Here is a 57,671-nt window from a genome sequence, read left to right on the forward strand (position 1 = left end):
TCAAGATTAGTTAGAAAAGCATTGAGCTTCTCTAAATCCTTGGAAAATCATATCGGAGCAATAAAGTACTTTATTTGCAATTATAACCTTGAAAGGAAAGCATTACATTTTTAGGACTACCTAATTTTTAAAGCCACGCCTAAAGAACGTGGCTTTTTTATGGCCTTTATTTTTTTGAAATCTATTGTTAATCAAATGATTAAGTAAATTTTCATTTTATGAAATCCAAATTTTTCAAATATGTGTAAGTATGCATCGAAATGAGATTCAAAAAAGATTTTATTTTTTTCTGTTTTTGAAATCCAGATTTTCAATCCAAGTGTATGTATGCCGAAACTAATCAATCAAACCTTATTCTTGAAATTTTATGAAAACTTATTTACAATCTTTGCCTTAATTCTCCCACGCTTTAATTAACAGATTATTGAGTATCTGATAGGCATATTTGCCAATAATCATCAATCAGAACCAACAGCAGGCGGCTAAATTAACTTTTGGCCGGGAGGCATCTTTTTGCTTAAAACTATGAAAACTAATCTTTTGCTAATGCTTTAATATGAATAAGCTCAAAAAACAATGAGGTGTTAAAAGCCCAAGTCAACTAAACCGAATTCTCCATCTGGGCAGGAGTGATTAAAACAATGAAAACTAACAAAGAAACCGTTGAGGCCATGTATCAGGCCTTCGGACAAGGAAACATTCCATTTATTTTAGGAACAGTAAGCGAGGAATTTACCTGGACTGATCCTTCAAACCCAGCCATTGTTCCACAAGGGGGTACGTTTGTAGGAAAATCAGGATTTTTAGATTTTTTTGAAAAATTAAGTGAAAAAGTGGAAACTACACTTTTTGCAGTAGACAACTATTTAGCTGAAGGCAATACAGTAGTGGCCTCAGGCAGGCATGGGGTTCGTATAAAGACTTCCGGTCAGGATTATACTACAAACTGGATTATGATCTGGGACTTTGAAAATGGAAAACCTATCAAAGGTCGTTCAGTGTTCGATACCAATCAATACGAAGCTCTTTTTGTATAGTATATTTTATTAATCATCATTTTTATCAATTTTTTAAATTCAATCAAACAATGAAAACTATCAAATTACTTTCAATTTTTACTCTTTTTGCGATAATGACATCTGCTGCACAATCGCCTGAATTAATAAAAAAAAATGTAATGGCTGCTTATGAAAGCTTGAACAAAAGAGATTTTGCGATGTTCAAAACCGTTTGTACACCAGATTTTATTGAATATTCTGCCGGCCCAACCCCCATCAAAGGCATTGATGATGCTATAGAGGCTTATAAAGTTTTTATGTCTATTGCTCCTGATATTATGTTTAAAATAACTAACATAACTGTTGACGGAAAACGAGCCATAGTTGAGGTTGAAGTAGCAGGCACAAACACTGCTCCGGTAATGGGTATGTTACCACCTACAGGAAAACAATTCTGGTATAAAGATGTAGATTTTGTGACATTCAACGAAAAAGGATTGGCTACTGGTCATTCTGCTACTAATCCTAATGAAGTATTTCGCCAGATTGGCTATGGATTTTTAGAAAATCCTCACACGCAATCAGTAATGAATCTTTATCAAGCCTTTTCAAAAGCTGATGTTAATGGAATTGTTGCCAATATCAACGAAAAAGTTAGCTGGGATATAACAGATAATCCGATTGTGAAGAATGCAAAAGTATATACTTCTAAAAGTGAGATTCCGATGTTTTTTAAAGAATTGGCAGACGCTTGTGAGCCGACAAAATTTGAGCCTTATCGTTTTGCAGCAGATGGAGATGATGTTTTTGCAGTCATTCATGTGGAGTGGAAATCAAAAGCGAACGGTAAAACATGGGCATCAAACTTTAGCCATCATTTCAAATTTGCAAATGGCAAAATCAGTGAATTTCGTGAACTGACATCAAAACCCTGGGAAGTAAAAGGGAATATGACTGGGATGAAATAACATACTTTTCTGCTTTCGATTGGCAACTTCTCACTTATTGGAGGTTGCCAATCTGGTTTTAGCAATAATCACAATTATCAACTTCAATCTACCACTCCTCTCATTTTTTACTTATCTTTTATTTTCTTAGCCAGAAATAGCCTGCAATAATTTACCGCTTGTAATTCTTATTTACCACTCTTCACGAAAATTACATAAAAATACTCCCAGAGCGTCTTCAAAATCAAATAGCTATGTTTAGATAATTGATGACAACCACCGAACAAAATAAAGAGATTCAGCAAACCATTAGCGGCGAAAGACAGCGACTGTTAGGATTTATCCGACAGCGGGTACCCTCTTTGTCAGATGCCGAAGATGTATTGCAGGAAGTCTTTTACGAGCTGGTGGAAATGTATAGATTAACTAAGCCTATCGACCAGACCGTCGGGTGGTTGTTTACTGTAGCCCGAAATAAAATTAATGATTTTTATCGCAGACGAAAAACTGATGCTTTGGAAGAGGTAATCCAGGGGTCTGGTGAAGATGAAGAAAGGCTATCTTTATTTGATATGCTACCTGACTCCTCTACTCAAGACATTATGATGCAGGAAACTATTCTGGAGGCATTATCTGAAGCCCTGGAAGAATTACCGGGCCATCAACGATTTGTTTTTGAAATGCACGAGTTAGAAGATAAATCTTTCAAAGAAATTTCGACTATGACAGGTGTAAAAGTCAGCGAACTGATTTCGGAGAAAAGGCAGGCTGTTTTATTTTTAAGGGAACGATTGAGATATTTATACAACGATTTGTTTCTATAATAATTTAAAATATTAAACAAAAAAGGGTAGCAAATTACCCATTAAATAGATAAAGAAATGAGAAAATTCTGGTTTTTTAAAGGTTTTGTTTTCATCGTGGCTTTTGTCCTCTTGGGCGGTTTTGTAGTAATGAGTCTGTGGAACTGGCTTATACCCAGTATATTTGGTTTAGGGGTGATTACTTTTGCGCAAGCCTTAGGGCTGCTGGTCTTGTCCAAAATCCTCTTCGGTGGTTTTCGGGGTGGACACTGGGGCGGCGGTTGTGGTGGTGGCCTACAATTCTGGAAACATAGAATGGCGGAGCGTTGGGATAAAATGACACCAGAAGAGCGTCATGATTATAAACAAAAAATGAGAAATGTCTGGGGCAGATGGAATGCAAGAAGAGAAGATAAGGACTTTGAAGATTAAGCAAAACAATTAACAATACGCCCGATGAACAAACAGGGGTGGCAGGTCTGCGTACTTGTCACCCTTGTTTGCATTTAAATAGGTGCAAGTTAATTCATATAACAAAAGCAGTATGTTTTTGCATTTACACAATATTTCTATAACTTGCTCCCCCACTCATAGATACTATCAGACCTTAAAAACCTATGAACAAAAGAACATTTCTGAAAACTTCTTCGGCTTTGGTAACAGGAAGCATCATCTCACAATTAATGGCTTGTAAAGAAAGAGACGCCCGCACCAACTGGGCAGGAAACCTGACTTATAGTACTGATAATGTATATACTCCCAAAACGGTAGAGGAAGTACAGGCAATGGTAAAGAAATATGATAAACTCAGGGCGTTAGGCTCTAAGCATTCTTTCAATACCATAGCCGATAGTATGGATAATCAAATATCTTCAGCAGGATTAAATAAAATTGTAGCTTTAGATAAAGCCAATAGCACAGTTACGGTGGAGGGTGGAATAAAGTATGGCGAATTATGTAAATATCTGGATGATAATGGCTTTGCACTACACAATTTAGCTTCTTTACCACATATCTCTGTTGCTGGTGCTTGCGCTACTGCCACACATGGCTCAGGCGTGAAGAATGGTAATTTAGCAACAGCAGTATCTGCCATAGAGTTTGTTGATGCAAATGGAAATATAGTAAATCTTTCAGCAGCAAAAGATGGAGATTCGTTTCATGGGGCAGTAGTTGGTTTAGGCACATTAGGCATAGTAACTAAACTGACGCTTAATCTGATACCTACCTTTAGCATGAAACAGGTGGTGTATAGGAACTTGCCAATGGGAGAACTGGAAAAGAACTTTGAAACCATTATGTCGAGCGGTTATAGTGTGAGTTTATTTACTGATTGGAGTAATAAGAATGTGAATGAGGTATGGATAAAAAGCCGTTTTGAAGAAACTGATGCTACTACTATTGCTCCCGAATTTTATGGAGCAATGGCCTATACCAAGAATGTTCATCCGATTGAAGCACTTTCAGCTGAGAATTGTACCGAACAAATGGGTGTGAAAGGCCCCTGGTATGAGCGTATGCCACACTTCCGAATGGGCTTTACGCCAAGTAGTGGTAAAGAATTACAGGCAGAATACTTTGTACCATTAGAGCATGGATATAAAGCTATGATGGCCATCGAACAATTGCACGAGCAGATAACCCCTCATTTGTTCATCACAGAAGTACGTACCATGGCGGCAGATGAATTGTGGATGAGTCCTGGTTATCATCAGGCTTGTGCCATTATTCATTTTACCTGGAAACAAGAAAAGGACGCAGTGATGAAATTATTGCCCCTAATTGAACAACAATTAGCGCCTTTTAATGCCCGGCCGCATTGGGGTAAATTATTCACTATGTCTCCGCAGGTGTTACAATCGCGTATTGAGAAATTAGATGATTTCAAAAAACTGATAGCCCAGTATGATCCAAAAGACAAATTCAGAAATGCATTTATCGGGAGGAATCTTTTTGGAAGTTAAAATCAGAATTTGCTTACAAATAGCAGCAACTAAGGTCGCTGTTATTCTTAAAAAACAGTTTTTTAAAAAGAAACACTAATCACATCTGTAGATGCTAAATAAACTATCATAAGTTTCAACTTTTCAAAACCCATTTGTTGATAGAGCTTACCGAAATCTCTTATTTCTTTTATATCTCTTTCTTTCTGGTAGAAATCATTGCTACGCCCGGGTTTATAGTTAATAATATACACCATATCATCTTTGATTACTACACGGTCCGGGCGTGCAATCTCACCATTGGGTAATAAGATTTCCCTTTCATTTTCAATAATCAAGTCTTCTTCGAAAAGAGGCCTTAGAGAAGATAAATTGATTACTGTTTCAACTGCTATTCTCATCTCATTTCCCTCTTTGGTACTAATGATTCCTTCAAATTCCAACTCTCTTAAAGCATTAGGTATATCGTCATGCGTACGGATTTTGGCAAATGCCGCCCGCACTTTATTATATTTATCTTTGCTTTTTTCAAGAGTTTCGGTATCAAAGATTTTCTCAGAGAGCCTTCTTAATCGTAACCTGTCACTACGGTCTTCACTGATAATTCGGTTCAAATAAATCTTTTCCTCAATAATGGGTTGACTGATAGTTTTTTTTATAAAACTACCTTTATTAATTTCATATATATTTAATTCAGGACTGAAGAGGCCTTCTATGGTCAGGAAATCTTTGATTAATTCTCCAACTCCGTGCACATTCTTAAAGTGATTTTTCTGTGAAATAACAAACAATTTATCTGCAGCTCTTGTAAATGCCACATATAACATATTCAGGTTTTCTAAGAATGTTGCCTGTATCTCATCATTATATTGCCCTACCAAATCAGTTAATTTTAATCTTTCACTGAACTTAATAGGAGAGGAGAGCAATCTTGAAAACCTATTGTTTGATTTAGAAGATAGCTCCTCATAATCCAGAACCTCCAGATCACTCCACATTTCTGAATAAGCCAATGGCTTAAGCGACCAGTTTGCATGAGGGATAATAACTACAGGATATTCAAGACCTTTGGAACGATGAATCGTAGTAATGGTAATGGCATTCTGGTCGGCAGGAGATTTTACTGATAGATTTGAACTATCTTTTTTGTCTTCCCAATAAGCTAAGAAATCCTGTAAATGATTACTTTCTTTCAGACTATAGTTCAGTACCACATCTAAAAAACGGAACAGATAGTTTTTCTGGTTAGTACGGTTAAATAAATCAAAGGCATCTATAATTTTTTCAGCTAATTCATAAATGCCTGATTTTATCATGGTAATCGGGTCAAGGTGATAACCATATTTAGCAAAAATCTGATAAAATACTATGGGATTGTTCGCCTCTACTGCTTCCGCAATTTCAGTATTAGCCAGGCTATCGGGTATTCGGTGAAGAATGGTTTGGTAGAATAAATACGCCGCCTCTGATTTCACCAGCCGGTTATCAGGCTGGTTGATAATCTGCATGAATGCCACTAATAAGCGTACCGTTGAGGCGTTTTTGAGGAGTAACGAATCACGTGAAATGATTTGATAGCCTGCGTCAGTCAGGGAGTTCGCCATCATGGCAGATTCTTTATTCCGACGACAGAGAATAGCTATATCTCCCTGACTGTAGCCCTCCTGTAACACTTGCTGAATAATTGCCAGTGTACGGTTAATCATAGCTGTATTCTCTTTTTCATATTCTAAAAACTCTAACTGAATATGTCCACCAGCAAGTGCTTTTACCGGTTTTTCCTGTCTGAAATCCTTATATACATCAGGGAGAAAATGAAAAGCATCGGAGTGTATCTGTAAAATGGCATAAAAAAAACGATTATTAAAATCAATTATTTCCTGAGCACTCCGGTAATTAGTCGTAAGTGATTTAGGAGCGAGGTAATGACCAATGGAAATAAATTGATCTACCTGATGCGTTTGAATCATTGGATTTTCTACAAGTGCTCTTATATTACCTTTAAACAGATGTACAATCAGTTCCATCTTACCTCCTCGCCATCGGTAAATAGCTTGTTTGGCATCGCCTACTATCAGGTTAAAATTATTACCTGCCAGAGAGTTCTCAATAAGTGGTAGCAGATTATAAAACTGCATATCAGAAGTATCCTGAAACTCATCAATCAGCATATGCTTATATTTTTCGCCGATTCGCTCATATATAAAGGGCACTGGTTCTGAAAGAATAATATTCAGAATCTTCCGGTTAAATTCAGCAATAAAAACCTGATTTTTTTCTCCCAATACCTTGTCAAATTCAGTCTTTATCTTTTTTAGTAAAGAGAGCTTACGGAGGTTGGGTCTAAGCAGATTAAAAAGGGTATATTTTTTAAGGTTATTATCTTTAAAATCCTGCATTTCATAAAAAATACTACGCAATTCTTCTTTGATACTATCAATGCTTGCCCGAATAGGCGGAGGTGTCCCCCTTTCACTATACCACTTATCATCTCTGATAGCTGCCCAATGGTAGGTGTTAGGCGAGTCTTTTTTATAATAGTACTCATTCTCAAAGTCTTCACGCATATTATAAAAATAGGCACCTATTCCTTTTCCTTTTTGCGTAAAATCATCTATAATCAACTCCTCGCTTTCAATCAGTTCGGTAGCTCTGGTAGCCAAGCTAATAATAGTATTTTCAAACCATTTCAGATAGGCTTGAATATTATGGGCTATCTCATCAAAATCTTTGTCATCAAGCCCATCAAGTTTTATTAACAAAGAATAATACTGGTCATTAATGAGGTGATTGCCGAACCTCGCTAATTCTTCTGTTACGAAATTCCAGCTTTGCCCATCACCTACTTTTTCTTCTATAAAACTCTCTAAAATGCGCGTAATCTCTTCATGTTCTTCATCACCAGCTTTCTCAATCAACCGCTCTGCGGCTTCGGTCATTACTCTGTCGGTATCCAATACAATTTCATAATTGAAAGGTAAATGCAGTTCTTCAGTAAAAGCAGTAACTAACTGATTCACGAAACTATCAATGGTTTTAACGGCAAAATCAGAATACTCAAAAATGATGTTTCTGAAGATAACTCCGGCTTTTTCCTGAATCAATTCTCTGGAGAGATTAGTTTCCTCTGCAACTTTCTGAAACATATCCCATGATTTCGACTTTTCATTGAAATTAGCTATATCTGAGATTTCTTTCAATGCCTGCAGGATACGATCTTTCATTTCGGTTGCAGCATCATTGGTAAATGTGATCGCTAAAATCTGTTTAAAATAAAAGGGTTTATCACTATTGAGGAATAGTAATTTCAGATATTCTGTAGTTAAGGTAAAGGTCTTGCCAGATCCCGCAGAAGAGCTATATATATTAAATTTAGACATTCAACAATTGTTTAGGAAAGTCATTGTTCTGAAGCTGGTTCTACCGCTACAAACATGGTCTGTAACTCCATGCTTCCGAATTGAGTAGCCAAAGCCACATCGGCGGCATCACGTCCGTATGCCAATACTACTCTATTGCCTTTAGGCTCGGTTTGGGTAGCATCAAAAGTGAACCAACGTTCACCCAGATAGGCCTCAAACCAGGCGTGTAAATCCATTGGTTTTAACTCGTGCAGATAACCAACTACAAAACGGGCAGGAATATTCAGGCTACGACACAAAGCAACGCCTAAGTGAGAGAAATCACGGCATACACCAATACGGCTTTGGGCAGTATCCTGTGCAGAGGTAGAGGCATTGCTATTGCCGTATTCATAAATGATATGCTCATTAATCCATTTTCTGATGGCCTCTACCTGTTCATACCCGGTCTCGGCATTCGCCACAATAGAAGCGGCTAAATTCCCTAATTTATCCGACTCACAATAACGACTTGGCAGTAAATAAATCAGTGAATCGTCAGGTAATTCCTGCACAGGTACAAAATTAGCACTAAAATCTACATCTATCTGGTCAGCAACATCTACTATTGCAGAAGTTTTGATAGTAAAGTTTCCGTCTGGTGTAAAAAGCCTTTGGCAGAGATTACCATATAAATCTGTATATTCAGTTACAGGTACAGTCGGTTCTAATAAATATTCTTCTTTCATAACCCATTGTCCTGCTCCACTTCGTGGACGAAGCATTAATATAAGCGGCGTTTGGTATTCGATTTTATAATCAAGCTGGCAACTGATAGCAAGTTTCATTAATTAATGATGAGTTAGGCATTTTCTTTGATTCGTGTTTAAAGATAATAAAAAATACTGTGCCATATATCTGCCAGGTCATATAGTGTTTTTAAAAGTACGAATAAGGAAAATCTATAGATGCTTTTGTATCCACATCATCATATCGTTCAGAACACTTTGCTTCTCAAATTCATTATGGAGTTCATGAAAGAGCCCTTCATAACTTTTAAAAGTTATAGTGCCTGATAATTGAGAAGCTAATAATTTACTGGCTTCGTAGCTTGTTAACTTGTCTTCTGTTCCGTGCATGAGTAGAACCGGAACAGTTGTATATCTGGCATTTTGCAATAGCCATTCTCCCCATTCTATCAGACTGATACCTACCATACCAGACACCTGATTGTGTACCAGAGGGTCGGCCTTATATTTCTCAATCACTTCATGGTCGTGTGATAGATTCTCTAAATCGAGCGAATTGGCTTGTGTAAAAGACGGGGCAATTATACGGGCTATTTTACCAATAATGAGTAATGGCTTAGGTAACTCAAAGCCCGGACGAACCGCAGGTGAAGTAACAATTACACCACTAATCGTAGGTGTATGCCTGAATAAATAATTGAGTACCAAGGCACCTCCCATACTATGACCGTATAGAAAAACAGGTTTGTCGGGTACAGTTTGTTTAGCTAATTCAAGCAATCGGCTGATTTGTTCCATATAAGCCTCCATCGAATCCGCATGGCCTCTTTTGCCTGTGGTTTGCCCATGTCCATAAGTATCAACAGCTATCACGACGATGCCTTGTGAGGTGAAAAATTCGGCTACATGAGAATATCTGCCACTATGCTCGCCTAAGCCATGCACTAAAGCAATAATTCCTGTGGTTTCCTGCTCAGGTAGCCATTGTTGAAAGAAAATTTTGCGTTGTTTTTTATCGGTTTCAAAGAAAGATTCGTGGGTCATAGATAGGGTTGTTTATTATTTCAAATGTATTCAATTTCTGTGAATAATAGAAGATTTCGCTATAAGCAGGATATTAAATTATTGATTTTTGGAACAAATAATCCTATGAAAATCCATAAGAAACAATATATTTGTTTTCTAAAGTTTATTGATAAACTATTACCTATTCAAACCTATAAAACATGAAATATCTTTATTCTTTTGTTTTCATTATTCTATTTCGCTATTCTTCATTCTCTCAGGCCTTGGGCACAGCTACTCCGGAAAGCCAAGGCATGAATACACAACGATTGCAGCGCATTGATAAAATCGTGAACGAGCATATTGACAAATCGTACCTGTCAGGTGTAGTTGTTCTGGTAGCACGTAATGGCAAAATAGTGTATCATAAAGGTTATGGATATGATGATATAACTGCCAGGACAACCATGGACAAAAATGCGATTTTTCGTATTGCTTCTCAGACAAAAGCCATTACAAGTGTGGCTGTGATGATGCTGTATGAAGAAGGTAAGTTTTTGTTGGATGATCCTATCTCCAAGTATATCCCCTCATTTAAGAATCCAACGGTATTAGATAAATTTAATCCTAAAGATAGTTCTTATACCACTATTCCGGCTAAAAGAGAAATTACCATCAGAGATTTACTGACACATACTTCGGGTATTAGCTATGCAGGCATAGGTACAAGAGAAGCCATAGCTATTTATGCCAAAAATAATATTCCGGGTGGTGTTGATACGCCATTTTATACCCTTGAAGATGCTATCAACAGATTGGCAAAACTCCCTTTAATGCATCATCCGGGTGAGAAATGGACTTATGGATTGAGTACGGATGTATTAGGCTATTTTGTTGAGGTTATGTCCGGAATGAGTTTCGATGCGTTTCTGCGTGAGCGTATTTTTAAGCCCATTGGTATGAGTGATACCTATTTTTATCTGCCTGAGTCTAAATTTAATAGATTAGCTTCTTTATATACAGAAGATAAAGATAAAAAAGTAATGAAAGTTACCTTAGATTATGGAAACTACTCCAAGAAAAAGGGTACTTATTTTTCTGGTGGTGGTGGGCTGGTTTCCACAGTTACCGACTATGCCATGTTTCTGCAAATGTTGCTCAACGGAGGTAAATACAACGGTCAACAATTATTGAGCCCTGTTACCGTAAATATGATGATTCATAACCAGATTGGCGACCTTAGTCTGGGTAATAAAAAATTTGGTTTAGGCTTTGCTTTGACTACTGAGACAGAGGCAGCAAGATTGACACCTTCTATTGGTACTTTTGATTGGGGAGGAGCTTACAGCACAGCCTATTGGGCCGACCCTAAGGAGGGAATCATCGGTATGATTATGACCCAGAAAATACCCAACAGCTACGCAAGCATAGGAGATAAATTCAAAGTTTTAGTTTATCAGGCTATTACGAAATCCAATTAAAATTAATTGAGAGTGTTTTCTAAAGTGCATTCATAAAAAAGTATCTATTCAAACCATATAATCATGAAATATCTCTGTTCCATTATTTTCATTCTCTTTACCCATCATTTTTCTTTTTCACAAACCCTGGTGGCCGCCACTCCTGAAAGCCAGGGTATGAGTACCCAAAGATTGCAACGGATCGATAAAGTTGTGAATGAATATGTTGAGAAATCATATACTGCCGGAGCAGTTGTTTTGGTAGTAAGAAATGGCAAAATAGTGTATAACAAAGGTTTGGGGTATGACGATTTATCAACCAGAAAACTGATGCAAAAAGATGCAATCTTTCGTATCGCTTCTCAAAGCAAAGCCATTGCCAGTGTAGCGGTCATGATGCTATATGAAGAAGGAAAATTTCTATTAGATGATCCTATTTCTAAATATATTCCCTCATTCAAAAATCCGACTGTCTTGGATAAATACAATGAGAAGGATACTACTTATACTACTGTTCCGGCCAGAAGAGAAATCACCATCAGAGATTTACTGACGCATACTTCGGGTATCAGTTATGCTGGCATTGGCACTAAAGAAGCCGTTGCCATTTATGCCAAAAACAAGATTCCAAGTGGGATTGGTACACCTGATTACACATTAGAAGATGCCATTAACCGTTTAGCAAAAATGCCTCTGGTGCATCATCCGGGTGAAAAATGGACCTATGGCTTAAATACTGATGTATTGGGCTATTTTGTCGAAATAATGTCAGGCATGAGTTTCGATTCTTTTTTACATGAGCGTGTTTTTAAGCCTATCGGCATGAATGATACTTATTTTTATCTGCCCGAATCTAAATTCAGCCGATTGGCAGCCCTAAATACAGAAGATAAAGATAAGATGGTGATGAAAGTAACTGGCAACCAAGGTAACTATCCAACACAGAAAGGTACCTACTTTTCGGGTGGAGCAGGGTTGGTTTCTACTGCCACTGATTATGCCATGTTTTTGCAGATGTTGCTGAATGGAGGTAAATATAACGGGCAACGATTATTAAGTCCCATTACCGTAAACATGATGATTCATAACCAGATAGGCAACCTTAGCGTAGGCAATAATAAGTTTGGTTTGGGTTTTGGACTGACTACAACTGCCGAGGCAGCCAGGATTCCCCCATCAGAAGGAACGTTTGATTGGGGCGGATACTATGGCACTACTTATTGGGCTGACCCAAAAGAGGGAATTATCGGTTTGATAATGACTCAGAAAGTGCCAAACAGCTATGGAGATCTGGGAGAAAAATTCAAAGTGCTGGTTTATCAGGCCATTACAAAACTAAACTAATTGGATAAATAATATTTGATATTAGAATAGTGATTTTTTGTGTGTCAAAAATCACTATTCTAAAAAAAATACAATTATTTTTGCAAAATCCTTGGCAAATTGTAAGATTTGTATTACTTTTGCAAAAGTTTTAAAAAGGCACATCCGTATGGGACTCTGCAGTAATAAAATTTCGACACAAAGAGTTTCTCTTTCTTTCAAATTCCTTTCAGAGCAGGCAACGGGTGGTTCTCATCGTTCGCTTTATTATTTTTTTCGGCATTCGGGGCAGTCACGGTTATGCGTGAGAACGGCAGTGTAGGTTCCGACTTAACAAATATCTTATCCTTGATGGAAGTAGTAAAATTTTCCGAGCTCCCGCTTTCGGAGTATGTTCTTCGTGCGGTCGAAGAGCTGGGTTTTGAGTATGCAACCCCTATACAGTCAGCCGCAATCCCGGTAGTTATGCGTGGTGGCGATGTAATCGGTCAGGCGCAAACAGGAACAGGCAAAACTGCAGCCTTTGGTATTCCGGCCATAGAAGCAGTTGATGAAACAGATAAAAGTACACAAGTGTTAATTATGTGCCCGACTCGCGAGTTGGCACTTCAGGTAAAAGAACAAATCCAGAAATTAGCCAAGTACAAAAAAGGATTGAATGTAGCAGCCATCTATGGTGGTGAGTCTTACGAGCGTCAATTCCTGGCATTAAAGAAAGGTTCGCAGATTGTTGTAGGTACGCCAGGCCGTATCATGGATCACATGGAGCGTAAAACTTTGGTTTTAAGCGATATTAAATTGGCTATCCTTGATGAAGCTGATGAAATGTTGAACATGGGTTTCCGTGAAGATATTGAAAAAATATTATCTTTTGCACCTACTGAAAGACAAACCTTGTTGTTTTCGGCAACAATGTCTCCAGAGATTCTTTCGATTACCAAACGTTTTCAGAAAAATCCTGAAATCGTTAGAACATTGAAAAAAGAAGTGTCAAACACCAACATCGAGCAGTTTTTCTTTGCTGTACGTAAAGAAGCGAAAATGGAAGTGATGACTCGTTTGATAGATGTACATGATTTGAAATTGATGCTGGTATTTGCCAATACCAAATCAAAAGTAGATGAAATTGTAAGTGATTTACAAGTACGCGGCTATGCAGCAGAAGGTCTTCATGGCGATATGCGTCAGCAGGTACGTACACAAGTAATGAGTAAATTCCGTGCAGGGGTAACCACTATTCTCGTTGCAACTGACGTAGCTGCCCGTGGTATTGACGTATCGGGTGTAGATGCAGTATTTAACTTTGATGTACCACAGGATTTAGAATATTACGTGCACCGTATCGGTCGTACTGGCCGTGCAGGTAAAACCGGAAAAGCATTTATGCTTATCTCTGGTCGTGACAAATACCGTTTGCGTGATATTGAGAACTATACTAAAGTAAAAATCGAACAAGGAAAAATCCCTACGTTCAACGAATTAGTAAAAACCCGTCACCGTAAATTCCTGGAGCAAATAAAAGAAACATTGCTTTCGGGTGTTGATAATTTCTATGAGGATATTGTTGGTGAATTGAGCGAAGAAGGGTATTCTGATGCACAAATCATGGCAGCTTTAATTAAAATGCAGGTAGGTGCAGTGAAGAGCGAATTCTCCGATGCACAACTATCTGACAGCTACCGTGAGCCAAGAACTCAACAGGATTCAAGATTTGAAAGAAGAGATTCAAGAAGCCCTTATGGTAGCAGAGATGGCGGTCGCCGCGAGTATGGAAGTGGCAACAGAGACCCACGTGGTGGCGAACGTCGTTTTGAACCAAGAGAAAGACGTCAGGAAACTGGTGCTCGCGGTTCAGGCAGAACAGACATGGTACGTTTGTTTATCAGCTTAGGCCGTAAAGATAACGTCGCTCCGAACCATATTGTAGGAGCTATTACTTCAGAAGCCCGTATTGCTGGTCGCGCTATCGGACAAATTGATATTTATGACAAATTCAGTTTTGTAGAGGTACCTCAGCAAGATGTAAAACGCGTATTGGATGGTATGCAAGGCAAAACTATCAATGCACGTGAAGTAAATATGGAAATTGCGAAGTAATTTTCGTAGAATGATAAAAGAAAAGCACGAGGCCGTAAGGATTCGTGCTTTTCTTGTTTTATATATCTATAATGCTACTTTTAGGGTATTAATTAACCAGAGATTAATTGGTTTTTGAAAGCGCATAAACTATTATCGATAGGTACTTGAATCTAAACAATAAAAATTTTCGGTAATTTATCTGCTGGCGCATAATCTGGTATTAAGATTGATAGAGTAAATACTTATTGTTCATAAAAACTACTTTTTTTATTAAAGAAAGTAGTTTTTTACGAATAATAAGTTATATTTGGTTAATCTTACCCTTTAAATACTAACCCCTTATGAAAACATGTAGTTTAATTGCTAATATCATTATGCTCGTCATCCTGATCCCTTCTGCTTTAGGTGCAATTATGTCTCCTTTTGTATTTGATTCAGGTGCCAGTAATAGAACATGGTGGATTTTCGGAACTCTTGTTGCTTTACCTATCTTAATTATCCTATCACAAATTGTTTCTTGGATTGCATACGTGCGTCACAATTATGACTTTGCTTTTAAAGTAAGTTTACTGCCAGTGTTAGATATTTTAATGATAATCGTTCTTTTTGCGGTAAGTAGTGATTTGAAGTAGAAATGTAAAAACATTAAAAAGCCTGAAAACAATCGTCGTTTTCAGGCTTTTTTGTTGATCTTGTCTGAAATTTGCTTTAACTGAATATTATGGTTTTTATGAAGTCGATAATAAATTTATTAATATATAGTGATTTAAATAATTTGTCAGACTTAAGAATTGAATTTTAATCATCATAGATCTGTAAAATCAGGTCAATCAAAGTTTAGACAGAATCACTCAATAAATTCTACTCCTCAAAATAATACCCGAATATTATCCCCATTTCATCTTCGGTAGTTAGCCCGAATCTGACGGTTTTATCCGTTGTATTATTGTAGGTGATTCTTGAAGTTAGTCCTTCACCTTTTTTCAGAGAAATATAGGGCGTATAATTTATTTTCTCAGGGTGTTCCCAGTTAGTTGAGGTATAAACTACTTCACCGTCCCGGCTACCGCCTTTAATTACTATTTCAAATTTTTCTCCTAATTTATGGGTGTGAGAAAACAACATGGCTACTTTAATATTTTTATCAAAAGTAAAAGTTTTTGAAATAACTGTTCTTTGTTTGGGTGGAATCGTCAGATTATTATTAGCAAGGTCTAATACTTTGAGCGTATTTTTTACATTAGCCTTATTGGTTGTATAAAGATTAATATATACTTCTCCCGGAATCGCAGTTGTCCCCTTGTTAAAATAATGAGAGTTCATATCAAAAGTGGCATTTGGGGCTATTTCTACTGCCGTTCCTTGCGGAAAAGTATAGTCCATATTAGCTTCACTTCCACCAAAATTAAAGACATGATTACCCATTTGCTGAAAGGTAACAATATTCAGTGAACCATCTGGATTTCGCAAATCACGTACCTGATTTAAAGGAGCCAAATTATTGGGGTCTCTGAAACCATATAAAATAAAATGATGACTACCCGGACGCATTTTTATCTGAATTCTGTTTATATAAGCTGTTTCGGTATTACCTAAAGGTTTTCTTACAAATAGTTCTCTTTCAAAATTAGGAGCTACGTCAAATTTATCCAATCTCATCTGGTAGCCCTCTACAGGAGGTGGCAATGCTTCAAATGGTATTGTATTACTTGGTGTGGTGTCATCTAATAGTTTGGCATCTGCCACATTCCCTTTTTCAGGAGCTCCGGCCTCAATCCATCTTCTGATAAATTCTATTTGTCCTGCATACAATGGTTCGTTACCCAAAGGCATTGTGCTACCATAATTTTTACCGCCATGATGGCTATTATCGGCATTGAGTTTATGGAAAAATAAACTTTGTAATGAATTAAAGGCCTTCACTAATTTTAAACCGTCTTTTCTCGCTTCATCGTTTTTCGGATCAATCTCATAGAGATTATTATAAGCTTTCCCCTTAGCTAATACCAGGTTATGCTGAGCAAAAGCACCATCTTTTTCTGAGAAATGGCATCCCTGTACAGCACATGACTTTGTAAGTATTTTATCCTGTATTAAATCAAAGCTGGATATTTCTGAATCAACAGATTCTTGTTTGCTACAGGAGTTCATGAGTGAAAGACATAAAATCGTGGCAATAGCAAGGGTAGTAAAAATTGTATATCTCATATAATAAGTCGGGTAAATACTTTTAACGTAAATATCTGCTTTAAATATGTGTTTCGGCTGAAAAACTGATAAATAGTTAACTACAAACTACTTGCCACTTTTTTTAGAGATTTTTTCAAGTTGTCCTAAATATAACCCTGCAATTACCAGAGCAGTACCTGAAAAAGTATAGCTGGAAATTGGCTCATCAAGCAATATATAAGCATAAATAAACCCGAAAATAGGACATAGGAATAAGAAAAAAGAAGCTTTAACAGGGTCAATTTCTAAAAGATATAGCCATAATTGTACTGCCAGTATAGAAACAGGGAAGATCAGCCAAAGGACTGATAAGGTAAAATTAAGGTCGTAATTATTGGGTTCTTTATGTAATAGAAAGGTAAGAGGCAACATCAGAAGTCCTCCTAAAAATACCTGCCAGCCATTAATAGCTGTTCTTGATAATTTCCAGTCAATTTTGGAATAATAAATAGTACCTACAGAATACGAAACCATACTCAGAAACATATAAAAAATCCCTAAAGGAGTAGCAAAGCTTTTTTGCAGAAGCGGGTAAGTGGCAAGAGCTACACCCAATAACCCTAATAAAACAGCCAGCCATTCAGCACCTTTTACCTGACGACCCATCCAGAAGGCCGAAATAATACTGATAAATAATGGATTGGTAGCCGTAGACAGACTTCCGATACCCGCCGCCACTTCTTTAATACCTAATACAAAGAAACTCAGATAAAGAGTAACATTTAATAAGCCAAACAGGGTCAATTCCCACCATTCCTTACCTTTAGGCCAACGGTCTTTCTGAACAATAAAAGCATAAGCAAGCATAATAAGCCCTGCCACCAGAAAGCGCACCTGAAAAAGTACCAATGGCTCAACAGAGCGAAGACCAAATTTTGCGGCAGCCGAAGCTGAAGCCCATGAAGCGGCAAAGAGAATGCCTAATAAAAGGAGTTTCAGGTTCAATGTTCAGGTATTATTTGCGTATCAAATGTAAGGCATTTTCAGTAGTTTGTTGTACTACTTCCTGAAAAGAAACCTGCTTTAATTCGGCTATTCTCCGGGCTACGAGCTCAATATAGGCTACTTCATTTCTTTTTCCTCTGTGTGGTACAGGTGCTAAGTATGGAGCATCGGTCTCCAATACAATGTATTTTAAATCAACAGATGGCAGTACTTTATCCATGCCTCCATTTTTAAAGGTAACTACACCGCCGATTCCCAATAAAAAGTTCAGCCCGATCACCCTTTGTGCTTCTTCTAAATTGCCCGAGAAACAATGGAAAATACCTCTTAAATCACTCCAGCCAAATTGCTCAATCAGTTCAATACATCTCACTATGGCATTTAGTTCGCCATTTTTTGAATTACGTGAATGAATACAGATAGGAAGATTATACTTCTTTGCCAGACGCAACTGAGCGATAAAGGCTTCCTCCTGCTGTGGTACAAAGTTTAAATCCCAGTAGAAATCTATTCCAATTTCTCCAATCATCGGGAATGGCCTCAAATGACTTCTGCTGAGTAAGTTTTCAACAATATACAGCTCCTGCTCATAGTTTTCTTTAATATAACATGGGTGAACCCCTATCATAGGAAGACAAACATCCGGATATTGATTTTCCAATGCCAGCATGCCATTAATAGTTTCATGGTCGCAGTTGGGCATCCAGATTTGTTTTACCCCTGCGTCAAATGCTCTTTTGAGCATGTCATCTCTGTCTTCATCAAACTGGTCGTCGTAAATATGTGCGTGGGTTTCTATCATTTAATAATCATTTTTTTACAAAATTACACCGTTAAAATTGCAAACAATAGTACTTTTGAAAAATCAAAAAATTGAACAAATAGTTTCAAACCATATTCGATGAATCTTTCAGTAGCAATTACAACCTTTAATAATACCCGAACAATAAGACAAGTCTTAGAAGCAGTAGCAGGCTGGGCCAACGAGATAGTAGTATTAGACAGCGGCAGTACTGACGGTACATTAGAGATTGCTAAAGAATTTGGGTGTCAGATTTATTATCGTAAGTTCGAAGGTTATGGTGCACAAAAACATCATGCGGCTACACATGCCAGAAACGATTGGGTTTTAGTGGTAGATTCAGATGAAGTAGTAACTAAAGAATTGAGAGATGAAATTGATGCTTCATTAGCAACAAATACTGAGTACCGTGGTTATATGGTGCCAAGCACAATTGTATTTTTAGGAAAAATACTGCATTATGGGAGAGAGTATAAAATGCCTCGCTTACGTCTATTCAATAAGAAATACGGCAATTTTAATCTGAAAGATATTCACGAAGAGGTAGAATTAGATGGGAAAGTAAAAACTCTGGAAAATCATGTTTTGCATTATAGCTATGCTGATGTAACCGATTGCTTTCAGAAGGTAAACAGTTATTCTTCCAGAATGGCTTTACAATTGCATGAAAAGGGCAAACGCGCATCTGTTCTGAAAATTGTTACCAAATTTCCGATTACTTTCTTTGTTGAATACTTTATAAGGTTGAATTTTCTTAATGGTTACAGAGGCTTTGTGTGGGCATTTGCGCAGACAGTATATGCTACTTTGAAGTATATTAAAATGAGAGAATTGCAACAGAAAAACTAAATATTAGAGTACCTAAATTGTAAAAAACCTTGGAATAAGGATTTTCAGCGTTGAAGAGAAAAGATGTTAATAAAATAGAGTAAGTTAATGGAATCATTTTATAACTATCCTATAGTTGAGGGTGTTGGCATTGGTGGAATAAAAATTGGAGAGAAAATGGATGCTTCAAATGAAATATTCCCGTTTCTTAAAAAAGTGCACAAAGAAAGTGATAAAATCAGTTTAATATATACTTATAATGATATCATTACAATATACTGCAAAAAAGACACTAAACTGATTTATAAGATTAATGTACAAAAAGGCTATTTAGGCAAGTTCAAAAACTTAATAGGTATTGGTGATATATTTTATGATTTAATCAGTTTAAAGACAGAATTACTTTTTGATGACTTTGATTATGTATTTTACTTAGAGAATTATAGAGGAATTTGTTTTGAATCGAATAGTATTGATGTGTCTTCTATTGATTTGAAAATCTTAAAAATTGATTTTATTACGGTTTACGATAGGACTTTAGATACTGATGAGTCTATAGATAATTTAGTTACTGTATCTACAAGTAATCTATTTAATTAGCTCCGAACACTTCTATAATTACTCTGAAAATCTTCTTATTATATGACTACCATCGGGCTTATATCAGACACTCATGGCTATTTAGACGAACAGGTTTTTGAGCATTTCAAAGATTGTGATGAGCTTTGGCATGCAGGTGATGTGGGTTCGGTAAAAATCATTGAGCAATTGCAGGCTTTTAAACCCACCCGATTTGTATTTGGGAATATTGATTCAAAAGAAATCCAATGGCAATTGCCCGAGCACCAGTTTTTTACACTCGAAAACTTTAACATCTGGATGACTCATATCGGTGGCGCACCTCCCAAGTATAATCCGGCAGTAAAGAAAAAATTCAAGGAGCAGATACCTGATATTTTCGTTTGTGGGCATTCACATATCCTGCGTGTATTGAGAGATGAGAAAATGAATAATATGATGTATATGAACCCGGGAGCTGCCGGTAATGAGGGCTTTCACAAAGTAAAAACTTTATTAAAATTTACTTTAGATAATCGAAAAATGTCTAACTTAGGGGTGATAGAGTTAGGGAAGAGAGGTGCAATAACTCGTTGATTTAAGATTAGCTATTATGAAAAGCACAGATAAACGTTATTTACTGATTTTTACTTTTTTTTTACTACTACCTTTTTCAGTTTCTGCACAATTGGTACAAGGAAAAAGAATAGAGTTTGACCTGAATAGTAGTATGGACGAAGACCATCAATTGTTCTCTTTACAAGAAAATGGTGTATTACTATTTCATTCAATAGAAGATGTGTACCGTCGGAAAATGACGATAGATTTCCATAAATATGATAGCACATTGACAGAACTATGGAAAGCCAGCTTTGTTCCTGAAGATGAATTTTTATTGAACAAGACCTTTCAGAATGAGCGGTTTTTGTTTGTTCTATTCAAAAAGAGAGAAAGAACTGACATTCGGGTGTTAAGATTAGATTTAGAAACAGGCGACAAAACCTACGTAGAAGGCAATTTGCTGACCAATATGGACATTGAGCATTTTACCGTTTTGCAAAGTAAGGCTTTTATTGGAGGCAAATATAATGATCGCCCCGTGGTAGTGATGTTCAGTTTCTTCGATAAAACTTCTAAGGTTTTGCCAGAGATTCATGCCAATCATTTGATGATCAGTGAAATGGATGTAAGTGCCAGAAATGAAGTAGTATATGTAATGCTGAAAAACGAACGGAATTGCCAGTATATCATAAAAACGTATTCTTATGAAGGCAAACCACTCAATTCGGTAGGCTTAGGAGATAAACAAAGAACACCTATTTCGGGCAAAATACTGAATATGGATAATGGAACGCCTTTGTTGCTGGGCAATTATGCCGAGGGGTGTTCTCCACTTTCTATTGGTATCTATATGCAGAATCTATCTAATGATTCAAAAATACAATATATAGATTTTTCTGATTTACAGAATTTCTTCAGTTTTATGACCCCGAAGAAAGAAGAAAAAATAAAAGAGAAAATAAGGCTTAAAAAAGAAAGGGGAAAGGAAGTGAAGCTAAGAAACAGATTATTGTTGCACGATATAGTAAGCACCCCGGAAGGCTGGATATTAATTGCAGAAGTGTTTTACCCTGAATATAAGGCACCTGCCAATAATGGTTTTAGTAATTGGCGGAGCTACCGTATTGGCAACGATACCTACAATAATTTTCGCTATACTCATGCTATTCTTTGTGGTTTTGATCATAATGGAAAATTATTGTGGGATAATAGTATTTCACTTAAAGATGTTCAGGGTAGTGAATTAAGTCCTAAAGTACAGATTACCCGACAGGAAGATTTTCATATTCTGGCTTATCCTGATGAAGATCTGATTAAAGCAGTAGTTGTAAATAAAGATGAGAAGATAAAAGATCTGGAAAGTTTTGATTTAAAAACCAATTCAGATAAAGAAAAAATTACAGATACTGACCGCACAAATCTGATTGCGTGGTATGGACAGAGTTTTTTAGCTTATGGCTATCAGAGCATCAGAAAAGATAATTTAACAAGCCGCGAGGTCTTTTCTATCAGTAAGCTTACTTATACCCTTAAAAACGGAAAACAATAACCTGTCAGAGTGCTATAGCTTTCATTTTCTTAAGCAATACCATACCTTTTTTCTTATCCATTAGATATATCGCTTTTGATAACCATTCTGAACTCGTACCATCTTTACTGATAATAGTTACCTGTTTCATTTCAGTAGTGCCTATACCTGTCTTTGGGTCTATGATGTGTGAGTATTTTTTCTCGTTTATTTCCACAAACTGATACATATCTCCAGAGGTCGACACGCCGCAATTTTTCAGGTAATAGTCTTTTGCATTGATAATAACTTTCCATCCTTTTTCTTGATGAGGCGGATTTGAAATAACAATATTTCCACCGGCCTCAATCATGGCCGAGGTTATACCATTTTCTTGAAGTGTTTTCATCATTTCATCTTCCGCATAGCCTTTGCCAATTCCTCCGAAATCAATTCGCATTCCTTTCTTCTTTAGCATAACAGATTGTGTGTTAGTAGCAAGAGCAATATTATCTATACCAACTTTTGCCCTTGCTTCAGCAATCTGGGTCTCAGAAGGCAATTGTTTCTGGCGTTTCATGCGTCGCCACAGCTGTGTCATAGGGCCAATCGTAATATCAAAGTTATTGTCAGACATACGAGCTCCTTTAATAGATTCCTTAATAATTTTCCATAAATCATTGCTCACTTTTATATAAGTTTCTGTACCTGATGTTCGGCACAAACGATTAATCTCACTATCCTCCCGATAATCGCTCAATATCATATTTAAAGTATCTAAACGAACAAATGCTTTCTGTGAGGCAGCTGATGCAGTGGCAGAATCAGGCGCATATAGCATAATTCTGAATTGTGTACCCATTTGTAGATGTGTAAATTCATAGTAAGTCTGTGAATAGGTATAATGGCAAAAAAAGAGGAATAAGCCTAAAAAGCTATTCCTCCTGTTCAAGATTTTTTTTAACATATATGCTTACTTAATTTCAAATAAAGCATCCGCTAAATTAGTATTTGCTTCAATTTTAGAGGCAGATAGAGCCAGTTGCATCATGCCCATATCCTGATTTAGTTTGTGCGCAAATTTTACACCGTTTACCTCTTTGTAATCAGTGAAATCAGAAGTAATCGTTTGTGAACCCATCGGAGTTTCAGCCGTGATGACCTGACGAATTTTCAATCCTGTTGCAGCATCATAATATTCAGTCATTTTTACACTTCCAATAGCCACATCAATTTTATGAGCATCAGTAGCATTTACTTTTTCTTTTCCGGCATAGGTTAATTTTGCACCCATTGCTGCATATTCTGACTCTGGTACAATAACAGCTTGCATCGCAACAGCTTTTACTTTTTCAGGGTCTGTAATATCTTCTGAGCCTTGCATACCACTTGCACGGACTTTCGTGCCGTCGCATACCTGTTTTTGTACTTCTCCCATACCGGTTACATTTACAGCCTGTATGAACTTATTAGGAGATTTTTTCTGTATTACAACCTCTAAGTTTGCTCCTTGTACTTCTCCTGTAAAGGTCATGGTTAAATCTTTTATTTTTGATATAGCATCTTTACCACCAATAGCCGTAACATAGTTATTGATTACTTCTTCAGCCGTTTGTGCAAAAGATATTGTGCTTAGAAGAAATGCCGATACAAAAAGACTAATTTTTTTCATCGATTGATTAAGTTAATGTTTAAAACTGTCGTAAAGGTGTAAAAGGATTTGAAAGTTTCCTAATATTTTTAGGATAATTGGACTTTTGCAATGAATTGTGGTATATTAAACGAGGTTTACTCATTTAATATTTCAAATACCTCAGAATCATTATTATTTTTGGTAATATGATTATAATAAAAGGCATTCCTTTCAGAAAAATAAATGGTATTACGCTCTTTCCATTTATCATTGTGAGACCTAAAAAACCCAATGATGTATTGTTAAATCATGAGCGGATTCATATCTGGCAGCAATTAGAACTTTTGATAATACCATTTTATATCTGGTATGTAGCCGAGTGGTTGTATCACTATGCACAATGCAGGCAATGGTGGGTTGCCTACAGAAGAATAAGTTTTGAGAAAGAAGCCTATCTGAATGAAGCAGATCTGAACTATCTGAAAAAAAGGAAACTGTGGGCTTTCCTGAAATATAGATAGGGGAAGCCAAAAGCTACCCCTATCATAGAGCTGTTATTCGTTATTAAATACTTTCTTGAATTGAGTAAGCAAACCAGACCACGAATTATCTTCTTTCTGTTCTGAGATTACTTTTACCTTCGGAAACTCCTCTTTTACCTCTTTTTCTAAAATTCTTTTGGCCAATTCAGGTAAAACCAAACCGCCAAATGTGCCTGATGACATCATCAGAAGATTTGTCTGAAACCAGTTTTGTTCCAACAGAAAATCAACAATTTGCTCTCTTTCTGTAAATACCAACAATTTATCATCTCCAAAAGCTTTTTTGATTTCATCTGGCGAAATAGGAGGCATACGTCTCATTTCGAGCGTGTGAGGAGAGTAAAAAACCACAGCCGTGTCGGCATCATCCATCGTACCTTCATACTGTGGTAGAAAATCTTTATTCAAACTGCTGAATGTATGCAATTCATAACACGCAATTAACCGACGGCTATTATAAAGCGATTTGGTAGCATTGGTTGTTGCTTTTAATTTTGATGGAGCATGTGCAAAATCTCTGAATATCAATGTATTAGCATTTTCGCCTAATTTTTCAAGGCGTTTTGAGGCTCCTTTGAAGTGTTTAATGGCTTCATAAAACTCTTCGTCAGTTATTCCCAAACGATCAAGGATAATCTTGGCACCGTTCAGATTTTTCATATTATGTTCACCAAAAATCTCAAGAGGTACCTCTGTTTTGCCTACCAGCAATATGCACTTGCCATTTTCTACTTTATAAGGGTGTGCTTTATAAGGGAATCTGCCTACATCAGGACGGTCTTTAGCACCAATTACTTTTACAATATCATCGGTTTCGTCATAGATGATGGCACCCGCTTTAGGCAGCCCGTCAGCCAACTCTTCAAAGGTCTGTACGTAGCTATCAAAAGTCTTGAATATGTTGAAGTGATCCCAGGCAATACCACTAATCAAGCACACATGTGGGTGATAAAACAAGAACTTCGATTTCAAATGAACTTTTGATTCCGGGTATTCATCACCCTCGATAATAATGACAGGCGATTCATCATCAAGATTTACCATTACATCAAAACCTTCAATCTGAGCACCTACAAGGTAGTCAAATTTACGGTTATAGTATTTCAGCACAAACAAAATTATACTGGTAATACTTGTTTTACCGTGGCTTCCGGCAATTACCACACGCAATTTGTTAAGGCTTTGCTCATAAATATATTCCGGGAAGGAATAGACTTTTAATCCTAATTCCTGAGCTTTGGATAATTCAAGGTTATCAGCAAAAGCATGCATACCTAAAATAACAGCGTCTAAATCTTTGGTGATTTTTTCAGGAAACCACCCCAATTCCTCAGGTAAGATACCAGCCTCTGCCAATCGGCTTTTTGAGGGGTCATTTATTTCATCGTCTGAACCAGTTACGATATATCCTTTTTTATGAAGTGCAAGCGCCAGGTTGTGCATCACAGCGCCCCCTATAGCAATAAAGTGAATTTTTTGGCTCATTTATAACAAGAATTTCACAAACCCAAACGTTTCGTAAGTGGTTTATCTTTTGGGTTTTGTATGATGATAGCAAATATTAATTAATAAAAATATCTGAACCACAGCCATAAAAACGGTGTTACAAATATCAGTTGCAAAGTTGTTAAAATTATATCACATTTGCACACAATTTTAAATAGAGATGGTCTTTCTTAGGTAAGAAACTATCCGGATTAAACTTGGTGGATTCAAAATAATTCCAAAACATTAAAAGTTTTATGCATTTTACTTAGAGATGAAACGTTACATAGACCTTATAGAACAAACCTTTGAGTTTCCGACCCGGGAATTCGGTGTTGACGAAGCACACACACTTATGTTTAATAATGTTCCTTTAATGGATATTATTAAACAATACGGGACTCCACTAAAAATCAGCTATCTGCCGAAAATTTCAGAGCATGTCGAAAACGCAAAATTGCTTTTCAGAAATGCCATGAAAAAATACAATTATAAAGGAAGCTACACCTACTGTTATTGTACAAAGTCTTCACATTTCAGGTTTGTTATTGAAACAGCATTGAATAGTAATGTTCACCTCGAAACCTCATCCGCTTTTGATATTGATATTATCAGAGCTTTATATGAGGAAAGTAAAATTAACCAGAATACTTATATTATCTGCAATGGGTATAAACGTCCGAAATACCTGGAAGGAATTGCGGCTTTGCATAATGAAGGGTTTGTAAACTGTATTCCTATTTTAGACAATCTGAAAGAGATTGATTATTACTTGCAAACCTCTACAGCCGAAACAGTAAACCTTGGCATTAGAATTGCAACAGATGAAGAACCAAACTTTGCCTTTTACACTTCTCGTTTAGGCGTAAGATATAACGATATAAACGAGTTATACAGAGAAAAAATAAAACCGAATCCAAGGTTTAAGCTGAAAATGCTCCATTTTTTCATTAATGCGGGTATCAAAGACAATGCTTATTACTGGTCTGAGCTAACTCGTTTCATGTTTAAATACTGCGAAATGAAGAAGATGTGTCCCGATCTTGATTCAATTGATATTGGAGGAGGGCTTCCGATTCAGACCTCACTTGTATTTAATTATGATTACCAGGCAATGATTGACGAAATCATTGAGAACATCCAGTGGATTTGTAATAAAAACAATGTACCTGTGCCACATATTTTTACAGAATTTGGTAGCTATACAGTAGGAGAGAGCGGTGCAGTAATTTATAAGGTAATTGACAAAAAACAGCAGAACGATCGTGAGCTGTGGTATATGATAGATGGGTCCTTTATTACACAATTACCAGATTCGTGGGGTATTGGTCAGAAATATATCATGATGCCTGTTAATAACTGGGATAGCCCCTATGAGAAAGTAAATTTAGGCGGCCTGACATGTGATTCACAGGATTTTTATAATACTGAAGCTCATTCAGAAGACTTATATCTGCCTGTATTTGATATTGAAAATGAAGACCAGTATATCGGATTTTTCCATACTGGGGCTTATCAGGAATCTTTGGGTGGATACGGAGGTATTCAACACTGCCTGATTCCGGCGCCACAGCATGTGCTGGTTAATTTAGATGCCGAGGGTAATATCACAACCGAGCTTTTTGCTGAAGAGCAGGATAGTAATTCGATGATGGAGATTTTAGGATATAAGTCTCAGAAAAAGAAAGAAACCCATACAATCCCTGGTAATGGTTCGGCAAAAAAGAATAAGAAAACGACAGAGGAAGCCTTAGCATAAAATAATCCAGGCAATAAAACGTTGTATAAAGAACCGAAAATTATATTTTAATGAAATCTAAATTACTGATCCTTTTTCTTTTGGTTGGTATAGGAGCCTCTACGACGGCTTGCCGCAAGCAGCAATGTCCGGCCTATGGTAAAACTTCGCCAAAAACTATGGCAGAGAAGAAACATTGTTAATATATAGGTGGTTCATGGTGCGATTTATCCACTATGAACCATCGTTTTATCATTGGACAGGATTATCTATAATAAATTTTGAAGCTTCTAATAAGCTGCCAAACCGATAGTCGGCCAGTTCAGTATGCTCTTTTCCAGTGGCAATATGGATGGTTTTTACTCCTGCTTTCATACCTGCCTTTACGTCTCTTTCAGCATCACCAATCATATAAGAATGTGTAGTGTCAATGTCATATTTGGCGATGGCTTTTTCGAGCATAAGCGAGTCTGGCTTGCGCAATAGTGATTCTGAACTATATTGAGGATGATGCTTGCAGAGATAGATGTCGTCTATGACGCCCCCGCATTGGCTTTGTAGAAAATCGTAACAGTTTAGTACATCTTCCCGGGTATAAATACCTTTGGCAATACCTGCCTGATTAGTAACAACAATCAATAAATAGCCTGCTTTTTTTAATAAATTCAGGCCGTCTACCACTCCTTCCGGAATGACATAATCTTCTATTTTATAAACATAATCAACCCGATCTTCATTGAGTACTCCATCGCGATCAAGGAAAATGCATTTTTGCATATATAAAATTAGGTTAGCAATGTGTGAATATTTAATATTACAAATTAAAGAAAAAATATAATAAATTGTAGCTAAAATTTTATAAATTTTATTTCTGATACTATATCTGTTTAAAACATAGAACCTTATCCCTACTGATTGAAGATTAAGTGATCCGGACTATAATAAACCATATAAGCTAAACAGACTTAGAAACTGCACGACCAGCAGTACGCCCGGAAAAAATACACCCACCCAAAAAAGTTCCTTCTAAAGCCCTATAACCATGCATGCCACCACCACCAAACCCTGCCACTTCACCAGCAGCATATAGTCCCTCTACAGCCTCTCCATCAGTTCCCAATACACAACCTGCCAGGTCAGTTTGAAGCCCGCCAAGTGTCTTACGGGTAAGAATATGTAGTCTGACAGCGATTAGTGGACCAAATTTCGGGTCAAGTATCCGATGAAGTTTAGCAGTCCGAATCAACTTGTCTCCTATATATTGACGAGCTCCTCGAATGGCTGTAATTTGCATATCTTTATTGAATTTATTAGTGACCTGCCCGTCACGGGCATCAAGCTCTGCTTGTAACTTTGTTAAATCAATCAGATTGTCCCCTGTGAGTGCATTCATTGCATCTACGAGGTCTTTCAGACTATCTTTTACAATGAAATCCGCTCCATGGGTTTTGAAGGCTTCTACAGGAGCTGGAGCTGATTTCCCTCCGGCTCGTCCTAATACCTGTAACCAGCTTTTGTTTGTCAGGTCAGGATTTTGTTCAGAACCCGATAAAGCAAATTCTTTCTTAATAATAGCTTGATTTAAAACAAACCAGGTGTATTCATAACCTGTCTGGCGGATATGCTGTAGTGTACCGAGGGTGTCAAAGCCGGGAAACAAAGGTACGGGTAACCGATTCCCTTTTGCATCAAACCATAATGAAGAGGGGCCAGGTAAAATACGGATACCATGTTGATGCCAGATAGGATTCCAGTTCTGGATTCCTTCTGTATAATGCCACATCCGGTCTCGGTTTATCAGGTTTGCTCCGGCCTTTTCAGAAATAGCCAACATACGCCCGTCAACGTGTTCAGGAACACCAGAGAGCATATGTTTAGGAGGTTCACCTAATCTCTTTGGCCAGTTCTGCCTGACAAGTTCATGGTTAGCACCTATGCCTCCCGAGGTAACAATAACTGCTTGTGCGTAAAAGGTAAAAGTATCAATAGCTACACGAGAACTTTTCTCTCCTCGATTTACATTACTTGGTTCTAAAATTTCGCCTTCTATACCAACAACTGCTTTATTTTTTATAATTAATTCATTAACCCTATGGCGGAATTTCAAGGTGATTAACCCTTTTTTTACAGCTTCCCGGACACGGTGTTCAAAGGGAGCCAGAACGCCCGGCCCGGTGCCCCACGTGACGTGAAATCTGGGTACAGAATTGCCATGCCCGATAGCACCATAACCACCACGTTCTGCCCAACCTACAATTGGAAAGAAACGGATTCCTTGTTGCCTTAGCCAGGATCTTTTTTCTCCTGCAGCAAAGTCTATATAGGCTTCCGCCCATTTGCGTGGCCATTCATCTTCTGGTCTGTCAAATTGAGCAGTTCCCATCCAATCTGCCAAAGCTAATTCGTAAGAATCTTTAATTTTCAGTCGACGCTGTTCGGGTGAATTGACCAAAAATAATCCCCCGAAAGACCAGAAGGCTTGCCCTCCCATACTCTGTTCTGGCTCCTGGTCTACAATAATTACTTTCTTTCCTGCATCAGCCAGTTCTGCCGCTGCAACTAAGCCTGCCAATCCGGCACCAACAATGATAACATCTGTTGTTGTTTGCATATATTATATAATTTTACGAAAGTCCTGAAGAATGAAATTCAGATTAAAGTATAGGTTTTGAGTATTGAAACTCATTAATTTCTAAGCGTACGTAACACAATCTGAGGTTATCTCTGCAACAGTTGCACATCCCGATAAACCCATTGTCAATTCAAAATCAGACATGAAATTCCTTAGAACTTCATAAACGCCTCTTTCACCACCCAAAGCTAATCCATAGACATAAGGTCGGCCAATAGAAACGGCTGTAGCACCCATTGCCAATGCTTTAAAAACATCAGCTCCCGAGCGAATACCACTATCAATAATAATGGGTATTTTACCCTTTACTATTTTGGCAATGGTAGGTAAAACTTCAAATGAGCTGACAGAACCATCTACCTGCCTTCCACCGTGGTTCGAAATGAATATGCCATCCATGCCGTAATCCAGAGTTTTTCTGGCATCATCTGCTGCCAGAATCCCTTTAAGAATAATTGGCAAGCTTGTCTGTTGCCTGAGCCAGGCTAAATCTTCCCACGTTGTAGCAGCATTTGAATACAATCCTGTAAAATGTCTGATAGCTGACATAGGTTTCCCTGATTTAAGTTTTTTCAGAAACCCAGAACCAGGGTAGTTATTTACCATCTTGATTAATCCCTGAATGGTTTTTAACGAAATACGCTGCTTGGTAGAAGGGATAATATTTTGCGCCATTAACTGCTGAAAAACAGGGTCTGAGGTATATTGTGCAATGCCTTTACCCTCTAAAAATGGTAGAGAAGCTAAGTCAAGGTCACGTATCCGCCAGCCAAGCATAGTTGTATCAAGTGTTACTATGATCCCTAAGCAGCCACACTTTTCAGCTCTTTTTATAAGGCTTGTTACCAATTCTCTGGATTTTGACCAGTATAATTGAAAAAATCGTGGACTATCTCCCATGACTTCTGCGGTTTCCTCCATCGGATAAGACGCCTGATTAGAAAATATATAAGGAATATTAAGTGTGCTGGCCGCTCTTGCCACAGCTAAATCTGCGTCGGCATGAGCCATTTCAAGTACACCGATAGGTGATATAAATAGAGGAGTATTAAAAGTATGCCCCAGCAAATGAATACGCGTATCCCGGTTCTCTACATTACGCAACATTCTTGGCACAATCTTGCAAGCCTCAAGAGCGATTCTATTATTACGCATCGTACTTTCCATTCCTGCTCCACCTGCAATATAGGCATATGATTTACGAGATAATTTCTCTCTGGCTGCTGACTCGAGAGCTTCATAATTTATTTTGACTGTTTGATTAATGCCTGCAAAACCATTCAGATAAATCTGCCTTTGCCAATCAAGGGCCGATAATGATTGTGAACTATTCATAGATACGAGTCATAGGGTTGAATCAAAAAGGCTGGTGGCTTAGGATATGAGTGCCATCAGATTGGAGAAAGCAATATTAAAAAAAATCAGATACTTTACCATCATTTTTATTAGAATCATTGCAAAAGCCTCAATTAATCCTAACCATATTACTGCGGTACTACAGCGATTTGAAAAATCATTTTATAAAAAAAATCCTGCCTCGTTAGAAGCAGGATTTTTTTTATAATAAACTTGCTGAATCTTAGTTGAAGATATAACGGATACCTAACTGCATTTGCCATACGTCATCAATTGTTTTTGATTTAACAAATGAATCGCGTAACAAAATGGTTTCGGTAGTTGTTTTACCATCAGAACCAACATTTGAAATAACCTGTGTATTCATACGGTAAACAGGAGTTCCTGTAGCATCAACACTTGCCAATACTAACGGTGCAAATGAAGTAGCAGAGTTACCTACACCCCACGAGTTGTTAACGAGGTTACCGAAGTTATAAATATCTGCTCTTACACGGATTACGTTTCTTTTGTTGCCTTTACCTACTTTTACAAAGAAATCCTGCTCAATTGATAAATCAAAGCGAGTCAACCAGGGGTAAAAGCCTGCGTTGCGTTCTGCGTATTGACCACGACGAGTGGATAAATATGGATTTTTGTCGATATACTTATCAAAAGCCGCTGCCTGATCCGCTGCTGTAAAAGTTTTTCCACCTGTTGTAAGTGTACTGAATGTAAGGTCAGAAGCTTTTACCGGCACAAAAATAAGGTCGTTGATCTGACCATCACCGTTCATATCATTTGAGTAGTTATAAGATATTTTACCACCACTTTGTGAAGTACCACCCAAGGTAATCATAGTTGAACCACCAAATTTTCCGCCGTATTCAAGACGATAACTTGCGTAACCTACAAAACGATGACGAAGGTCGTTATCAGCATAAGCTAATTTATTAAAGTTAACACCGCCAACTGCAGGAATATTTGCATTTACGGTACTATTAGCTTCTGAAAGATTTCTTGCTATACCGTAGGTATATCCTAACATAGCACCAAAACCTCTTGTAATTGGTTTCTCTAATTTAAAAGTAAGCGAAGAGGCATTACCCAAACTGGTATTACTTAAAATATAGGCACTGTTGATGGCATCATTGTAGAAGCGTGCTGCAGTGGCAGCAGCACCTGATAAGCCAGAAGCAGGATAACGGTCACGATTGTCAGGTCCTGCAAATTTGCTACTTGGGGTTTTCAGGTTCGCATCAAAATAATAGGTTTGGTTGCGACTCTTGTTATAAATAAACTCTGCTGTGAAAATTAAACCTGCAAATGGTAATTTTTGGTCAATGGCGATATTAGTTTTCCATATCTGTGGGAATTTCAGATTCTCATCAGAGGCATTAACATTATAACCTTTAATTTTAGATAAGTCAGTTGTAGCCGGAGTATATTTACTTGGGTCAAGTGTAAACGGATAATTAGCAGCGGCACTGCCGGTTACGTTTATCAAGCCAATATTTACACCATTGTTGCCCAATTGGTTAGATATTAATACATATGGAATTCTTGATAAGAAGAGACCTGTACCACCACGGATTTGAGTACTCTTATTACCTGTTACATCCCAGTTGAAACCAATACGTGGAGATGCATATAGTCTTGATTTTGGCATATTAGCCGTATTAACTTTATAGTTGCCTCCGGTTGGAGTTTTGAAAGTCAAAGCTGCAACAATATCGTTTGCATAATCTTCAGCAGTTGGAGCAACAGCTACGTAATCGCCTCTTAAACCATAAGTTACCTTAAAATTATTGGTAATCTGGTAGTCGTCTTGCAAGTACAAACTTGTAGTACCTACTTTTAATGTCTGCCAGGGTTTCTGGCCATCATCTAATAAAGTGTACCGATAGTTGAATCTGTTAAGTTCTACCGGAGAGGTAGTAAGGTTCGGATTAGCTTTATAGGCTAAAGCGGCTGTTTTGAAATCATCAATTGAGTTGAATGTCCAAACACCATTTGATGCATAAAAGAATAGGTTATTTGATTTGAAGTGCTCGTAAGCCGCACCTGCAGTTATAGTATGTTTACCTGCAAAAATAGTGAAGTTGTCTGTGATATTCAGTGTTGAATAATCCAGACGGTTATCAGGTGTAAATGGGTCAAAACCAACTGTAGTATAGGTTGAACCGTCTTTCAGGATGTCAATTGTCGGGAAGAATTGAGTACGATAACGGCGATCTTCAATTTGTTTATTATAAGTAGCAATAAAGGTATTAGCGTACTTACTTTTGAAAGTTGAGTTTAGCTCTGCTACAATCGAGCGTGTGTTATCCTGAATTTTATAACCTGTGTTCTGCGCCGAAATAGCAGTAGAAAGGTTATTACGGTTACCGTTACCTGCAGTATTCGAACTGTTACTGTTACTGATTAAAGCGTCTGACTCTGAATTGTGGTGAGAATAACGGATAGTTAGTTTGTTATTATCGTTGATGTTGTAATCAAAACGGGTCAAAAATTTCTTGCTGTTTACTTCATTGTTATATCCATCAATTGCACCAATGTCGAAGTTGAAATTAGTTTTCATAAAAGACGCCAGATCTTCAAGATCGGCAGCAGTGGTGCGAGAAATATTACCTGTAGCTCCATTACGGTTTGCTACCCAATCCAAAGCAGGACGAGTACCATTTACCATTTCAGCGTTTATAAAGAAAAACAATTTATTTTTAAGAATCGGACCACCTAAACGGAATCCATAAGTGTTTTCTTTGAAAGTCGGAACCGGAACTTTGTTTCCGGCAGCAGTTGTACCAACTAAGTCCTGATTTTTCCAGAATGTATAGGCGGAACCAGAAAAATCGTTTGTTCCGGAACGAGTAACAGCATTTATACCTGCTCCTGCAAAACCTGACTGACGGACATCAAACGGTGCAATGTTAATTTGCACTTCATCAATCGCATCTAATGAGATGGCTGTTGTACCTGTACGACCACCCGCCTGTGCCTGAGTACCTAAACCGAAACCATTGTTAAACACAGAACCATCAATGGTGAAATTATTAAAACGGCTATCCTGACCACCAAACGAACGGCCATTGCTATAAGCATTGTATTTGGCGATGTCATTAATGTTACGTCCAAGGGTTGGAAGACGGATAATGTTTTCTCGGTTAAGTGTAGTAGCAGCACCAGTACGCTCTGAACTAAAGATGTCGCTTCGTGCAGCGGTTACACTTACCTCCTGAAGAATCGCCCCTTCTTCATCTAATTTGATGTCAACATTAGAGGTTGTTCCCAAACTGGTAACAATACCCTCTTTAGCAGCATCCTTAAAACCAACAAAAGTTGCCGTAACTTTAAATGGGCCACCGATACGTACGGCAGGAAGCACATAACGGCCGGCAGCATTTGTAATAGTACCATACTTAGTACCAGAAGGCTCATGGATAGCAACAACTGTTGCACCCGGAAGCCCTTCGCCTTTGGCATCAGTTACTATACCTGCAATAGAGGAGGTAGTAACCTGACCAAAGCCTTGAAAAGCAAAGAAAATCCCTACGAGAAGTGTAAATGCTCCTCGCAAAAAAGTAAATTTTTGCATCATGTTTTTTTGGAGTTAGAAATGTTTGAAGTAAAATCATCAAGCAGATTATTGCCGATATAAAGGTCTGAAAAAAAAACCTAAAAAAATCAAACCCTTATGTGTTTTTTTTCATAAGTGCCTGGTTTATAGTAATTTATAAAATATTTAATGAAAAATATTGGTTAAGTACTACAATTAAAAAAAAACGGTTCACACAAAAAAATCCTGCTCCAAAAGAAGCAGGACTTTTTTGTGTGACTATAGGTATTTAATATTAATTAAAGATATAACGAAGCCCAATTTGCGCCCCCCATGTACTTGTAGAAGTTGGGTTAAGTTCAAAAGTTTCAGTTGGTAGTTTTCCGCTTACTTCAACCATCTGGAACATTGGCTGGCCACTTGCGTTTAGTTTTGTGTATCTTAAAATGGCACCGTTATTAACCACCTGACGGTAACGATTACCCCAGTTAGAATTTAATAAATTACCCACATTAAGAACATCAAAGCTTAATTGAAGTGTGTTTCTCTGCCCTTTTACATTAATGTAGAAGTCTTGTAATAATCTGAAATCAAAACGATTAACCCAAGGCATAAGACCTTTATTTCTTTCTACGTACTGTCCTTTGATGCTGCTCAGGTATTTATCATTATTTACTAAGTTAAAGAAGGCAGTTGCTTGTTGTTGTGCCGTGTATTTAACAGAACCCCCACTAACTACATCTTCAAAGATAATTTCTGATTCATTGGCAGGAACATACAATAAGTCTGCGCCATTGATACCATCGGCGTTAAGGTCGCCATTATATACATAAGAAACACGACCCTGATTTGAACCTTGATAAAACAATGATACAGTTGTAGCAAGATGGCTCAGGTAATCAAATTTGTATGACACTGACCCAACTATACGATGCGGAACAGCATACTCACTGAATGCCAATGGTAAATCGTTCAGACTTCCGACTGCTCTGTTGTTAGACCATGCCGAAGCCGCCTGAGAGCCAGGGTTACCTGTCAGGTCTTTTACATTATTGAAAGCATACGCGATACTACCGAAGAAGTTTTTATAACGTTTTTTGGCTTCTGCTGTGATTGTCCAGCCACCACCGTTTTTAGTATTATCTAATACCATTGCTTCAGAGACAGAGGCGTTTACTCTTCTGGTTGAAGAACTGTAAAGAGGTCTTTTATCAGGCCCGGCAAGTGTTCCTACAGGATTGTTTAAGTTAACGTTTCTTTGATAAACCGTTACTAAATCTTTAGAGTAGATTGCTTCTACCGTTAAGTCAATATCTCCGATGATTCTCTTATCTACTGCAAGGTTTGTTCTCCATATTTGTGGCATTTTAAAGTCAGGAGAAACTGCTGCGATACTACTTGGGGCTGTTTGGCCTGCTACTTTTGGTAATTGATCCACATAAGCATCCGGTTTAGGATTGAAAGGGAAATTTACCAGAGTTGATGCATTGACATTTTCATAAGTAAACTGAACCATACCACTATTTGTAGGTTGGTTGGTAAACCATACAAATGGAAGACGACCATTGAAAATACCTGTTCCTCCACGCACCTGCCAGCCTTTATCAGACCAGTTGAAACCAACGCGAGGTGAGAATGCAGGCTTAGATTTTGGCCAGAGACCTGTGTTTATTTTCTCTCCATCTTTAAAAGTAAGGGTAGAAATAGCCGGGTTTTCTACCGGAGCAACAGGGTAGAAAGGCATATCAACACGTAAACCAGCAGTTAATTTTAATTTATTATTTACCGAATAATCATCTTGAATATAGGCCGAACCCTGGCCGAACGTTAAGTCAGCAATTGGCGTTTTACCACCAGGCAGCAAGCTATAAGTATAAGCATAAGCAGCCGGTGTAGCACCATTAATGAAATCATCAACAGAGTTGAAACGATAATAGCTTGTACCATAACGCAGGAAACTATTACCAAAATACATATTCTCATAGGCAATACCACCTAAGATGGTATGTTTGCCAGCATAATAAGTCAAGTTATCAATGATATTAAGCGTTGGGTTTTTTACATCGTTATGGTATGAGAAAAGTTCATAACCAAAGCTGATGTAAGAATCTCCGTCTTTTTTAATATCAACAAACGGGAACTCTGAACTCTTTGAAGTACGGGTATCTTGTACTAACGTATAAGTCGCTAATAATTGATTGGATAATTTACTGCTAAAAGTTGAGTTCAATTCAGCCGCTAAAGAATTTACCTTGTTTAAGAAACCGTAGTTTGAGTTGGCATAAGTCAAAGAATTTTGGCTGACACGATTTGAAGTAGAACGTGGGTTTGGCGCACTTGTACCATTAATTAGCTGGTCATCTGTATTATTAACAGTCGAATAACGGATATTAAATTTATGATTGTTATTGATGTTCCAGTCTAAACGGGCCATTATTTTGTAGTTTTGAAGGGTGAAGTTGTCACCATAACCTTCATAAGGACCAGTTTCATAACCATAAGTATTTTTCAGGAAAGTAGAAACTCTCTCTAAATCTTCAGCTGTGGTTCTTGATACATTTGAACCAGTAACACCCGGGCGAGAGGCAATCCAGTTAAAACCAGGTCTTACATTTTTCTCATATTCACCACTTACAAAGAAAAACAATTTGTTTTTGATGATCGCTCCGCCAACCGTTCCACCATAAATAGTGTTGGTAGTTTTTGCCGCAGCTGGTAGTTCAGTATCACCTACTTTTGTTCCGTTAAATGATTGGTCTCTGTAATAAGTATATAGACTTCCCTTGTATTGGTTTGTACCACTCTTGGTTACTACATTGATACCTGCACCTGTAAAATTTGCTTGGCGCACATCATAAGGGGCAATATTTACCTGAACCTCCTCAATAGCATCCAAAGAAATGGGTTGTGCCGATCCCCCCGGAAGGTTGGCATCGCTTAGACCAAAGTTATTGTTAAAGTTGGCACCATCTATAGTAATATTATTAAAACGGCCGTCACGTCCGGCAAAGCTTGAACCATTTGATTGAGGAGTAAGACGGGTAAAGTCATTAATACTTCTGCTGATTGTTGGTAAGCTACGCAATTGCGTGCCGTTAATATTAGTAGCAGCCCCAGTTCTGTTCGAACTGAAAACATCACTTCTTGCAGACGAAACAGTAACTTCCTGTAGTGCTGTGCCCTCTTCAGAAAGTATAGCATCAACATTAGCTGCCGTTCCTAAACTTGTAATAATTCCTTCTTTCACTACATCTTTATAACCTACAAACGAGAAAGTAACTTTGTAAGGGCCTCCAATACGCACTGAAGGAAGAGTATAAAGGCCAGAAATATTTGTAACCGTACCGTATTTTGTACCAGAAGGTTCATGAACGGCCACCACCGTAGCACCAGGCAAAGCTTCGCCTTTATTGTCAGTTACAGTACCCGAAATTGAAGAGGCTGTAACCTGGCCAAAGCCTTGAAAAGCAAAGAAAATCCCTACGAGAAGCGTAAACGCTGCTCGCAAAAAAGTAAATTTTTGCATCATGTTTTTTTTGGAGTTAGAAATGTTTGAAGTAAAATTCATCAAGCAGATTATATATTGCCGCTACAAAGGTCTTAAAAAATTCCCCTAAAAAAAACAAGCACCCATGTGTTTTGTTAACATAAGTGCCTGATTTCTAATAATTTATAAAATATTTAATAAAAAATATTGGTTAAGTTCTATTTTTTTGTGTTAAGAAATTGTTATGCGTGCCTAATATTTTAGATGCCCATAATTTTATGACCCATCTTGTCTCGCTTGGTTTGAAGGTATTTTTCATTAAATGGGTTAGAAGAAATTTCAATAGGAATCGTTTCAACAATCTCTAAACCATAACCGATTAAACCTGCTCTTTTCTTGGGATTGTTAGAAATAAGCTTTATCTTTTTTACGCCTAAATCTCTCAATATTTGTGCCCCTACACCATAATCTCTTTCGTCCATTTTAAAACCTAACTCCAGATTGGCCTCTACGGTATCTCTGCCCATTTCCTGCAACTTGTAAGACTTCAATTTGTTCAGCAATCCAATACCCCGGCCTTCCTGATTCATGTATAATACAACACCCTTGCCGTTTTTCTGCACCATTTCCATTGAAGCATGTAGCTGAGGGCCGCAATCACAACGGCATGAGCCAAAAATATCTCCGGTAACACAAGACGAATGCACACGAACCATCACAGGCTCGTTTGGTTCCCATGTGCCTTTGATTAATGCCAGGTGTAATTGGTCATTATCTAACTGTCGATAGGCAATCATATCAAAATACCCAAACTCGGTGGGCATTTCTACGCCTATCTCTCTTTTAATCAAAGACTCTTTTTTTAAACGATATTCAATCAGGTCTTTAATGCTGACCAGTTTCATATTAAATTTGTCGGCAATTTCACGCAGTTGTGGCAAGCGTGCCATTGTACCGTCTTCATTCAATATCTCAATCAATACTCCTGCCGGTTGTAAACCTGCCAGAACAGCCAGGTCAATAGTCGCTTCTGTATGCCCTGTTCTCCGTAAAACTCCTCCATCAACGGCCTTTAAAGGAAATATATGTCCGGGGCGACCAAAATCCTCTGGTTTTGTGTCAGGATTCACCAATGCCTGAATCGTTTTGGCACGGTCGCTGGCAGAGATACCGGTCGTACAACCATTGCCAAGCAAATCAATCGATACAGTAAAGGCGGTTTCGTGCTGGGCAGTATTTTTACCCACCATCATGTTTAATTCCAACTCTTCACAACGTTTGGCGGTGATAGGGGTACACATCAGTCCACGACCCTCTTTTACCATGAAATTGACCATTTCGGGGGTAGTCTTTTCGGCAGCGCACACAAAATCACCTTCGTTCTCACGGTCTTCGTCATCGACAACAATTACTATTTTTCCATTGCGAATATCCTCAATCGCATCTTCTATACGGTCTAACATTATAATAAATAATTATGCTGGTTTTGTTGATAAAACAGATTGTGTAGCGAAATCGTTTGTAAAGGTACAAGTTTTCGATAGAACTTTGTAAAATTGCAAAGATTGCTTAATTAAACTTAAATGAAAAAGATAATGAAAGATGTAAACCTGAAGATCGGCAAGTTAAAAGAGCAAGATTTTGAAAAACTATATAAGTATCTCAACAAATTAAGCGCAACCACAAGCAGCAAATTTGCCGCACATGATTTTAGTTTAGTAAATATTCAACAATTCTATTTACCTGAAAATAAAAATACAGGATTTACTATTGAAAATATCGCTGCAAATGAGATAGTCGCTTATGCCATCATTAAAAAAGGACATATACCAAAAGATAAATTGCGTTTAGAAAATTATGGAGTACTCTTGTATCCTGAAACCGATTGCACTTTTGCTCCTTCAGTAGCTGACGATTGGCAGAGTAAAGGGTTAGGAAACTTACTATTTACTTATATAAAAGAAGAATTGCAGAACGAAGATACGAAAAGAATGATTCTTTGGGGTGGAGTGCAGGCGTTAAACGAAAAAGCAATTAACTTTTATCTGAAGCATGGATTTAAGAAATCAGGTGAGTTTGAAAACAAGGGAGTTTACAATTTTGATATGTTATTAGATTTATAATTCCAGAAGACGAAAATAAACTTTCAAAAATTCTTGGAAGTTTATTTTCTTTTACCTTACATTTGTACTATGAAAACGGAAGAGATCAGACAGCAGTTTGTACAGGCCTGGGGTGTACTCGGAACCTCATGGGGCATTAGTCGCTCTATGGCGCAGGTGCATGCTTTGCTTTTGCTGAATAAAGGTGAAATGAGCACGGAGGAGGTAATGGAAGAGCTGAAACTGTCAAGAGGGAACGTAAATATGGTGCTGAGAGACCTGGTAGGATGGAATCTGATTTATAAACAAACCAAGCCAGGAGATAGAAAAGAGTATTTTATAGCAGAGCATGATATATGGCAGATCGCCGTCAGGATTATTACAGAGCGTAAAAAGCGTGAGATAATGCCTGCAAAGCAGACGGTGAAGACGTTAATAGCTAATACGGCTGATGCCAAAGATGTCGAGCAATTGCATATAAAGACAATGCTAAGTGAGCTGAATAGTTTTATTGAACAAATGGATACTTTGAGCGATTTATTGCTGAAAGCCGAGAAAAATGCGCTTTTGAAAAATGTATTGAAACTAATGAGTTAAATTTTTTTACACTAAACTTCCGAAAATTCTTGAAAATATGAGAACTTTAAATAGTCATAAGTTACTATTAGATGCCGATTGCCCTATGTGCCGCATGTATGGCAAAGGCTTTGAAAAAGCAGGCTGGGTTGATAAGGAAACTTATAGCCCTTATCAAAACTTTAATGTTTCAGCCGAAATGCCCGTTGATATGAATAAGGCTCGCAACGAAATAGCTTTAGTAGACACCCAACAAAATATAGTAAGATATGGCATCGATGCACTTGAGCATATTGTTACGAATAGATTTCCTGGCCTAATTCCTGTGCTGGAATGGAAGCCAGTTGATTTTTTCTTACGTAAGCTCTATAAGTTCATTTCTTTCAATCGTAAAGTGATAGCGCCAAGTGAGGCAAAAGAAGGGGTAAAAGCCTGTGTACCTGATTTGAATCTGAAGTATCGCCTATTATATATCGCCTTTGTGGTTATTCTTTCATCAATCGTGCTTTATTATTATACACAACCTGTCAATGCTGTGATGGGTTGGCAAAATCAACTTGGTAGAGAGTTTACAATCTGCATTGGACAAATTCTTTGGCAAGCGATGGTTTTAAATAGACTGCTTAAGAAAAAATTGCTTGACTATATAGGAAATATGATGACTGTTTCGATGATTGGTACTTTGCTCTTATTACCCATGCTGTTGATTAAAGATTTATGGCCTGTTTATTATCTGTTTTATTTTATCGGGGTAGTAAGTTTTATGCTTTGGGAACATATCAGACGTAGTAAGATCCTGAAAATAGGGTATTGGCCTACTATCTCCTGGATGATATATCGTATAGTTGCTTTAGGAATAATTGTGTTGTTGAATTGATTCTAAAAATTACTAAAATGAAAATTGTCATTGCAGGCGGAACGGGCTTTTTAGGAAAAGCACTCCAGAAATATTTTTTAGAAAAAAGTAATGAGATATTCATTCTGACCCGAAACCCAAAAGAACCTAAAGAGATTTATTGGGATGCTGTCAATATTGGTGATTGGATTGAGACATTGGAACGGGCAGACGTGCTTATTAACCTGACAGGGAAATGTGTGGATTGCAGATATACTGAAGAAAACAAAAGAGCAATTCTTGAATCCAGAGTGAAAAGTACTGAAGTTTTACAAAAGGCTATTAATCTATGTAAGAATCCACCGGAAATATGGCTGAACTCAAGTAGTGCGACCATTTATGTGCATGCAGAAACACAAGCGATGGATGAATATGAGGGAATTATTGGTGATGATTTCTCGATGAATATCTGTAAAAGCTGGGAAAAAGCATTTTTTGAGGATACTACTGTACCTATTAGAAAAGTGGCATTAAGAACATCTATCGTCTTGGGTAATGGTGGTGGAGCGTTCCCTAAAATGAAAATGATTAGTAAGTTAGGTTTAGGTGGAAAACAAGGGAGTGGTGAGCACATGATGAGCTGGATTCATGAAAGAGATTTTTGCAGAGCAGTGGAGTTTATTATTGAGCATAATGAGTTGACTAAAAAAGTAAATATTGCCACACCGAATCCTCTGAAAAATGAGGATTTTATGAAAAGTCTGCGGAAATCAATGAAAATTCCTTTTGGCCTTAATAGCCCTGTCTTTCTTCTGGAATTGGCTTCGCTTTTTATCCGAACCGAAACCGAACTGGTTTTAAAGAGCAGAAATGTATATCCCAAAAGGCTATTAGAAAGTGGTTTTCAATTTGAATTTCCAACGATTAATCAGGCTTTCGCAGATTTGAATTAACAAAAAATGGAGGCTTTCGACCTCCATTTTTCTATAAACAAACTATTATCTTTTCTCAAAATCTCTATGATTCGCTTCATCATACAATCTTTCTTTCGGTAGACTTCTGAAGTAATCATAAGTAATGGCCAGACCTTCTGCGCGGCTTACTTTTGGCTCCCAACCTAATATTTCTTTGGCTTTAGTGATATCCGGCTGGCGTTGCTTAGGGTCATCTTTTGGCAACGGCTTATAAACAATCTTCTGGTCTGTACCTGTCAGTTTAATGATTTCTTCGGCAAATTGCTTGATCGTGATTTCTGCCGGGTTACCAATATTAACCGGATAAGCGTAGTCAGATAGCAACAAGCGATAGATACCTTCTACTAAATCGGCTACATAGCAGAAAGAGCGCGTTTGCGAACCATCCCCGAAAATCGTTATGTCTTCGCCACGCAAAGCCTGACCAATGAAAGCAGGTAATACACGACCATCATTCAGGCGCATACGAGGACCATACGTATTAAAAATACGTACGATTCTGGTTTCAAGACCATGATAAGTATGATAAGCCATTGTCATGGCTTCCTGAAAACGCTTGGCTTCGTCATATACGCCACGAGGACCAACGGGATTTACGTGTCCCCAGTATTCCTCTGTTTGTGGATGCACTAATGGGTCGCCATATACTTCAGAAGTTGATGCAATGATTACACGGGCTTTTTTCACACGGGCAAGCCCCAGGCAATTATGAATACCTAACGAACCCACTTTCAGAGTCTGAATCGGAATTTTCAGATAGTCAATAGGGCTGGCAGGTGAAGCAAAATGCAGGATATAGTCTAATTCACCCGGCACATGGATAAACTTACTGACATCGTGATGATAAAACTCAAAATTAGGATGTTTGAACAAATGTTCGATATTGCGTAAATCTCCGGTAATGAGATTATCCATCGCAATTACAAAATATCCTTCTTTGATAAACCTATCGCAAAGGTGTGAACCTAAAAAACCCGCACCACCTGTAATGAGAACTCTTTTCATAGAAATATGTTAATTTCCCCTGTATGCTGAATAATAGGAGGAAAGCTCAGCAGGATAGGGGAGGTTTATACCCGATTGCTTCCCGGAATATATTAAGCTTTTACTGTTTCTCTACCAATGCTATAATAAGTATAGCCTAACTCTTTCATATCTTTCAATTCATAAAGGTTACGGCCATCAAAAATCACCTTGTTTTTCAACGTGCCTTCCATTTTTTCAAAGTCCGGCGTGCGGAACTCAGGCCATTCGGTCATAATCATCAAAGCATCGGCATCTTGTATTGCTTCATACGGGTTTTTGGCATATTTTACTTTTTTACCTACTACACCGCGTACATTTTCCATAGCTTCAGGGTCATATACCACCACTTTAGCACCTGCTTTTCTCAGTTCTTTGATATTATATAAGGCTGGAGCTTCACGAATATCGTCGGTATGAGGCTTGAATGCCAATCCCCACAAAGCAATAGTTTTTCCTTTTAAGTCACCACCAAAATACTTTTTCAAATGTGGCATTAATTTGGTTTTTTGCTTTTCATTTACTTTCATAACCGATTTCAGAATTTTGAAATCGTAATCAAAGTCATTAGAGGTTTTTTCTAAAGCTTGTACATCTTTAGGGAAACAACTTCCACCATAACCAATTCCGGCAAATAAGAAACGTTTTCCTATACGGCTGTCAGTACCGATACCTCTTCTGATATCATCCACATTGGCATTGGCTTTTTCGCAAAGATTAGCAATTTCATTCATAAAAGTGATTTTCATGGCTAAAAATGCATTAGCAGCATACTTAGTCATTTCAGCCGAACGCTCATCCATGAAAATAATCGGATTACCCTGACGAACCAATGGCGCATACAGTTTTTCCATTACTTTCTTCGCTTTGTCAGATTTTGTACCGATTACCACGCGATCAGGCTTCATAAAATCTTCTACCGCTACACCTTCTCTTAAAAACTCCGGGTTTGAAACCACATCAAATTCAACCTTGGCATTTTTTGCAATGCGTTCATATACTTTTTCGGCAGTGCCTACAGGTACAGTACTTTTATCAATAATTACCGCATAGTTTTCTAATAAAGGACCTAAGTCGTTGGCAACACCCAAAATATATTTCAAATCAGCAGAACCATCTTCACCTGGAGGGGTTGGCAGAGCCAGGAAAATTACCTGTGCTTCTTTAATTCCTTCGGCAAGATCAGTGGTAAACTTTAAACGCCCTTCTTTAGTATTGCGTTCAAATATAACATCAAGACCTGGTTCGTAGATAGTTAATTTACCTTTATTTAATTTTTCAACTTTACGGCTATCAATATCTACACAAGTTACCTGATTTCCGGTTTCTGCAAAACAAGTACCTGTAACTAAGCCAACATAGCCTGTTCCAACAACTGCGATTTTCATATGATATGTGTTTCAGAATTTAAAAATTTGTTTACTGCTTTTTCAAAGCAAAAAATGTGCCGCAAAATTAGATTTTTTTTTGATAATAGATACAAGCACTGAAATTAAAAAATGAAAATATTTTTTCAAAAATATAGACTTAATGAACAAGAGCCTTGATTAAGTCTATATTCTGAATAGTTAATGTTGATTTTTTTATTAAGCGGATTCATTTGACGAATGAGAAAAAATCAAGATTTTATTTCCATCTTTCAATGCCATTTTTGTCAGTATTAGTTAGTTGAAATTTACCTGAATATTTATATAGGTCATACTTAAACCTCGGGTTTTGTCGTTTTTAATGGAATTTTCATGAGAGCAAATTTGCATTGACAAGTTTTTCTTGCGTAATTACACTGTCCAATTTATTGACAACCCTTAAAAAATACTACGACATTGAATAGAAGAGATGCCATGCAAAGAGTGGCCTTCCTGATGGGAGGTGCTTTGTCTGCCCCTACAATGATTGCTATGTTGGAAGGTTGTAAATCCAATACAGCTACTGAAGCAGCTACCTCAGCTTTTTCTTTTTCTCCCGATTACAAAAATTTAGTTTCTGAAATTGCTGAGATAATTATTCCTAAAACCTCCACACCTGGTGCGAAAGATGCAGGAGTAGGCCCCTTTATAGAAGTGATGTTAAAGGATTGCTATTCAAGTGCCCAGCAAGAACACTTCAAAAAAGGATTAGATGCTTTAGAAGAAAGTTCTAAGGAACAGTTTGGAAAGAAATTTCTTGAAGTTACTCCTGAACAGCAAACCGCTCTTTTGAAGAAATTCGAACAGCTGGCGATGGCTGAAGTTAAGGAAAATGAGCAGCCTAAAAAAATAGTAGATAATGAAACAGGACTGGTAAAAGACCCTAAGAGCCCTGACCCTAAAAAGGGTGAAGAAACAAAGCAGGTAGTGCCGCCTGTGCCTTTCTTTAAATTGATGAAAGAGCTTACTTTGTTAGGATATTTTACCTCTGAAGCTGGTGCAAAAAATGCTTTGGCGTATGTAGCCATACCGGGTAGATATGAAGGATGTGTGAAGATGACTCCAGGTCAAAAAGTTTGGGCTTTGTAAAAATTAAAAGAAATTCAACCTAAGACAATGAATATTCAAGGAAAATCAAAAGAACAAATGACTTACGACGCCATCGTTGTAGGTTCAGGTATATCAGGTGGTTGGGCTGCTAAAGAATTGTGCGAAAAAGGGCTCAAAGTTTTAATGCTTGAGCGTGGACGTGATATTAAACATATAACAGGGTACATAACAGCCGGCAAAAATCCATGGGATTTCCCTCACAGAGGAAAAGTAGATAATATGGCACGTGAGGAGTACTGGGCCAATGTCCGTACCGGCTATACAGCCAATGAAGAGCACCGCCATCATTTTGAAAACGATAAACAAAACCCCTATCTTGAAAAACGCGGTTTTGACTGGATCAGAGGGTATCATGTAGGTGGCCGTTCACTGATGTGGGGCCGTCAGAGTTACCGTTGGAATGAAAGAGACTTTACTGCTAACTTGGAAGACGGACATGGTATCGATTGGCCTATCCGTTATAAAGATATTGCTCCCTGGTATAGCTATGTAGAGACTTTCATCGGTGTAAGTGGTTATAAAGAGGGCTTAGATGTATTACCTGATGGCAATTTCCAACCGGGTATGGAAATGAACTGTGTCGAGAAGGAAGTACGTAACTCAATCCAGAAAAAATTCAACGGTCGTCATGTAACGATTGGCCGTGCGGCACATATCACTAAACCTACGCAGATACAAACTGAGTTAGGCCGCGTTTCGTGCCAGTATCAGAATGCCTGTATGCGTGGTTGTCAGTTTGGTGCTTATTTTAGTACGCAGTCAGCTACTTTACCTGCGGCCAATAAAACAGGCAACCTTACTTTAATGGCAGATAAAATAGTCTATCAGGTAATCTTTGATGATGAGAAAGGCAAGGCAGTTGGTGTAAAAACCATCGACCAGAATACCAATGAGCAAATGGATTTCTTCTCAAAAATTATCTTCCTGAATGCCTCGGCAATTAATTCAGCATGGATTATGATGCAATCGAAATCTAAGACTCATCCGAATGGCTTGGGGAATGAATCTGACCAATTGGGTAGAAATATCATGGATCACCACTTAGCAGTAGGTGCTTCCGGTACTTTCGAAGGCATGGAAGATATGTACTACTATGGTCGCCGTGCCAATGGTGTGTACATTCCACGTTTTACTAACTGGGGTAGCGATAAGAGGAAAGATTTTGTGAGAGGCTTTGGCTATCAGGGGGGGGCCAGTCGCGAAGGATGGGGAAGAGGAAATTACAAGGAAGGGTTCGGTGCCGACTTCAAAGAATCAATAACCACTCCAGGTCAATGGACATTTGGTATAGGTGGTTTCGGTGAAACTCTTCCTGACGAAAACAATCGCTTCACTCTTTCAAATGATAAAGATAAATGGGGATTACCCGTAGTACAATTTGATGCAGCATGGGGCGATAATGCCATAAAAATGCGTGAAGCTATGAAGAATGAAGCAGCAGAAATGCTGGAAGCAGCAGGGCTGAAAAACATCAATGCCTATAACGACATGAGCAAAAATCCGGGTATTGGTATTCACGAAATGGGTACGGCTCGCATGGGTAGAGACAAAAAAACATCTGTATTGAATGCAAATAATCAGGTTTGGGGAGCTCCGAATGTATTTGTAACTGATGGTGCGTTTATGGTTTCTGCTTCTTGTGTAAACCCATCATTGACTTACATGGCAATGACTGCCCGCGCAGCAGATTTTGCAGTGAAAGAACTGAAAAAGATGAATATTTAGTCTTTAAAACAACGATTTTCGTAACAACAGACCAGAAAAATCGTAATAAATCAAAAAGGCTTCGAATCAATTTCGAAGCCTTTTTGATTTATATCTTATTCAATTTTAATAATACATCTTTCAATTCCTGTTCACTGATTTCTCCGGTTGCACTCCAGGTTCGCCTGCCTTTTTTTATAATGATATAAGTTGGATTTTCTTCTACTTTAAAAACCGAAGCAATAATATCATTTTTCTCCGAATCAACTTTCAGCAATTTTATCTGTTTGTTTTCATCAGCAATTTTGTTGATCATGGGGGTCATCTTTTTGCAGACATCACACCATTCTGTATAAAAAAGAATCAAAACCACTTCATTCGCCTTCACAATATCATCAAGATTCTGCAAAGTTAGTGCTGCAATAGGCTTAGTATTAGTGGTGCTTGATACATAAGGTTTGCTTGAGGCTGTCCACTGTGCAAAACCTCCGTTAAGGTCATATACCTCTTTAAAACCTAAGGTTCTTAGAAAAGCTGCGGCATCAGCACTACGTTTTCCTGAAAAACAATACAAAAAAACAGGTTTGGTTTTATCTAATCTCTTTTTAGCTACCTCTTCAAAATCATCATCAGTAAAGTTGATATTTACTGCGCGCTTGATATGGCCAATCACAAATTCAGACGGTGTACGCACATCTACCAATTGAGAAGTTGGCCCAATTACTTTGATTTTATTATCAAAATCATCGACATTTAAAGAATTGAGGTCTTTATTTTGTGCTTTAATAGATAAACCAGTCAAAATAAAAACTATAGAAAATAGAAACTTCATTGGTATGATAAGGTAGTAATAAAGGGACAAAAAACTCTGTTCCGATTTTGTAACGAATCTAAGTTATAATTATTGAATACTGACAATATCAATTAATAATAACTATCGGTTACCTGAATGCAAAAAACTCTGAACCGACAAACTGCTTGGCATAGACAATATTCCCTCGTAATCGATTTCATCAAATGTTAAGTCATCAGGAATTTTCTCTTCTGCACTATGATTCACAATCATATTATAATAAGAAAAGCTATCAAAAGGAACCGACAAGCGATAAAGAATAGTATGGTCAGGGCTTTTGTTCTCCATTTTCCAGATAGCTAATTTCGTTTGTTCATTAAGAATCTTTATCGTAAATTTTACACCCTGAAAACAATCAATTACAATGCCATTGGCAGAGTTTTGAATTGATTTAATGAAATAGGTATCTGGCCCTAAGCCTTTGCTGACTAAAACAGTAGAGTCGGTCAGGGAAAATGAATAATGATTCTTGATAACCTTCGGGCAGAAAATATAAGTAGTTCCATTAAGTTCCTGGGCTTCAAACCATTTTTTGGGAAGCTGACTTAACAGAGGGTCATTCCTGAACGACCATAATTCGTTTATTTTCTTGGATGCTTTAAAATCCCGACATGCTCGCTGAATAAGCGATTCATGATAGTCATCAAACATCAGTTTTTCAATCAGATTCTTAGCGAAAACAGAGTTTTGAGTAGTATCAATAAAAACACCATACCTTTTTTTAATCATCTTATCAGGATTATCAGGATAAATGGTGATAGTCTGATTATAAAAGCTTCGGTAAACGGTTTCAGATAATTTTTTAGAGCTTTGCGCGCTAAGATTAAAAATAAAAAGGCATAGTAACCCACCAATAGTAATTGTCTTCATAGGGGCACGAGTATAGATTCATCAACTTTGTTATTAAGCGGTTGCAAAAATCGTGCTAAAAAAAATTCCCCGATAAACATAAATTATTCAATATAAGTAATTGATAATGAGTGATTTATGCGTATTTTTTTTGTTGGTGTTCTATTGCAATACATTTGGAATAGTTATTGTAGTGCCATTCAATCACTTTTTGGTCGACCTGAATCGGGTGCGTACCAGAGATTCAGTTTTACCATTTATCTAATAAAGAATTACCGTGTCAAAATCTGATAACGCACGCAGTATAGCACTGATAGTAAAAAAAACGCAGAATAACTCAATAGTTTGATTTTATCGGAAACCTTCCTGAACACTTTGAAAACACAATCCTAAGTCGGAAATTTAGGGAACGCCCGGTTAAAGAAAATGAAACCGGAAAAGGTTACCAATATGGTGGGAACCTTTTTGAAGGAAGAGAGTGATGGTTTCCAGGTACAAGCCACTCAAATGGCGTTAGAAAAGGTTGCCAATATGGTGGGAACCTTTTTGAATGAGGATAGAAATGGTTTCAGGGTATGAGCCAGTACAAATAAATAAAAAACTGTATTTTCAACTGTCACCTTTTCAGTTTTATGCATCATAGTGTAAAGCAAAATCTAAAATGACCGAACCGACGCAGAATTTCTGGGAAACTACCTATAAGCAAAACATTGGTAAAATGCTGGGCATTTGCTATCGCTATGTGCGCGATAAACAGATTGCTGAGGATTTGGCTCATGATGCCTTTCTGCAAGCCATTGATAGATCGTCGACTTATAAAGGTGAAGGGCATTTTGATGCCTGGCTCAGAAAGATAGCAGTAAATGAAGCCTTACAATATTTAAGAGACCAGAAGAAAAAAGAATATCATAATGAATGGATACAATATGAAAATGAAAACATGAATGCAAACGAAGAAGTATTGGCAATGGATTTCAGTGAGGAAGAATTATTAAGTGCCGTTAATCAATTGCCAGAGCATCATAAAATGGTATTTAATCTTTATGTAATTGATAAATTCAGTCATGCAGAAATAGCGCAGGAGTTAGGTATCAACGAAAATACTTCAAAATCGCATCTGGCAAGGGCGAGAAAGAAAATCAGAAAGATATTATCAGAGAAAAGAGATAAGAAACAGACAGTATGGGCTTTGTTCTTGCCATTCAAACTCTGGAATATAGACAAGACTTATCAAAAAGCATTTCTGGATTTTGAAATAGAACCAACACATTTGTTGACGATTGATGCAAGCGATTCTGCGACTATCACCCTTCCCAAATTTAACCCTTATCCACTTATTTCAAAAAGTTTTATTAAGTCTGGTATTGCTTTGGGAAGTGTGGCAGTAGGTTTATTTACAGTACTTATTCTATTAGAACAAGAACCGAAGACTGAAGTACATAAAGATATAGCAAACCATGTAAAACCTACTGAACTCATAGCAGAGACAGTGGCCAATGCCGATAATCAGGATAGTTCGGGCATTTTTATAGATAATAATGTAGATAAACTCAATACGTCAAAAAATAATGATTCTTCAAGTGCAACTATTGCGGATAATTCCATCATAACTGATGAAAACAATTTAAACAACACAGATATGAAAAGGTTAAACACGGTAGGAGCATTACTATTGGCAGGAGCTGCCAGTATGGGATTTGATTCATCAAAAAATCAGGAACTTAAATTCGGGTCTGGCCTGAAACTTCCTGATATTCAATATCAGGAAAAACAGAAAGGAATGATAATAGACAGAAAAGAGGGAGAGGGAACTTTTAATGCATCAAAAATAACATGGTCGTCTAAAAATCATAATGTTTTTATGAAGGGTATTGGTATGCGAGCAAAGTTTGGAAAAGATAATTTTAATGCCACAGGTACTATTTCTTTTTTAGGGGAAGTCTATTATTTATTGATTGACGGAGAAGAAGCTCCGTTTGATAAAGATATAAAGCTTTCAGAGGGGAATTATTCTGTAAAGTCATTAAGTATTCAACAGGCCACGCAAAAATATGGGGAGAAAGGGAGAAATGGAGCTGTTGAAATAGTGAAGCTTTGATAAATTAAATACTAACTCGTTGGGTGAAATTGTATACAAAGATTTTTAATATACCGTCCCTACGGGACTTAAGAGTTAATTTAGCTGTTTTTTCTAAAGATATAACATCCCTACGGGGACGCCCAGTCGGGATGTTTTTAGTCCCGTTAGGGACAGTATATCGGTAGTAAAATCTAAATTTCCGAATCTCTGTATCCCGACTGGGCGTCCCCGTAGGGATAATATATTTTTAATTTCACTCAATGAGTTAAATACCATTTTTTAAAATATAAACTCAATAATAACGATACGCATTTTAGAGTTCATCACTCAATTACAGGTCTTTTAGGGCAATGTGCTATCTTATTTTTTCTGGTTCAACCCAAGGGTTTCTCTCAGGGCAGCCATTTAGATAGCACAATCGTGAGTTTTATGACTGAAAAAAAGATTCCGGGCTTTGCTGCTTGCAAGGTAGGAAATGATAGAATTATCTGGTCAAAAGCCTACGGTCAAGCTAATATTGAAAAGAAAACGCCGATGAGTATTGATGGGATTATGAATATAGGCTCCATATCAAAGACATTCACCACTACGGCAATCATGCAACTATGGGAGAAAGGGAAAATAAAATTAGAAGCAGAGGTAAATGATTATGTAGGTTTTACCGTCAGAAATCCGAAATTTCCAGATAAGCCTATTACTATTTTTCAATTGTTAACCCATACTTCATCTATCCGTGATGGAGAATCCTACAATCATAGTTATTCCTGCGGAGACCCGACCATTAGTCTTCATGACTGGATATATGATAATCTTAACGAAAAAGGTAAACTCTTTGGTAACGGAGATAATTTCCATGATTTCGCACCGGGAGAGAAAGAAAAATATTCAAATGTTGGTTTCGGACTTTTAGGCCTTGTTGTAGAAAAGGTCTCTAAGCAACCTTTGAATATTTATTGCAGAAATTTTATCTTCAACCCTCTGGGAATGAATAAAACAGGGTGGATGTTGAGCGAGGTAGATACAAATAATTATATTACTCCGTATGCTTTTGTTACCAAAGAGAACCTAAATGAACTATTGGAAAATAAAACATTATTCCCAAAAAATCCTGAGTTGAAAGAAGGTAGTTTTGTGGCTCATTGTCTATATAGTTTCCCTAATTATCCAGATGGGCTTGTCAGAACAAGTATAAGAGAATTGTCTTATTTTCTTAGGGCAATGATGAATGGGGGGCAACTAAATGGTGCAAGAATCCTGAACGAAAGTACTGTTTCAAAAATGCTTACCTTGCAGATTGAGGGCAATAATCATAGAGGATTATGTTGGGCGAAGACTGAATATAAGCTACCTGACAAAACTATTACATTATGGGGCCATGGTGGTGGTGACCCAGGTATTGCTACTTCTCTTTTATTCAATCCAATTGATAAAACCGGAGTAATCACATTTCAGAATAGTGAAACTGGTGGAACAGGAGACATTGTTAGGAGAATATACCTTGAAGTAAAATAAAGACTTAGCGTCTGTTTAAATAGTATCGATACTATTTAAACAGACGCTAAAATATGATTGATTTTTGGCTTTAATAAACAAATTCGCCAAACTCACTTTTAATCGTCACCTGTTTGGTTTCAAACGATTCAACGCGACCAATGATTTGGGCATCTATATTAAAGGACTGCGAGATTTCGATAATGCGCTGGGCATATTGTTGTGGCAGATATACTTCTAAACGATGCCCCATATTAAATACCTTATACATCTCTTGCCAGCTGGTACCACTTTGCTCATGTATCATTTTAAACAATGGCGGAATCGGGAATAGGTTATCTTTAATGACATGGAGTTTGTTAATAAAATGCAAGACCTTGGTTTGAGCACCACCACTGCAATGCACCATACCATGAATATGAGGGCGGAGCTCATCTAAAAATACCTTGGCTACCGGAGCATAGGTTCGGGTAGGGGATAAGATGAGTTTACCTACATTGGGTAGTTTATCTAAGGTTTCTTTGTCAAGTGTAGCATTATAAGGCTCGGTAGCTGTTTCGTCCGTTAAAGATTTTTTGCCACTATAAATCAATGAGAAATCAATGTCTCCATCAAAACTTTCAGGGTATTTTTCGGCGTAGATTTTATCTAATACATCGTGTCGGGCAGAGGTTAAGCCATTGCTACCCATACCGCCATTGTATTGTTTTTCGTAAGTAGCTTGTCCATAAGAAGCCAGACCTACAATCACATCACCTGCTTCTATGCGATCGTTAGAAATTACATCGGCTCTTTTCATGCGGGCAATCAACGTACTGTTTACAGCAATCGTTCTTACCAAATCACCCACATCAGCCGTTTCTCCTCCTGTGCTATAAATCTCAATGCCATGACTGCGAAGCATTTCCAGGCACTCTTCTGTGCCATTGATAATCTCAGCAATCACCTCTCCCGGAATCTTGTTTTTGTTTCTATCAATGCTGGATGAAATCAACATTGGCCCTACCGAACCTACGCATAGCAAATCATCTGTATTCATAACTATAGAATCCTGCGCGATGCCTCTCCAGACTGATAGGTCTCCGGTTTCTTTCCAATACAGATAAGCCAGAGAGGTTTTCGTACCAGCACCATCTGCGTGCATGATGTTACAGTACTCAGCATCCCCACCTAAAGTATCAGGTGAAATCTTACAAAAAGCTTTCGGGAATAAACCTTTATCAAGCTTTTCAATAGCTTTGTGAACATCTTCTTTGGCGGCAGAAACGCCGCGCTGCATATAACGGTCGGTACTCATCTATAATTGATTTTTGGTGCAAAGGTAAGAAAATGTCCTTTGCCTGCCGAAATAAATCTTTGGTTTCAACTATTTTACTCGCTTCCGCCTCTCCAAATCAAATTTCTCTCCTTTTTCCAACATCAGAAACTTCATTTCATTCCGAGACTTTTGCGCTTCAAAAATCATGACCTGACTTTCGCCCATTACCTCTGCTATTTTATTACCTTCTATATATACAGCCGTATTCTCATCAATACCCACACCTAACAATTCAGGATTCTGAAAGATTAAGCCAATCAAACGATTCTGTCTCTGGCGCTTAATAAAATGCTGGTCGACAATGATATTGGTTAATAATCCTAATCCTTTCTTTATTTCTACTTTCGAGCCGTCAATCACTTTAAAATCCCCTTCTCCTGTTATCATCTTTTGGCTCATAATAGCAGTCCCGGCGCTTGTCCCGGCAAATACTACTTTGTTTTGGTATTTCGTGTGCAGCGCACTGAATAATTCCTCGTCTTGTAAAACTGTCATAATTCGTGTCTGGTCTCCCCCACAAAAAAACACACCTGTAGCAGATTTCAACTGATTCAGAAAGATAGCTTTTGTCTCTGGAGTCAGAGGAGATAAAGAAGCCTTTTCAACCTTAATTTTTGAAAGCGCTACAATATCTTTATTAAAGGCTTCAAAACTTTCATCCTGCACACCACTTGCCCATGGAATCACCAGAATTTTGCCATTTTCTTTCCCGCTTAGTTCGATAAATTTCGTGAGCACATCGGGTGTGCGTTTTCCACCGCCTATCATTATTAAACGTTCTTGCGCTATTAGAGAAGTACTTAAGAGTATGAAAAGGAGAAAGATTAATCGTTGCATTTTAGATTTATTAAGATTGTCTATATATTTGAATGAAGGATACAACACTTTAATTTCTATTCACCGAAAATACAAATCTATGAAAAAATACCTTTTCATTCTTTCTATCTCATTAGCAGCCTGCGAAAATAAAGCCGAACAACAAGATTGGCAACTTACCCCTTTCGTAAAACAAGACACCTACAACCCCATTTTAACCGCTAATGATACCACCACTTTTAATGATCCTATTTTGAAAAGAACCATTAACTGGGAAGCAAAAGATGTCTACAACCCATCAGCAGTAGTAAAAGACGGAAAAGTGTATTTATTATACAGAGCAGAAGACACGCTGAAAGTAGTTGATGGTACTTCCCGCTTAGGTCTGGCTGTGAGCAACGATGGCATTCATTTTACACGTCAGCCAAAGCCTGTGTTTTATCCGACAGAAGATTTCATGAAAAAATATGAGTATCCCGGAGGTTGCGAAGACCCTCGCCTTGTGGAAACAGCCGATGGTAAATATATATTGACCTATACCGCCTATGATGGAAAAACTGCCCGCCTATGCGTAGCCTCATCGCCTGATTTACAAAACTGGAAAAAAGAAGGCTTGGCCTTTAAAGATGCTAAATATGAAAGCCTATGGTCAAAATCAGGTGCGATTATCTGCGAAAAAGTAAACGAGAAATTCATTGCCAAAAAAATTAATGGTAAATACTGGATGTATTTTGGTGATACGAATCTTTTTCTGGCAAGTTCAGACAACCTGACCGACTGGACACCTCTGGAAGGGGGAGATGGAAAACCAAAACCAATTGTAAAACCAAGAGACGATAATTTTGATAGCTGGTTGGTAGAATCTGGTCCAGCGGCCTTCATCACCGATAAGGGTATCCTATTAATATATAATAGCGCCAACAAAGGTTTCCAGAATAAAGCTACTGATACAAAAAATGCTTATAGAGCAGGACAGGTATTGTTTGATAAAAACGACCCGACTAAAATTCTTGACCGCTCAAAAACTTTCTTCTTTGAGCCGGATAAACCTTATGAATTAACCGGACAGGTAAATAATGTAGTTTTTGTAGAAGGTCTGGTAAACTTCAAAGATCGCTGGTTTTTATACTATGGCACAGCCGATTCAAAAATTGCAGTGGCGGTTAGCGATAAAAAGTAATGGAATTATACAGTATAAATATAATATATAAGGGGAATTCTGACTCAGAATTCCCCTTATATATTATATTTATACTGTCGCTAATTTATTCTTCCGTTCCCCAATTCAACAATTTCTCAAACGCTGTATCTATTTTTTCAAACTCAAAGCTTTTAATAACATCATTCATCATTTGCACAATCTCTCCATTACACAAATTCCCAATGCTGCCCTCTAATGTATGATTCAGTTCTCGGGATGCTTCATAAGTACCTCCGAAAATCTCATCTTTCACTTGTAGATAAGCGTCTCTGAATGGCAAACCTTGAATCACCAACTCATTCACTCTTTCAACCGAGAAGATTGGGTCATATTTTTTATCAGCCAGCAAATCTTGTTTTACTTGGATATTAGGTAGCATCATAGCCGTAATGTCCAGACACTCTATTATCTGGTCGAAGGCAGGCATCAGGATTTCTTTCAGAATCTGCATATCTCTGTGATAACCACTTGGCAGGTTACTTGTAACAAAAGCTAATTCTGTAGGTAAGCCTTTTAGTCGGTTGGTTTTGGCTCTCAGTAACTCAGCCACATCAGGATTTTTCTTATGAGGCATAATACTACTGCCTGTAGTAAAGTCATCAGGCAATGTGAGGAATCCGAAATTCTGTGAATTGTACAGGCATATATCCATAGCCAGCCTTGATAGGGTAGTGGCCAATGAGGTCAAGGCTGATAAAGTTATGTATTCGGTTTTGCCGCGTGTCATTTGAGCATAAACTACATTATAATTAAGGCCATCAAAACCTAATAATTCAGTTGTCAACTTTCTGTTTAATGGAAACGAACTCCCATAGCCTGCCCCAGACCCTAAAGGATTTTTATTGAC

48 protein-coding genes and 1 pseudogene (1 of these 49 running past the window's edge) are annotated in these 57,671 nt (G+C 37.6%); 27 read left to right on the forward strand and 22 right to left on the reverse strand.

Annotated features, from left to right (window positions below):
• The 6 genes and pseudogenes from H1R81_RS26685 to H1R81_RS26710 form a co-directional block, all read left to right on the forward strand.
• A pseudogene (locus H1R81_RS26685) lies at nt 1–114 on the forward strand (IS1 family transposase); the annotation flags it as partial.
• 527 nt (nt 115–641) lie between these two features.
• The gene (locus H1R81_RS26690; RefSeq protein WP_181843821.1) at nt 642–1,037 is read left to right on the forward strand and encodes a nuclear transport factor 2 family protein; all 396 of its coding nucleotides are present in this window, start codon (nt 642–644) and stop codon (nt 1,035–1,037) included.
• 50 nt (nt 1,038–1,087) lie between these two features.
• On the forward strand, nt 1,088–1,966 hold the full coding sequence (locus H1R81_RS26695) for a nuclear transport factor 2 family protein (RefSeq protein ID WP_181843822.1): 879 nt from the start codon (nt 1,088–1,090) through the stop codon (nt 1,964–1,966).
• A 248-nt stretch (nt 1,967–2,214) separates the two neighbouring features.
• Nucleotides 2,215–2,769, forward strand: a complete 555-nt coding sequence (locus H1R81_RS26700; RefSeq protein WP_181843823.1) for an RNA polymerase sigma factor — start codon at nt 2,215–2,217, stop codon at nt 2,767–2,769.
• 96 nt (nt 2,770–2,865) lie between these two features.
• On the forward strand, nt 2,866–3,180 hold the full coding sequence (locus tag H1R81_RS26705; protein WP_220275327.1) for a hypothetical protein: 315 nt from the start codon (nt 2,866–2,868) through the stop codon (nt 3,178–3,180).
• A gap of 185 nt (nt 3,181–3,365) precedes the next feature.
• Nucleotides 3,366–4,712 carry an FAD-binding protein gene (locus tag H1R81_RS26710; protein WP_181843825.1) on the forward strand — a complete coding sequence of 449 codons (1,347 nt, stop codon included), beginning with the start codon at nt 3,366–3,368 and terminating at the stop codon, nt 4,710–4,712.
• 62 nt (nt 4,713–4,774) lie between these two features.
• On the opposite strand, the gene H1R81_RS26715 is transcribed toward H1R81_RS26710, so the two are convergent.
• The 3 genes from H1R81_RS26715 to H1R81_RS26725 all read right to left on the reverse strand — a co-directional run bounded on the left by H1R81_RS26715 (nt 4,775) and on the right by H1R81_RS26725 (nt 9,825).
• Nucleotides 4,775–8,071, reverse strand: a complete 3,297-nt coding sequence (locus H1R81_RS26715; RefSeq protein ID WP_181843826.1) for an exodeoxyribonuclease V subunit beta — start codon at nt 8,069–8,071, stop codon at nt 4,775–4,777.
• A 20-nt stretch (nt 8,072–8,091) separates the two neighbouring features.
• Nucleotides 8,092–8,880, reverse strand: coding sequence for a transglutaminase family protein (locus H1R81_RS26720; protein ID WP_181843827.1), 789 nt, complete (start codon nt 8,878–8,880; stop codon nt 8,092–8,094).
• Nucleotides 8,881–8,994: 114 nt separating this feature from the next.
• Nucleotides 8,995–9,825 carry an alpha/beta hydrolase gene (locus H1R81_RS26725; protein ID WP_181843828.1) on the reverse strand — a complete coding sequence of 277 codons (831 nt, stop codon included), beginning with the start codon at nt 9,823–9,825 and terminating at the stop codon, nt 8,995–8,997.
• A 182-nt stretch (nt 9,826–10,007) separates the two neighbouring features.
• Between H1R81_RS26725 and H1R81_RS26730 the strand changes: the two genes are divergently transcribed.
• The 4 genes from H1R81_RS26730 (at nt 10,008) to H1R81_RS26745 (ending at nt 15,280) form a co-directional block, all read left to right on the forward strand.
• Nucleotides 10,008–11,267, forward strand: coding sequence for a serine hydrolase (locus tag H1R81_RS26730; RefSeq protein ID WP_181843829.1), 1,260 nt, complete (start codon nt 10,008–10,010; stop codon nt 11,265–11,267).
• Nucleotides 11,268–11,330: 63 nt separating this feature from the next.
• Complete coding sequence (locus tag H1R81_RS26735; RefSeq protein ID WP_181843830.1) at nt 11,331–12,590, forward strand: serine hydrolase; 1,260 nt, start codon at nt 11,331–11,333, stop codon at nt 12,588–12,590.
• A 330-nt stretch (nt 12,591–12,920) separates the two neighbouring features.
• Nucleotides 12,921–14,666 carry a DEAD/DEAH box helicase gene (locus tag H1R81_RS26740; protein WP_181843831.1) on the forward strand — a complete coding sequence of 582 codons (1,746 nt, stop codon included), beginning with the start codon at nt 12,921–12,923 and terminating at the stop codon, nt 14,664–14,666.
• A gap of 323 nt (nt 14,667–14,989) precedes the next feature.
• Nucleotides 14,990–15,280, forward strand: a complete 291-nt coding sequence (locus H1R81_RS26745; RefSeq protein ID WP_181843832.1) for a hypothetical protein — start codon at nt 14,990–14,992, stop codon at nt 15,278–15,280.
• 229 nt (nt 15,281–15,509) lie between these two features.
• Here H1R81_RS26745 and H1R81_RS26750 read toward each other — a convergent pair whose 3' ends face one another.
• The 3 genes from H1R81_RS26750 to H1R81_RS26760 all read right to left on the reverse strand — a co-directional run bounded on the left by H1R81_RS26750 (nt 15,510) and on the right by H1R81_RS26760 (nt 18,624).
• The gene (locus tag H1R81_RS26750; protein WP_181843833.1) at nt 15,510–16,856 is read right to left on the reverse strand and encodes a hypothetical protein; all 1,347 of its coding nucleotides are present in this window, start codon (nt 16,854–16,856) and stop codon (nt 15,510–15,512) included.
• Nucleotides 16,857–16,943: 87 nt separating this feature from the next.
• On the reverse strand, nt 16,944–17,822 hold the full coding sequence (locus H1R81_RS26755) for a DMT family transporter (RefSeq protein WP_181843834.1): 879 nt from the start codon (nt 17,820–17,822) through the stop codon (nt 16,944–16,946).
• 10 nt (nt 17,823–17,832) lie between these two features.
• A complete protein-coding gene (locus H1R81_RS26760) occupies nt 17,833–18,624 on the reverse strand; it encodes a TatD family hydrolase (protein WP_181843835.1) in 792 nt (263 codons plus the stop codon).
• A gap of 99 nt (nt 18,625–18,723) precedes the next feature.
• On the opposite strand from H1R81_RS26760, the gene H1R81_RS26765 reads away from it, so the two are divergent.
• The 4 genes from H1R81_RS26765 to H1R81_RS26780 all read left to right on the forward strand — a co-directional run bounded on the left by H1R81_RS26765 (nt 18,724) and on the right by H1R81_RS26780 (nt 22,120).
• Complete coding sequence (locus H1R81_RS26765) at nt 18,724–19,473, forward strand: glycosyltransferase family 2 protein (protein WP_181843836.1); 750 nt, start codon at nt 18,724–18,726, stop codon at nt 19,471–19,473.
• 87 nt (nt 19,474–19,560) lie between these two features.
• Nucleotides 19,561–20,052, forward strand: coding sequence for a hypothetical protein (locus H1R81_RS26770; RefSeq protein WP_181843837.1), 492 nt, complete (start codon nt 19,561–19,563; stop codon nt 20,050–20,052).
• 42 nt (nt 20,053–20,094) lie between these two features.
• Nucleotides 20,095–20,607 carry a metallophosphoesterase gene (locus H1R81_RS26775; RefSeq protein ID WP_181843838.1) on the forward strand — a complete coding sequence of 171 codons (513 nt, stop codon included), beginning with the start codon at nt 20,095–20,097 and terminating at the stop codon, nt 20,605–20,607.
• Between the two features lie 16 nt (nt 20,608–20,623).
• Nucleotides 20,624–22,120, forward strand: a complete 1,497-nt coding sequence (locus H1R81_RS26780; protein WP_181843839.1) for a hypothetical protein — start codon at nt 20,624–20,626, stop codon at nt 22,118–22,120.
• A 4-nt stretch (nt 22,121–22,124) separates the two neighbouring features.
• Here H1R81_RS26780 and H1R81_RS26785 read toward each other — a convergent pair whose 3' ends face one another.
• Both H1R81_RS26785 and H1R81_RS26790 read right to left on the reverse strand, forming a co-directional pair.
• A complete protein-coding gene (locus H1R81_RS26785) occupies nt 22,125–23,045 on the reverse strand; it encodes an FAD:protein FMN transferase (protein WP_181843840.1) in 921 nt (306 codons plus the stop codon).
• A 6-nt stretch (nt 23,046–23,051) separates the two neighbouring features.
• Complete coding sequence (locus tag H1R81_RS26790) at nt 23,052–23,750, reverse strand: hypothetical protein (RefSeq protein ID WP_181843841.1); 699 nt, start codon at nt 23,748–23,750, stop codon at nt 23,052–23,054.
• Nucleotides 23,751–23,917: 167 nt separating this feature from the next.
• Here H1R81_RS26790 and H1R81_RS26795 point away from each other — a divergent pair, with 167 nt between their 5' ends.
• Nucleotides 23,918–24,232, forward strand: coding sequence for a hypothetical protein (locus H1R81_RS26795; protein ID WP_181843842.1), 315 nt, complete (start codon nt 23,918–23,920; stop codon nt 24,230–24,232).
• 33 nt (nt 24,233–24,265) lie between these two features.
• On the opposite strand, the gene murC is transcribed toward H1R81_RS26795, so the two are convergent.
• Nucleotides 24,266–25,738 carry a UDP-N-acetylmuramate--L-alanine ligase gene (gene murC / locus H1R81_RS26800; RefSeq protein WP_181843843.1) on the reverse strand — a complete coding sequence of 491 codons (1,473 nt, stop codon included), beginning with the start codon at nt 25,736–25,738 and terminating at the stop codon, nt 24,266–24,268.
• A gap of 274 nt (nt 25,739–26,012) precedes the next feature.
• On the opposite strand from murC, the gene H1R81_RS26805 reads away from it, so the two are divergent.
• A complete protein-coding gene (locus H1R81_RS26805) occupies nt 26,013–27,497 on the forward strand; it encodes an arginine decarboxylase (RefSeq protein ID WP_229251232.1) in 1,485 nt (494 codons plus the stop codon).
• Nucleotides 27,498–27,547: 50 nt separating this feature from the next.
• Nucleotides 27,548–27,679 (forward strand): hypothetical protein, encoded by a 132-nt coding sequence (locus tag H1R81_RS27655; RefSeq protein WP_255463277.1) that lies wholly within the window; start codon nt 27,548–27,550, stop codon nt 27,677–27,679.
• A gap of 49 nt (nt 27,680–27,728) precedes the next feature.
• Here the strand turns inward: H1R81_RS27655 and H1R81_RS26810 are convergent, their stop codons facing one another.
• The 6 genes from H1R81_RS26810 to H1R81_RS26835 all read right to left on the reverse strand — a co-directional run bounded on the left by H1R81_RS26810 (nt 27,729) and on the right by H1R81_RS26835 (nt 39,949).
• The gene (locus tag H1R81_RS26810) at nt 27,729–28,253 is read right to left on the reverse strand and encodes an HAD-IIIA family hydrolase (protein WP_181843844.1); all 525 of its coding nucleotides are present in this window, start codon (nt 28,251–28,253) and stop codon (nt 27,729–27,731) included.
• A gap of 178 nt (nt 28,254–28,431) precedes the next feature.
• Nucleotides 28,432–30,087: an FAD-binding dehydrogenase gene (locus H1R81_RS26815; protein WP_181843845.1), complete on the reverse strand. Its 1,656-nt coding sequence runs from the start codon at nt 30,085–30,087 to the stop codon at nt 28,432–28,434.
• 81 nt (nt 30,088–30,168) lie between these two features.
• Nucleotides 30,169–31,443, reverse strand: a complete 1,275-nt coding sequence (locus H1R81_RS26820; RefSeq protein ID WP_181843846.1) for a lactate 2-monooxygenase — start codon at nt 31,441–31,443, stop codon at nt 30,169–30,171.
• 244 nt (nt 31,444–31,687) lie between these two features.
• Complete coding sequence (locus H1R81_RS26825; protein ID WP_181843847.1) at nt 31,688–35,041, reverse strand: carboxypeptidase regulatory-like domain-containing protein; 3,354 nt, start codon at nt 35,039–35,041, stop codon at nt 31,688–31,690.
• A 253-nt stretch (nt 35,042–35,294) separates the two neighbouring features.
• On the reverse strand, nt 35,295–38,528 hold the full coding sequence (locus H1R81_RS26830) for a carboxypeptidase regulatory-like domain-containing protein (RefSeq protein ID WP_229251233.1): 3,234 nt from the start codon (nt 38,526–38,528) through the stop codon (nt 35,295–35,297).
• A 218-nt stretch (nt 38,529–38,746) separates the two neighbouring features.
• Nucleotides 38,747–39,949 (reverse strand): bifunctional 3,4-dihydroxy-2-butanone-4-phosphate synthase/GTP cyclohydrolase II, encoded by a 1,203-nt coding sequence (locus H1R81_RS26835; RefSeq protein WP_181843848.1) that lies wholly within the window; start codon nt 39,947–39,949, stop codon nt 38,747–38,749.
• A 120-nt stretch (nt 39,950–40,069) separates the two neighbouring features.
• Here H1R81_RS26835 and H1R81_RS26840 point away from each other — a divergent pair, with 120 nt between their 5' ends.
• The 4 genes from H1R81_RS26840 (at nt 40,070) to H1R81_RS26855 (ending at nt 42,952) form a co-directional block, all read left to right on the forward strand.
• Nucleotides 40,070–40,609 carry a GNAT family N-acetyltransferase gene (locus H1R81_RS26840; protein ID WP_181843849.1) on the forward strand — a complete coding sequence of 180 codons (540 nt, stop codon included), beginning with the start codon at nt 40,070–40,072 and terminating at the stop codon, nt 40,607–40,609.
• A gap of 69 nt (nt 40,610–40,678) precedes the next feature.
• A complete protein-coding gene (locus H1R81_RS26845) occupies nt 40,679–41,185 on the forward strand; it encodes a GbsR/MarR family transcriptional regulator (RefSeq protein WP_181843850.1) in 507 nt (168 codons plus the stop codon).
• Nucleotides 41,186–41,222: 37 nt separating this feature from the next.
• Nucleotides 41,223–42,041, forward strand: a complete 819-nt coding sequence (locus tag H1R81_RS26850) for a hypothetical protein (protein ID WP_181843851.1) — start codon at nt 41,223–41,225, stop codon at nt 42,039–42,041.
• A gap of 17 nt (nt 42,042–42,058) precedes the next feature.
• The gene (locus H1R81_RS26855; RefSeq protein WP_181843852.1) at nt 42,059–42,952 is read left to right on the forward strand and encodes a TIGR01777 family oxidoreductase; all 894 of its coding nucleotides are present in this window, start codon (nt 42,059–42,061) and stop codon (nt 42,950–42,952) included.
• Nucleotides 42,953–42,997: 45 nt separating this feature from the next.
• Here the strand turns inward: H1R81_RS26855 and H1R81_RS26860 are convergent, their stop codons facing one another.
• Together H1R81_RS26860 and H1R81_RS26865 are read right to left on the reverse strand one after the other, a co-directional pair.
• Complete coding sequence (locus H1R81_RS26860) at nt 42,998–43,978, reverse strand: UDP-glucuronic acid decarboxylase family protein (RefSeq protein WP_181843853.1); 981 nt, start codon at nt 43,976–43,978, stop codon at nt 42,998–43,000.
• Between the two features lie 92 nt (nt 43,979–44,070).
• A complete protein-coding gene (locus tag H1R81_RS26865) occupies nt 44,071–45,384 on the reverse strand; it encodes a UDP-glucose/GDP-mannose dehydrogenase family protein (RefSeq protein WP_181843854.1) in 1,314 nt (437 codons plus the stop codon).
• Nucleotides 45,385–45,819: 435 nt separating this feature from the next.
• On the opposite strand from H1R81_RS26865, the gene H1R81_RS26870 reads away from it, so the two are divergent.
• Entirely contained in the window at nt 45,820–46,491 is a 672-nt protein-coding gene (locus H1R81_RS26870; RefSeq protein WP_181843855.1) for a gluconate 2-dehydrogenase subunit 3 family protein, read from the forward strand.
• Between the two features lie 27 nt (nt 46,492–46,518).
• Nucleotides 46,519–48,237 (forward strand): GMC oxidoreductase, encoded by a 1,719-nt coding sequence (locus tag H1R81_RS26875; RefSeq protein ID WP_181843856.1) that lies wholly within the window; start codon nt 46,519–46,521, stop codon nt 48,235–48,237.
• Nucleotides 48,238–48,325: 88 nt separating this feature from the next.
• Here H1R81_RS26875 and H1R81_RS26880 read toward each other — a convergent pair whose 3' ends face one another.
• Both H1R81_RS26880 and H1R81_RS26885 read right to left on the reverse strand, forming a co-directional pair.
• Nucleotides 48,326–49,048 (reverse strand): rhodanese-like domain-containing protein, encoded by a 723-nt coding sequence (locus H1R81_RS26880; protein ID WP_181843857.1) that lies wholly within the window; start codon nt 49,046–49,048, stop codon nt 48,326–48,328.
• A 102-nt stretch (nt 49,049–49,150) separates the two neighbouring features.
• On the reverse strand, nt 49,151–49,939 hold the full coding sequence (locus H1R81_RS26885) for a hypothetical protein (protein WP_181843858.1): 789 nt from the start codon (nt 49,937–49,939) through the stop codon (nt 49,151–49,153).
• A gap of 405 nt (nt 49,940–50,344) precedes the next feature.
• Between H1R81_RS26885 and H1R81_RS26890 the strand changes: the two genes are divergently transcribed.
• From H1R81_RS26890 to H1R81_RS26900, 3 genes are all read left to right on the forward strand, one after another.
• The gene (locus H1R81_RS26890; protein ID WP_181843859.1) at nt 50,345–50,497 is read left to right on the forward strand and encodes a hypothetical protein; all 153 of its coding nucleotides are present in this window, start codon (nt 50,345–50,347) and stop codon (nt 50,495–50,497) included.
• Nucleotides 50,498–50,579: 82 nt separating this feature from the next.
• Nucleotides 50,580–52,016, forward strand: coding sequence for an RNA polymerase sigma factor (locus H1R81_RS26895; RefSeq protein WP_181843860.1), 1,437 nt, complete (start codon nt 50,580–50,582; stop codon nt 52,014–52,016).
• 399 nt (nt 52,017–52,415) lie between these two features.
• A complete protein-coding gene (locus H1R81_RS26900) occupies nt 52,416–53,510 on the forward strand; it encodes a serine hydrolase domain-containing protein (RefSeq protein ID WP_409013576.1) in 1,095 nt (364 codons plus the stop codon).
• Between the two features lie 70 nt (nt 53,511–53,580).
• On the opposite strand, the gene H1R81_RS26905 is transcribed toward H1R81_RS26900, so the two are convergent.
• The gene (locus tag H1R81_RS26905) at nt 53,581–54,786 is read right to left on the reverse strand and encodes an AIR synthase-related protein (RefSeq protein ID WP_181843862.1); all 1,206 of its coding nucleotides are present in this window, start codon (nt 54,784–54,786) and stop codon (nt 53,581–53,583) included.
• 69 nt (nt 54,787–54,855) lie between these two features.
• Nucleotides 54,856–55,644, reverse strand: coding sequence for a cyanophycinase (locus H1R81_RS26910; protein WP_181843863.1), 789 nt, complete (start codon nt 55,642–55,644; stop codon nt 54,856–54,858).
• 79 nt (nt 55,645–55,723) lie between these two features.
• Between H1R81_RS26910 and H1R81_RS26915 the strand changes: the two genes are divergently transcribed.
• Nucleotides 55,724–56,803, forward strand: a complete 1,080-nt coding sequence (locus tag H1R81_RS26915) for a glycoside hydrolase family 130 protein (protein WP_181843864.1) — start codon at nt 55,724–55,726, stop codon at nt 56,801–56,803.
• Nucleotides 56,804–56,888: 85 nt separating this feature from the next.
• On the opposite strand, the gene argH is transcribed toward H1R81_RS26915, so the two are convergent.
• A protein-coding gene (gene argH / locus H1R81_RS26920) for an argininosuccinate lyase (RefSeq protein WP_181843865.1) crosses the window boundary here: on the reverse strand, nt 56,889–57,671 show its 3' portion. 576 nt of this gene lie beyond the right edge of the window; 783 of the gene's 1,359 nt are visible here — the last part of the coding sequence; its start codon lies off the right edge, out of view — the gene reads right to left on this strand; the stop codon is at nt 56,889–56,891.

It is taken from the genome of Emticicia sp. BO119 (assembly GCF_013912375.1).
Lineage (GTDB): Bacteria > Bacteroidota > Bacteroidia > Cytophagales > Spirosomataceae > Emticicia.

Coding starts and splice junctions, on each gene's coding strand:
- H1R81_RS26825 (WP_181843847.1), bottom strand. CDS start 35,041: ATGATGCAAAAATTTACTTTTTTGCGAGGAGCATTTACACTTCTCGTA.
- H1R81_RS26740 (WP_181843831.1), top strand. CDS start 12,921: ATGGAAGTAGTAAAATTTTCCGAGCTCCCGCTTTCGGAGTATGTTCTT.
- H1R81_RS26910 (WP_181843863.1), bottom strand. CDS start 55,644: ATGCAACGATTAATCTTTCTCCTTTTCATACTCTTAAGTACTTCTCTA.
- H1R81_RS26690 (WP_181843821.1), top strand. CDS start 642: ATGAAAACTAACAAAGAAACCGTTGAGGCCATGTATCAGGCCTTCGGA.
- H1R81_RS26855 (WP_181843852.1), top strand. CDS start 42,059: ATGAAAATTGTCATTGCAGGCGGAACGGGCTTTTTAGGAAAAGCACTC.
- H1R81_RS26745 (WP_181843832.1), top strand. CDS start 14,990: ATGAAAACATGTAGTTTAATTGCTAATATCATTATGCTCGTCATCCTG.
- H1R81_RS26840 (WP_181843849.1), top strand. CDS start 40,070: ATGAAAAAGATAATGAAAGATGTAAACCTGAAGATCGGCAAGTTAAAA.
- H1R81_RS26725 (WP_181843828.1), bottom strand. CDS start 9,825: ATGACCCACGAATCTTTCTTTGAAACCGATAAAAAACAACGCAAAATT.
- H1R81_RS26715 (WP_181843826.1), bottom strand. CDS start 8,071: ATGTCTAAATTTAATATATATAGCTCTTCTGCGGGATCTGGCAAGACC.
- H1R81_RS26830 (WP_229251233.1), bottom strand. CDS start 38,528: ATGATGCAAAAATTTACTTTTTTGCGAGCAGCGTTTACGCTTCTCGTA.
- H1R81_RS26750 (WP_181843833.1), bottom strand. CDS start 16,856: ATGAGATATACAATTTTTACTACCCTTGCTATTGCCACGATTTTATGT.
- H1R81_RS26820 (WP_181843846.1), bottom strand. CDS start 31,443: ATGAATAGTTCACAATCATTATCGGCCCTTGATTGGCAAAGGCAGATT.
- H1R81_RS27655 (WP_255463277.1), top strand. CDS start 27,548: ATGAAATCTAAATTACTGATCCTTTTTCTTTTGGTTGGTATAGGAGCC.
- H1R81_RS26860 (WP_181843853.1), bottom strand. CDS start 43,978: ATGAAAAGAGTTCTCATTACAGGTGGTGCGGGTTTTTTAGGTTCACAC.
- H1R81_RS26880 (WP_181843857.1), bottom strand. CDS start 49,048: ATGAAGTTTCTATTTTCTATAGTTTTTATTTTGACTGGTTTATCTATT.
- H1R81_RS26760 (WP_181843835.1), bottom strand. CDS start 18,624: ATGATAGAAACCCACGCACATATTTACGACGACCAGTTTGATGAAGAC.
- H1R81_RS26720 (WP_181843827.1), bottom strand. CDS start 8,880: ATGAAACTTGCTATCAGTTGCCAGCTTGATTATAAAATCGAATACCAA.
- H1R81_RS26765 (WP_181843836.1), top strand. CDS start 18,724: ATGAATCTTTCAGTAGCAATTACAACCTTTAATAATACCCGAACAATA.
- H1R81_RS26850 (WP_181843851.1), top strand. CDS start 41,223: ATGAGAACTTTAAATAGTCATAAGTTACTATTAGATGCCGATTGCCCT.
- H1R81_RS26835 (WP_181843848.1), bottom strand. CDS start 39,949: ATGTTAGACCGTATAGAAGATGCGATTGAGGATATTCGCAATGGAAAA.
- H1R81_RS26700 (WP_181843823.1), top strand. CDS start 2,215: ATGACAACCACCGAACAAAATAAAGAGATTCAGCAAACCATTAGCGGC.
- H1R81_RS26845 (WP_181843850.1), top strand. CDS start 40,679: ATGAAAACGGAAGAGATCAGACAGCAGTTTGTACAGGCCTGGGGTGTA.
- H1R81_RS26770 (WP_181843837.1), top strand. CDS start 19,561: ATGGAATCATTTTATAACTATCCTATAGTTGAGGGTGTTGGCATTGGT.
- H1R81_RS26775 (WP_181843838.1), top strand. CDS start 20,095: ATGACTACCATCGGGCTTATATCAGACACTCATGGCTATTTAGACGAA.
- H1R81_RS26905 (WP_181843862.1), bottom strand. CDS start 54,786: ATGAGTACCGACCGTTATATGCAGCGCGGCGTTTCTGCCGCCAAAGAA.
- H1R81_RS26795 (WP_181843842.1), top strand. CDS start 23,918: ATGATTATAATAAAAGGCATTCCTTTCAGAAAAATAAATGGTATTACG.
- H1R81_RS26815 (WP_181843845.1), bottom strand. CDS start 30,087: ATGCAAACAACAACAGATGTTATCATTGTTGGTGCCGGATTGGCAGGC.
- H1R81_RS26810 (WP_181843844.1), bottom strand. CDS start 28,253: ATGCAAAAATGCATTTTCCTTGATCGCGATGGAGTACTCAATGAAGAT.
- H1R81_RS26695 (WP_181843822.1), top strand. CDS start 1,088: ATGAAAACTATCAAATTACTTTCAATTTTTACTCTTTTTGCGATAATG.
- H1R81_RS26915 (WP_181843864.1), top strand. CDS start 55,724: ATGAAAAAATACCTTTTCATTCTTTCTATCTCATTAGCAGCCTGCGAA.
- H1R81_RS26785 (WP_181843840.1), bottom strand. CDS start 23,045: ATGTTAAAAAAAATCTTGAACAGGAGGAATAGCTTTTTAGGCTTATTC.
- H1R81_RS26805 (WP_229251232.1), top strand. CDS start 26,013: ATGAAACGTTACATAGACCTTATAGAACAAACCTTTGAGTTTCCGACC.
- H1R81_RS26875 (WP_181843856.1), top strand. CDS start 46,519: ATGAATATTCAAGGAAAATCAAAAGAACAAATGACTTACGACGCCATC.
- H1R81_RS26885 (WP_181843858.1), bottom strand. CDS start 49,939: ATGAAGACAATTACTATTGGTGGGTTACTATGCCTTTTTATTTTTAAT.
- H1R81_RS26865 (WP_181843854.1), bottom strand. CDS start 45,384: ATGAAAATCGCAGTTGTTGGAACAGGCTATGTTGGCTTAGTTACAGGT.
- H1R81_RS26710 (WP_181843825.1), top strand. CDS start 3,366: ATGAACAAAAGAACATTTCTGAAAACTTCTTCGGCTTTGGTAACAGGA.
- H1R81_RS26735 (WP_181843830.1), top strand. CDS start 11,331: ATGAAATATCTCTGTTCCATTATTTTCATTCTCTTTACCCATCATTTT.
- H1R81_RS26780 (WP_181843839.1), top strand. CDS start 20,624: ATGAAAAGCACAGATAAACGTTATTTACTGATTTTTACTTTTTTTTTA.
- H1R81_RS26890 (WP_181843859.1), top strand. CDS start 50,345: ATGAAACCGGAAAAGGTTACCAATATGGTGGGAACCTTTTTGAAGGAA.
- H1R81_RS26895 (WP_181843860.1), top strand. CDS start 50,580: ATGACCGAACCGACGCAGAATTTCTGGGAAACTACCTATAAGCAAAAC.
- H1R81_RS26790 (WP_181843841.1), bottom strand. CDS start 23,750: ATGAAAAAAATTAGTCTTTTTGTATCGGCATTTCTTCTAAGCACAATA.
- H1R81_RS26730 (WP_181843829.1), top strand. CDS start 10,008: ATGAAATATCTTTATTCTTTTGTTTTCATTATTCTATTTCGCTATTCT.
- murC (WP_181843843.1), bottom strand. CDS start 25,738: ATGAGCCAAAAAATTCACTTTATTGCTATAGGGGGCGCTGTGATGCAC.